Origin of the sequence: Chromobacterium sp. CV08, from assembly GCF_051129845.1 — a bacterium.
Classification (GTDB): Bacteria; Pseudomonadota; Gammaproteobacteria; order Burkholderiales; family Chromobacteriaceae; genus Chromobacterium.
The window spans coordinates 4,651,688-4,706,202 of sequence record NZ_CP150453.1; the positions used below are offsets into that span (position 1 = coordinate 4,651,688).

56 protein-coding genes, 5 tRNA genes and 1 riboswitch (2 of these 62 running past the window's edge) are annotated in these 54,515 nt (G+C 66.5%); of the genes, 29 read left to right on the forward strand and 32 right to left on the reverse strand.

What is annotated here, in order from left to right; translation table 11 throughout:
• The 13 genes from rplJ to rsmD all read right to left on the reverse strand — a co-directional run.
• On the reverse strand, positions 1–146 hold the 5' portion of the coding sequence (gene rplJ, locus WNM05_RS21230; RefSeq protein WP_434630746.1) for a 50S ribosomal protein L10. It extends 352 nt beyond the left edge of the window; 146 of the gene's 498 nt are visible here — the first part of the coding sequence; the start codon lies at positions 144–146; its stop codon lies beyond the left edge, outside the window.
• Between the two features lie 86 nt (positions 147–232).
• Positions 233–307: transfer RNA gene (locus tag WNM05_RS21235), tRNA-Thr, on the reverse strand.
• Positions 308–486: 179 nt separating this feature from the next.
• Positions 487–1,182, reverse strand: coding sequence for a 50S ribosomal protein L1 (gene rplA, locus WNM05_RS21240; protein ID WP_434630749.1), 696 nt, complete (start codon positions 1,180–1,182; stop codon positions 487–489).
• A gap of 1 nt (position 1,183) precedes the next feature.
• Positions 1,184–1,615 (reverse strand): 50S ribosomal protein L11, encoded by a 432-nt coding sequence (gene rplK / locus WNM05_RS21245; protein ID WP_101709806.1) that lies wholly within the window; start codon positions 1,613–1,615, stop codon positions 1,184–1,186.
• Between the two features lie 100 nt (positions 1,616–1,715).
• On the reverse strand, positions 1,716–2,249 hold the full coding sequence (nusG, locus tag WNM05_RS21250) for a transcription termination/antitermination protein NusG (RefSeq protein WP_011137745.1): 534 nt from the start codon (positions 2,247–2,249) through the stop codon (positions 1,716–1,718).
• Entirely contained in the window at positions 2,249–2,605 is a 357-nt protein-coding gene (gene secE, locus WNM05_RS21255; RefSeq protein ID WP_434630754.1) for a preprotein translocase subunit SecE, read from the reverse strand. Before secE ends, nusG begins: the two co-directional genes overlap by 1 nt.
• 66 nt (positions 2,606–2,671) lie before the next feature.
• Positions 2,672–2,747, reverse strand: a tRNA-Trp gene (locus WNM05_RS21260).
• 7 nt (positions 2,748–2,754) lie between these two features.
• Positions 2,755–3,945 (reverse strand): elongation factor Tu, encoded by a 1,191-nt coding sequence (gene tuf, locus WNM05_RS21265; protein ID WP_434630733.1) that lies wholly within the window; start codon positions 3,943–3,945, stop codon positions 2,755–2,757.
• Between the two features lie 40 nt (positions 3,946–3,985).
• Positions 3,986–4,060: transfer RNA gene (locus WNM05_RS21270), tRNA-Thr, on the reverse strand.
• A gap of 25 nt (positions 4,061–4,085) precedes the next feature.
• Positions 4,086–4,159, reverse strand: a tRNA-Gly gene (locus tag WNM05_RS21275).
• Positions 4,160–4,211: 52 nt separating this feature from the next.
• Positions 4,212–4,296 (reverse strand) — tRNA-Tyr (locus WNM05_RS21280).
• Between the two features lie 139 nt (positions 4,297–4,435).
• On the reverse strand, positions 4,436–4,687 hold the full coding sequence (locus WNM05_RS21285) for a YfhL family 4Fe-4S dicluster ferredoxin (RefSeq protein WP_434630756.1): 252 nt from the start codon (positions 4,685–4,687) through the stop codon (positions 4,436–4,438).
• Positions 4,688–4,788: 101 nt separating this feature from the next.
• Complete coding sequence (rsmD, locus tag WNM05_RS21290; protein ID WP_434630759.1) at positions 4,789–5,343, reverse strand: 16S rRNA (guanine(966)-N(2))-methyltransferase RsmD; 555 nt, start codon at positions 5,341–5,343, stop codon at positions 4,789–4,791.
• 235 nt (positions 5,344–5,578) lie between these two features.
• Between rsmD and ftsY the strand changes: the two genes are divergently transcribed.
• The 4 genes from ftsY to rpoH all read left to right on the forward strand — a co-directional run bounded on the left by ftsY (position 5,579) and on the right by rpoH (position 9,334).
• Positions 5,579–6,721: a signal recognition particle-docking protein FtsY gene (ftsY, locus tag WNM05_RS21295; protein ID WP_434630762.1), complete on the forward strand. Its 1,143-nt coding sequence runs from the start codon at positions 5,579–5,581 to the stop codon at positions 6,719–6,721.
• 62 nt (positions 6,722–6,783) lie between these two features.
• Positions 6,784–7,437, forward strand: a complete 654-nt coding sequence (ftsE, locus tag WNM05_RS21300) for a cell division ATP-binding protein FtsE (protein ID WP_434630765.1) — start codon at positions 6,784–6,786, stop codon at positions 7,435–7,437.
• Entirely contained in the window at positions 7,434–8,342 is a 909-nt protein-coding gene (ftsX, locus tag WNM05_RS21305; protein ID WP_434630768.1) for a permease-like cell division protein FtsX, read from the forward strand. Before ftsE ends, ftsX begins: the two co-directional genes overlap by 4 nt.
• Positions 8,343–8,470: 128 nt before the next feature.
• Positions 8,471–9,334 carry an RNA polymerase sigma factor RpoH gene (rpoH, locus tag WNM05_RS21310; RefSeq protein ID WP_434630771.1) on the forward strand — a complete coding sequence of 288 codons (864 nt, stop codon included), beginning with the start codon at positions 8,471–8,473 and terminating at the stop codon, positions 9,332–9,334.
• Positions 9,335–9,415: 81 nt separating this feature from the next.
• Here the strand turns inward: rpoH and WNM05_RS21315 are convergent, their stop codons facing one another.
• The 4 genes from WNM05_RS21315 to WNM05_RS21330 form a co-directional block, all read right to left on the reverse strand.
• Positions 9,416–11,200, reverse strand: a complete 1,785-nt coding sequence (locus tag WNM05_RS21315; protein ID WP_434630774.1) for a Wzy polymerase domain-containing protein — start codon at positions 11,198–11,200, stop codon at positions 9,416–9,418.
• 82 nt (positions 11,201–11,282) lie between these two features.
• Complete coding sequence (locus tag WNM05_RS21320) at positions 11,283–13,145, reverse strand: PglL family O-oligosaccharyltransferase (RefSeq protein ID WP_434630776.1); 1,863 nt, start codon at positions 13,143–13,145, stop codon at positions 11,283–11,285.
• A 69-nt stretch (positions 13,146–13,214) separates the two neighbouring features.
• Entirely contained in the window at positions 13,215–13,691 is a 477-nt protein-coding gene (locus tag WNM05_RS21325) for a pilin (RefSeq protein WP_434630779.1), read from the reverse strand.
• Positions 13,692–13,780: 89 nt separating this feature from the next.
• Complete coding sequence (locus WNM05_RS21330; protein ID WP_434630782.1) at positions 13,781–14,257, reverse strand: pilin; 477 nt, start codon at positions 14,255–14,257, stop codon at positions 13,781–13,783.
• Positions 14,258–14,552: 295 nt separating this feature from the next.
• On the opposite strand from WNM05_RS21330, the gene WNM05_RS21335 reads away from it, so the two are divergent.
• The 4 genes from WNM05_RS21335 to WNM05_RS21350 all read left to right on the forward strand — a co-directional run bounded on the left by WNM05_RS21335 (position 14,553) and on the right by WNM05_RS21350 (position 19,828).
• The gene (locus WNM05_RS21335) at positions 14,553–15,902 is read left to right on the forward strand and encodes an adenosylmethionine--8-amino-7-oxononanoate transaminase (protein ID WP_434630785.1); all 1,350 of its coding nucleotides are present in this window, start codon (positions 14,553–14,555) and stop codon (positions 15,900–15,902) included.
• 70 nt (positions 15,903–15,972) lie between these two features.
• Positions 15,973–17,472, forward strand: a complete 1,500-nt coding sequence (locus WNM05_RS21340) for a hypothetical protein (protein WP_434630787.1) — start codon at positions 15,973–15,975, stop codon at positions 17,470–17,472.
• 74 nt (positions 17,473–17,546) lie between these two features.
• Positions 17,547–18,665 carry a glutamate 5-kinase gene (proB, locus tag WNM05_RS21345; RefSeq protein WP_434630789.1) on the forward strand — a complete coding sequence of 373 codons (1,119 nt, stop codon included), beginning with the start codon at positions 17,547–17,549 and terminating at the stop codon, positions 18,663–18,665.
• Positions 18,666–18,754: 89 nt separating this feature from the next.
• Positions 18,755–19,828, forward strand: coding sequence for a polyamine ABC transporter substrate-binding protein (locus WNM05_RS21350; RefSeq protein ID WP_434630792.1), 1,074 nt, complete (start codon positions 18,755–18,757; stop codon positions 19,826–19,828).
• A gap of 42 nt (positions 19,829–19,870) precedes the next feature.
• Here the strand turns inward: WNM05_RS21350 and WNM05_RS21355 are convergent, their stop codons facing one another.
• From WNM05_RS21355 to ruvB, 3 genes are all read right to left on the reverse strand, one after another.
• Complete coding sequence (locus tag WNM05_RS21355; protein ID WP_434630795.1) at positions 19,871–20,464, reverse strand: nucleotidyltransferase family protein; 594 nt, start codon at positions 20,462–20,464, stop codon at positions 19,871–19,873.
• Positions 20,451–20,870, reverse strand: coding sequence for a hypothetical protein (locus WNM05_RS21360; protein ID WP_434630798.1), 420 nt, complete (start codon positions 20,868–20,870; stop codon positions 20,451–20,453). Before WNM05_RS21360 ends, WNM05_RS21355 begins: the two co-directional genes overlap by 14 nt.
• A gap of 103 nt (positions 20,871–20,973) precedes the next feature.
• On the reverse strand, positions 20,974–22,011 hold the full coding sequence (gene ruvB / locus WNM05_RS21365) for a Holliday junction branch migration DNA helicase RuvB (protein WP_434630801.1): 1,038 nt from the start codon (positions 22,009–22,011) through the stop codon (positions 20,974–20,976).
• A gap of 99 nt (positions 22,012–22,110) precedes the next feature.
• A riboswitch (FMN riboswitch) is annotated at positions 22,111–22,260 on the forward strand.
• A 130-nt stretch (positions 22,261–22,390) separates the two neighbouring features.
• On the opposite strand from ruvB, the gene ribB reads away from it, so the two are divergent.
• The 6 genes from ribB (at position 22,391) to WNM05_RS21395 (ending at position 27,603) form a co-directional block, all read left to right on the forward strand.
• Positions 22,391–23,023 (forward strand): 3,4-dihydroxy-2-butanone-4-phosphate synthase, encoded by a 633-nt coding sequence (ribB, locus tag WNM05_RS21370; protein ID WP_434630803.1) that lies wholly within the window; start codon positions 22,391–22,393, stop codon positions 23,021–23,023.
• Positions 23,024–23,034: 11 nt separating this feature from the next.
• The gene (locus tag WNM05_RS21375) at positions 23,035–23,724 is read left to right on the forward strand and encodes a riboflavin synthase subunit alpha (protein WP_434630806.1); all 690 of its coding nucleotides are present in this window, start codon (positions 23,035–23,037) and stop codon (positions 23,722–23,724) included.
• A gap of 82 nt (positions 23,725–23,806) precedes the next feature.
• Positions 23,807–25,213, forward strand: coding sequence for a sensor histidine kinase (locus WNM05_RS21380; RefSeq protein ID WP_434630809.1), 1,407 nt, complete (start codon positions 23,807–23,809; stop codon positions 25,211–25,213).
• Positions 25,210–25,695 (forward strand): hypothetical protein, encoded by a 486-nt coding sequence (locus WNM05_RS21385; RefSeq protein ID WP_434630811.1) that lies wholly within the window; start codon positions 25,210–25,212, stop codon positions 25,693–25,695. Before WNM05_RS21380 ends, WNM05_RS21385 begins: the two co-directional genes overlap by 4 nt.
• Positions 25,692–27,035 (forward strand): sigma 54-interacting transcriptional regulator, encoded by a 1,344-nt coding sequence (locus tag WNM05_RS21390; RefSeq protein WP_434630814.1) that lies wholly within the window; start codon positions 25,692–25,694, stop codon positions 27,033–27,035. The genes WNM05_RS21385 and WNM05_RS21390 overlap by 4 nt, the downstream gene beginning before the upstream one ends.
• 214 nt (positions 27,036–27,249) lie before the next feature.
• Positions 27,250–27,603 carry a BON domain-containing protein gene (locus WNM05_RS21395; RefSeq protein WP_434630816.1) on the forward strand — a complete coding sequence of 118 codons (354 nt, stop codon included), beginning with the start codon at positions 27,250–27,252 and terminating at the stop codon, positions 27,601–27,603.
• 73 nt (positions 27,604–27,676) lie between these two features.
• On the opposite strand, the gene WNM05_RS21400 is transcribed toward WNM05_RS21395, so the two are convergent.
• Together WNM05_RS21400 and ruvA are read right to left on the reverse strand one after the other, a co-directional pair.
• Positions 27,677–28,465, reverse strand: a complete 789-nt coding sequence (locus WNM05_RS21400) for a substrate-binding periplasmic protein (protein WP_434630819.1) — start codon at positions 28,463–28,465, stop codon at positions 27,677–27,679.
• A 30-nt stretch (positions 28,466–28,495) separates the two neighbouring features.
• Entirely contained in the window at positions 28,496–29,089 is a 594-nt protein-coding gene (ruvA, locus tag WNM05_RS21405) for a Holliday junction branch migration protein RuvA (protein WP_434630822.1), read from the reverse strand.
• Between the two features lie 305 nt (positions 29,090–29,394).
• Between ruvA and WNM05_RS21410 the strand changes: the two genes are divergently transcribed.
• Both WNM05_RS21410 and WNM05_RS21415 read left to right on the forward strand, forming a co-directional pair.
• Complete coding sequence (locus tag WNM05_RS21410) at positions 29,395–29,616, forward strand: hypothetical protein (RefSeq protein WP_434630825.1); 222 nt, start codon at positions 29,395–29,397, stop codon at positions 29,614–29,616.
• Positions 29,613–30,365, forward strand: coding sequence for a trypsin-like serine protease (locus tag WNM05_RS21415; RefSeq protein ID WP_434630828.1), 753 nt, complete (start codon positions 29,613–29,615; stop codon positions 30,363–30,365). Before WNM05_RS21410 ends, WNM05_RS21415 begins: the two co-directional genes overlap by 4 nt.
• 318 nt (positions 30,366–30,683) lie before the next feature.
• Here WNM05_RS21415 and ruvC read toward each other — a convergent pair whose 3' ends face one another.
• From ruvC to amgK, 4 genes are read right to left on the reverse strand one after another with little or no spacing between them, the layout of a single operon-like run.
• Positions 30,684–31,214: a crossover junction endodeoxyribonuclease RuvC gene (ruvC, locus tag WNM05_RS21420; protein ID WP_434630831.1), complete on the reverse strand. Its 531-nt coding sequence runs from the start codon at positions 31,212–31,214 to the stop codon at positions 30,684–30,686.
• The gene (gene murU / locus WNM05_RS21425) at positions 31,211–31,909 is read right to left on the reverse strand and encodes an N-acetylmuramate alpha-1-phosphate uridylyltransferase MurU (protein ID WP_434630834.1); all 699 of its coding nucleotides are present in this window, start codon (positions 31,907–31,909) and stop codon (positions 31,211–31,213) included. Before murU ends, ruvC begins: the two co-directional genes overlap by 4 nt.
• A gap of 10 nt (positions 31,910–31,919) precedes the next feature.
• Positions 31,920–32,564, reverse strand: coding sequence for a hypothetical protein (locus tag WNM05_RS21430; RefSeq protein WP_434630837.1), 645 nt, complete (start codon positions 32,562–32,564; stop codon positions 31,920–31,922).
• On the reverse strand, positions 32,564–33,598 hold the full coding sequence (gene amgK / locus WNM05_RS21435; protein ID WP_434630840.1) for an N-acetylmuramate/N-acetylglucosamine kinase AmgK: 1,035 nt from the start codon (positions 33,596–33,598) through the stop codon (positions 32,564–32,566). The genes WNM05_RS21430 and amgK overlap by 1 nt, the downstream gene beginning before the upstream one ends.
• A gap of 149 nt (positions 33,599–33,747) precedes the next feature.
• On the opposite strand from amgK, the gene WNM05_RS21440 reads away from it, so the two are divergent.
• From WNM05_RS21440 to WNM05_RS21475, 8 genes are all read left to right on the forward strand, one after another.
• Positions 33,748–36,003: an LPS-assembly protein LptD gene (locus tag WNM05_RS21440; RefSeq protein ID WP_434630843.1), complete on the forward strand. Its 2,256-nt coding sequence runs from the start codon at positions 33,748–33,750 to the stop codon at positions 36,001–36,003.
• A gap of 9 nt (positions 36,004–36,012) precedes the next feature.
• Positions 36,013–37,308, forward strand: coding sequence for a peptidylprolyl isomerase (locus WNM05_RS21445; protein ID WP_434630845.1), 1,296 nt, complete (start codon positions 36,013–36,015; stop codon positions 37,306–37,308).
• Positions 37,308–38,282: a 4-hydroxythreonine-4-phosphate dehydrogenase PdxA gene (gene pdxA / locus WNM05_RS21450; protein WP_434630848.1), complete on the forward strand. Its 975-nt coding sequence runs from the start codon at positions 37,308–37,310 to the stop codon at positions 38,280–38,282. Before WNM05_RS21445 ends, pdxA begins: the two co-directional genes overlap by 1 nt.
• A gap of 261 nt (positions 38,283–38,543) precedes the next feature.
• Positions 38,544–42,398, forward strand: coding sequence for a DUF3683 domain-containing protein (locus WNM05_RS21455; RefSeq protein ID WP_434630851.1), 3,855 nt, complete (start codon positions 38,544–38,546; stop codon positions 42,396–42,398).
• Positions 42,399–42,497: 99 nt separating this feature from the next.
• Positions 42,498–43,292 (forward strand): MerR family transcriptional regulator, encoded by a 795-nt coding sequence (locus WNM05_RS21460; RefSeq protein ID WP_434630854.1) that lies wholly within the window; start codon positions 42,498–42,500, stop codon positions 43,290–43,292.
• 257 nt (positions 43,293–43,549) lie between these two features.
• Entirely contained in the window at positions 43,550–45,031 is a 1,482-nt protein-coding gene (locus WNM05_RS21465; RefSeq protein ID WP_434630857.1) for a sensor domain-containing diguanylate cyclase, read from the forward strand.
• A 40-nt stretch (positions 45,032–45,071) separates the two neighbouring features.
• Entirely contained in the window at positions 45,072–46,043 is a 972-nt protein-coding gene (locus WNM05_RS21470) for a D-2-hydroxyacid dehydrogenase family protein (protein ID WP_434630860.1), read from the forward strand.
• Positions 46,044–46,077: 34 nt separating this feature from the next.
• The gene (locus WNM05_RS21475; RefSeq protein WP_434630863.1) at positions 46,078–46,602 is read left to right on the forward strand and encodes a cysteine hydrolase family protein; all 525 of its coding nucleotides are present in this window, start codon (positions 46,078–46,080) and stop codon (positions 46,600–46,602) included.
• A gap of 63 nt (positions 46,603–46,665) precedes the next feature.
• Here WNM05_RS21475 and WNM05_RS21480 read toward each other — a convergent pair whose 3' ends face one another.
• Entirely contained in the window at positions 46,666–48,273 is a 1,608-nt protein-coding gene (locus tag WNM05_RS21480; protein ID WP_434630866.1) for a glycosyl hydrolase family 18 protein, read from the reverse strand.
• Between WNM05_RS21480 and WNM05_RS21485 the strand changes: the two genes are divergently transcribed.
• Positions 48,272–48,535 carry a hypothetical protein gene (locus WNM05_RS21485; protein WP_434630869.1) on the forward strand — a complete coding sequence of 88 codons (264 nt, stop codon included), beginning with the start codon at positions 48,272–48,274 and terminating at the stop codon, positions 48,533–48,535. The genes WNM05_RS21480 and WNM05_RS21485 overlap by 2 nt on opposite strands.
• Positions 48,536–48,554: 19 nt before the next feature.
• Here the strand turns inward: WNM05_RS21485 and WNM05_RS21490 are convergent, their stop codons facing one another.
• Both WNM05_RS21490 and WNM05_RS21495 read right to left on the reverse strand, forming a co-directional pair.
• Entirely contained in the window at positions 48,555–48,797 is a 243-nt protein-coding gene (locus tag WNM05_RS21490) for a hypothetical protein (protein WP_434630872.1), read from the reverse strand.
• Positions 48,798–48,929: 132 nt separating this feature from the next.
• The gene (locus tag WNM05_RS21495; RefSeq protein ID WP_434630875.1) at positions 48,930–50,246 is read right to left on the reverse strand and encodes a hemolysin family protein; all 1,317 of its coding nucleotides are present in this window, start codon (positions 50,244–50,246) and stop codon (positions 48,930–48,932) included.
• A 152-nt stretch (positions 50,247–50,398) separates the two neighbouring features.
• Here WNM05_RS21495 and WNM05_RS21500 point away from each other — a divergent pair, with 152 nt between their 5' ends.
• Both WNM05_RS21500 and WNM05_RS21505 read left to right on the forward strand, forming a co-directional pair.
• Positions 50,399–50,797: an HIT family protein gene (locus tag WNM05_RS21500; RefSeq protein WP_434630878.1), complete on the forward strand. Its 399-nt coding sequence runs from the start codon at positions 50,399–50,401 to the stop codon at positions 50,795–50,797.
• A 71-nt stretch (positions 50,798–50,868) separates the two neighbouring features.
• A complete protein-coding gene (locus WNM05_RS21505; RefSeq protein WP_434630880.1) occupies positions 50,869–51,708 on the forward strand; it encodes a sulfurtransferase in 840 nt (279 codons plus the stop codon).
• Between the two features lie 46 nt (positions 51,709–51,754).
• Here WNM05_RS21505 and WNM05_RS21510 read toward each other — a convergent pair whose 3' ends face one another.
• A complete protein-coding gene (locus WNM05_RS21510; protein ID WP_434630883.1) occupies positions 51,755–52,351 on the reverse strand; it encodes an alpha/beta hydrolase in 597 nt (198 codons plus the stop codon).
• On the reverse strand, positions 52,351–53,127 hold the full coding sequence (locus WNM05_RS21515; protein WP_434630886.1) for an exodeoxyribonuclease III: 777 nt from the start codon (positions 53,125–53,127) through the stop codon (positions 52,351–52,353). The genes WNM05_RS21510 and WNM05_RS21515 overlap by 1 nt, the downstream gene beginning before the upstream one ends.
• A 74-nt stretch (positions 53,128–53,201) precedes the next feature.
• On the opposite strand from WNM05_RS21515, the gene pyrE reads away from it, so the two are divergent.
• Together pyrE and WNM05_RS21525 are read left to right on the forward strand one after the other, a co-directional pair.
• Positions 53,202–53,846, forward strand: a complete 645-nt coding sequence (gene pyrE / locus WNM05_RS21520; protein WP_434630889.1) for an orotate phosphoribosyltransferase — start codon at positions 53,202–53,204, stop codon at positions 53,844–53,846.
• Positions 53,846–54,433: a DUF4124 domain-containing protein gene (locus WNM05_RS21525; RefSeq protein ID WP_434630891.1), complete on the forward strand. Its 588-nt coding sequence runs from the start codon at positions 53,846–53,848 to the stop codon at positions 54,431–54,433. Before pyrE ends, WNM05_RS21525 begins: the two co-directional genes overlap by 1 nt.
• 1 nt (position 54,434) lies before the next feature.
• Here the strand turns inward: WNM05_RS21525 and WNM05_RS21530 are convergent, their stop codons facing one another.
• A protein-coding gene (locus WNM05_RS21530) for a hypothetical protein (RefSeq protein WP_434630894.1) crosses the window boundary here: on the reverse strand, positions 54,435–54,515 show its end. Its footprint extends 246 nt past the window's final position; 81 of the gene's 327 nt are visible here — the last part of the coding sequence; the start codon falls outside the window, past its right edge; it ends in the stop codon at positions 54,435–54,437.

Below are 54,515 nucleotides of genomic sequence, written 5' to 3' on the forward strand. Positions count from 1 at the left end.
CCGTTCTCGCGCGCCTGAGCGCGGAGTTTGGTCATGCTGCTAACCTCGATGCCCCGATATTCAGCGATAACGAGGGTCTGAGCTTCTGCCAGCTTGGCAGATACTTCAGCGACTACCGCCTTTTTATCTTCGATATTGAGACTCAAGGTCTACCTCCTAGACTGAAATGAGACGAAAGGATTTTCGTCTCGCTTTGCAGCGGCGACCTGTATCAGGAGACATCAAAAAGAACTGGTGCTCATGGGCGGAATTGAACCGCCGACCTCTCCCTTACCAAGGGAGTGCTCTACCCCTGAGCTACATGAGCGATGTACTTAAGAAGCCTGTTTCGGGTACACCATCTGCGTAGGATGCGGATCGCCATACCAGCCGACCTGCGATTAAGCCTTTCGGCACCTACGGTCTTTGACAATCCGGCAGGCGAACCTGCCGGCCCAAAGCCTTTGACGGGGCGGCTTTCACCGCCCTGCCATGCTCCGGCAACGCTTAGGCGTTGACGGTAGCGGTATCTACGCGAGCGCCGACGCCCATGGTGCTGGAGACGGCGATCTTCTTCAGATACACGCCCTTGGAAGCTGCCGGCTTGGCTTTCACCAGGGCATCGACCAGAGCGGAGAGGTTTTCACGCAGGGCTTCGGCTTCGAAGGAAGCGCGGCCGATGGTGGCGTGAATGATACCGGCCTTGTCGGTACGGTATTGAACCTGACCGGCCTTGGCGTTCTTCACGGCCTCGGCGACGTTCGGGGTAACCGTGCCAACCTTCGGGTTCGGCATCAGGCCACGCGGGCCCAGGATCTGACCCAGCTGACCGACAACGCGCATCGCATCCGGGGAAGCGATCACGACGTCGAAGTCCAGATTGCCGGCCTTCACTTGCTCGGCCAGGTCGTCGAAACCGACGACTTCAGCACCGGCGGCCTTGGCGGCTTCGGCGTTGGCGCCTTGAGCGAATACGGCAACGCGTACGGACTTGCCGGTACCGCGCGGCAGAACCACGGAACCACGGACCACTTGGTCGGATTTACGCGGATCCACGCCCAGGTTCACGGCGATGTCGATCGACTCGTCGAACTTGGCGGTGGCGGCGGCCTTGACCAGGGCGATGGCTTCGTCGACGGCGTACAGCTTGTTGCGGTCAACGGTGGCCTTCAGAGTTTGCAGGCGCTTGGAGATCTTAGCCATATTACACGCCCTCCACTTCCAGGCCCATCGAACGGGCGGAACCGGCGATGATGCGAACAGCGGCGTCCAGATCGGCAGCGGTCAGGTCCGCCTGCTTGGTCTTGGCGATTTCTTCCAGCTGAGCGCGGGTTACCTTACCAACCTTGTCCACGTGCGCCTTGGCGGAGCCGGACTTGATGCCGGCGGCCTTCTTCAGCAGGAACGTAGCCGGCGGAGTCTTCATCGTGAAGGTGAAGGACTTGTCCGCGTAGGCGGTGATCACAACCGGAATCGGCATGCCCGGCTCCATGCCCTGGGTTTGGGCATTGAAGGCCTTGCAGAATTCCATGATGTTCAGACCGCGCTGACCCAGTGCCGGACCGATCGGAGGCGACGGGTTGGCTTTGCCAGCGGGCACTTGCAGCTTGATATAGCCGACAATTTTCTTTGCCACGATTAAAACTCCTAAAATGGGTATAGCGCGAACAGCCGTTCGCTTCCCGGACGAAAGCGCAGAATGTTACACGCTTTCCACAAAGTTGCCAAGCGAAATCTTACAGCTTTTCGACCTGACTGAATTCCAGTTCGACCGGCGTGTCGCGACCGAAGATCTGAACCGAGACGCGCAGCTTGTTGCGCTCGTAGTTCACTTCGTCGACGCTGCCGTTGAAATCGTTGAACGGGCCGTCGATGACGCGGACTTTTTCGCCCACCTCGAACAGCACCTTCGGCTTCGGCTTTTCCACACCCTCCTGCATCTGCTGCATGATGGCCTCGACTTCCTTCTTGGAAATCGGCGCCGGGCGATTGGCGGTGCCGCCGACGAAACCGGTCACCTTGGGCGTGCTCTTGACCAGGTGCCAGGTATCGTCGGTCATCTCCATCTCCACCAGCACGTAGCCGGGGAAGAATTTGCGCTCGGTGATCGACTTGCGGCCGTTCTTGACGTCCACAACCTCTTCCACCGGCACCAGGATCTGACCAAATTGATCTGCGATGTCGGAACGCTCGATACGTTCACGCAGCGCTTTTTGCACGCTTTTCTCAAAACCGGAGTAAGCGTGTACCACATACCAGCGCTTTGCCATTATCTACCTCGACCGAGAATCACATCGTAAAACAGCCAGGACAGGCTGGAATCCACCAGCCACATGAAGAGCGCCAGCACGGTGACGAATACGAATACCATCAGCGTCACCTGGGTCGCTTCCTTGCGCGTCGGCCAAACCACCTTGCGAGCCTCGACGATGGACTCGTTGGCGTAAGCCACCAGACCCTTGCCCGGCGCCGAGGTCCACACCACGCCGGCAGCCAGCGCGATGGAAACAACGAAAGCCAGCGCGCGCAACAGGCCCTGCCCATCCGGGATCAGATAGAAGCCGACGATGCCGGCCACCACCACAAGACCAGCCAATACCAACTTGATCTTATCTTGCATTTCCATGTCGAATCTTCTCTCGCATATATGCGACAAAAGACCAACCGGCGCAGAGCGCCGGCTGGTCTTAATTGGCAGGCCAGGAGGGTCTCGAACCCCCAACCCTCGGTTTTGGAGACCGATACTCTACCAATTGAGCTACTGGCCTTTAAACCTTACTTGATGATCTTGGCGACGACGCCGGCGCCGACGGTACGGCCGCCTTCGCGGATAGCGAAGCGCAGACCTTCTTCCATCGCGATCGGAGCGATCAGGGCAACGGTGATTTCAACGTTGTCGCCCGGCATTACCATTTCCACGCCTTCGGCCAGCGTGATCGCGCCGGTCACGTCGGTCGTACGGAAGTAGAACTGCGGACGGTAGTTCGCGAAGAACGGGGTGTGACGGCCACCTTCGTCCTTGGACAGAACGTATACGGATGCAGCGAAGTCGGTGTGCGGGGTGATCGAACCCGGCTTCGACAGAACCTGGCCACGCTCCACGTCTTCACGCTTGGTGCCGCGCAGCAGCACGCCAACGTTGTCGCCGGCTTGACCTTGGTCCAGCAGCTTGCGGAACATTTCCACGCCGGTGCAGGTGGTCTTCACGGTAGCCTTCAGGCCCACGATTTCCAGCTCTTCGCCGACCTTCACGATGCCGCGCTCAACGCGACCGGTCACCACGGTGCCACGGCCCGAGATCGAGAACACGTCTTCGATCGGCAGCAGGAACGGCTTGTCGATGGCGCGTTCCGGCGTCGGGATGTAGCTGTCCAGCGCGTCGGCCAGGCGGAAGATCGACGGTTCACCCATTTCGGACTGGTCGCCTTCCAGCGCCAGACGAGCGGAGCCGGTCACGATCGGGGTGTCGTCGCCCGGGAAGTCGTAGGAAGACAGCAGATCGCGCACTTCCATTTCCACCAGTTCCAGCAGCTCGGCGTCGTCAACCAGGTCAGCCTTGTTCAGGTAGACGATGATGTACGGAACGCCAACCTGACGGGACAGCAGGATGTGTTCGCGGGTTTGCGGCATCGGACCGTCAGCGGCCGAGCACACCAGGATCGCGCCGTCCATCTGAGCCGCGCCGGTGATCATGTTCTTCACATAGTCGGCGTGGCCCGGGCAGTCTACGTGAGCGTAGTGGCGGGATTCGGTTTCGTATTCAACGTGCGCGGTATTGATGGTGATACCGCGGGCCTTTTCTTCCGGCGCGCTGTCGATCTGGGAGTAGTCCTTGGCTTCGCCACCGAACTTCTTCGACAGAATGGTGGTGATAGCAGCGGTCAGAGTGGTTTTACCATGGTCCACGTGACCGATGGTGCCGACGTTTACGTGCGGTTTGGTCCGCTCGAACTTTTCCTTAGCCATGGCAAATTTCCTGAATACGAAACAAGCAAATAAATAGTGGTGGTGCCCATGGGCAGAATTGAACTGCCGACCTCTCCCTTACCAAGGGAGTGCTCTACCCCTGAGCTACATGGGCCCTTAAACAGGCTACATCAAACACTTGGAGCGGGTGAAGGGAATCGAACCCTCGTCGTAAGCTTGGAAGGCTTCTGCTCTACCATTGAGCTACACCCGCCTGGCCTCAACAACGAGAAGCCGACTTCACAGCCAAGCGCTTCATCTAATTCTGGTGGAGGGAGAAGGATTCGAACCTTCGAAGGCAGAGCCGTCAGATTTACAGTCTGATCCCTTTGACCGCTCGGGAATCCCTCCTGAAAGAGACCCGAATATTATAGACAGCCCCCTCCTCCGTCAACACCTTTCGCAAAAAAAATAGAACTTTTTTGCTCCGAAATAAAAAACGCCCCGCAAGCGGCGGGGCGTTTCCTTTTCGATCAGGGACTTGCGGATATCAGCCCTGTCCGGAAATCTTCAGATACTTCTGGTGCAGCTCCTCCTGGGTCTCCTGATGGGAGGGGTCCAGCGGGATGCAATCGACCGGACAGACCTGCTGGCACTGCGGTTCGTCGTAGTGACCGACGCACTGGGTGCATAGATTCGGGTCGATCTGGTAGATCTCTTCGCCCTGCGAGATCGCGTTGTTCGGGCACTCCGGCTCACAGACGTCGCAGTTGATGCATTCGTCGGTAATCATCAAAGACATAGTAAATTCCTCAGGTATTCCACAACATGAATTCTGTCACCCGCGATTCCGGCTCGCAAGTTCGCATTGCTTATATCTATATGTGTCGCTCGAATCCGGCGCTATGCCGGCTGACGCCGCAGCAGGCCGTATTGCACGATGCCGGCCTTGTCGCGCCTATGCTCGACCAGGCCGTCAGGCAGCGCCTCGGGCCACTGCCGCGCCTCCACGTAGGCGACGCCGTCGTCGCTGAGCCGCTCCGCCAGCAATGGCAGCGCCTGCTCCAGCAGATCGGAATCGTAGGGGGGATCGACGAAGATCACATCGAAGCGCTCGCGGCTGTTCTTCAGATACAGCAGCGCGTCGCCGGCCTGGACCTCCAGCGCAGCGGCCTGCAGCAGCTGGCGGTTCGCCTGCAAAGACTCGTAGGCCTTGCGCGATTTTTCCACCATCACCACCCGGCGCGCCGAACGCGACGCCGCCTCGAAGCCCAGCGCGCCGCTGCCGGCGAACAGGTCCAGACAGTTCTTGCCGTACAGATCCTGGCCCAGCCAGTTGAACAGCGTCTCGCGGACGCGGTCCGGCGTCGGACGCAGGCCGTCGGCGTCGGGGAACGGCAGCAGGCGGCGCCGATAGTCGCCGCCGATGATTCTGACCTTGTTACGTGACTGACTCATGACTCTCGTCTCTTCAAACAAGCGCAAGAGTTTAACCTGATCAGGACTTTAACGCCTCAATCGCGCGCGCCGGACGGAGAATCTGTCGCATGCGGGATGAAATTCCGCATCTATTCCTTATATATGTTTCCACTCCCGCCGCGCAGTCCCATGGCCGGAACGCCAGCCGATTCTCTACTTGGCGGCGTTTGAGGATACAATTTAGCCATTTACCGCTTTTCTGGCCCATTGACGCATGTTTAGCTTCTTCAAGAAAAAGACCCCGCCGGCGGCGACGCCGCAGATCGAAACCCCGGCGCCGGCCGCGCCGGAGACCCGCCACGAGACGCCCGAGGCCGCCCAGGCGCCCGCTCTGCCGGGCCGCGAGGACGCCGCGGCGGCGCCCGCCGACGCGCCCGCCCCGTACGAAGCGCCCGCCGCCGCGCCGGCGGAATCCGCCCCGGCCCCGGCCGAGCCCACGTCGCTGAAGAAAATGAGCTGGACCGACAGGCTGAAGGCCGGCCTGGCCAAGACCCGCGACAAGCTGGGCAAGCAACTGGCCGGCCTGTTCGGCGGCGGCAAGATAGACGAGGACCTGTACGAGGAACTGGAGACGGTGCTGCTGACCGCCGACATCGGCATCGACGCCACCTCCCACCTGCTGAAGGATGTGCGCGAGCGCGTGTCGCTGAAGGGCCTGAAGGATTCGTCCGAGCTGAAGGGCGCGCTGAAGGATTCGCTGCAGCAGCTGATCGGCCCGCTCGAAGTGCCGTTGAACGTCGAAGGCAGAAAGCCGTTCGTGATCATGATGACCGGCGTCAACGGCGCCGGCAAGACCACGTCGATCGGCAAGCTGGCCAAGTACTACCAGAGCCAGGGCAAGAGCGTGCTGCTGGCCGCCGGCGACACCTTCCGCGCCGCCGCGCGCGAGCAGCTGATCGCCTGGGGCGAGCGCAACAACGTCACCGTGATCGCCCAGCAGGGCGGCGATTCCGCAGCCGTCTGCTATGACGCGATCCAGGCCGCCGTCGCCCGCGGCATCGACATCGTGCTGGCCGACACCGCCGGCCGGCTGCCGACCCAGTTGCACCTGATGGAGGAAATCAAGAAGGTGAAGCGGGTGATCCAGAAGGCGCTGCCGGACGCGCCGCACGAGGTGGTGCTGGTGCTGGACGCCAATATCGGCCAGAACACGGTCAGCCAGGTCAAGGCCTTCGACGACGCGCTGGGACTGACCGGCCTGATCCTGACCAAGCTGGACGGCACCGCCAAGGGCGGCGTCATCGCCGCCATCGCCAAGCAACGGCCCATCCCGCTGCGCTTCATCGGCGTGGGCGAAAGCATAGACGACCTGAGACCGTTCGACAGCCGCGACTACATCGACGCGCTGTTCGAATAATCGCCGTCGGCGGCCGCCGGACGCGGCCGTCCTTCTCAGCCCAAACAGCGGGAAATCACCACATGATACAGTTCGACCAGGTCACCAAGCGCTATCCCGGCGGCAACGAAGCCCTGAAGAACCTGTCCTTCACGATAGAAACCGGCGAGATGGTCTTTCTCGCCGGCCACTCCGGCGCCGGCAAGTCGACGCTGCTGAAACTGATTGCCGGCATCGAGCGCGCCACCAGCGGCAGCGTGCTGGTCAACGGCCAGAACCTGTCGAAGCTGCGCGCCAGCCAGGTGCCCTACGTGCGCCAGCATCTGGGCATGGTGTTCCAGGACCACAAGATCCTGTTCGACCGCAGCGTGTTCGACAATGTGATGCTGCCGCTGGACATCATAGGCTTCGACCGCCGCGACGCCGCCAAGCGGGTCCGCGCCGCGCTGGACAAGGTGGGCCTGCTCGGCAAGGAAAAGAGCATGCCGATACGTCTGTCCGGCGGCGAGCAGCAGCGGCTGTGCATCGCCCGCGCCGTCGTGCACCGCCCCAGCATCCTGCTGGCCGACGAGCCGTCGGCCAATCTGGACCGCGCCTACGCGCTGGACATCATGGAATTGTTCAAGTCCTTCCATCAGGTCGGCGTCACCGTGCTGATTTCCGCGCACGACGAAACGCTGATGGAAGATTACGGTCGCCGCATCATCCGCCTGAGGGAAGGACAGTTCGCCGCATGAAACACTTTCTCTATCTGAACTGGCAAAGCGCCAAGCAGGCGCTGATCAAGATTCTGCGCCAACCGTTCGGCAGCCTGCTGACCTTGCTGATGCTGGCGCTGGCGCTGGCCCTGCCGCTGTCGCTGTACCTGACGGTCAGCAGCGTGCAGGACTGGGTGGGCCGCCTGACCGCGACGCCCCAGATCACGCTGTTCATGGAGCTGACCGCCGAGCAGGCGGACATCGCCGCCGTCAACAGCACGCTGTCCCATCATCCCAAGCTGAAGAGCTTCACCTTCGTCAGCAAGGGCCAGGCGCTGCAGGATCTGGAAAAGCGCAACGGCTTGTCCGGCCTGTCCGACGGCCTCGACGGCAATCCGCTGCCGGACGCCTTCGTGGTGACGCCGAAATCGCTGGAGCCTCGCGAGCTGGAGATGCTGCAGAAAGAACTGTCCGGCCTGCCCATGGTGGAGACGGCGCAGTTCGACGCCCATTGGGCGAAACGCCTGTACGGCATGGTGGAGATGGGCAGGAAGCTGACCTGGTTCCTGGCCGCCGCGCTGGGCCTGGCGCTGGTGCTGGTCACCCACAACGCGATCCGGATGCAGATCCTGGCCCGCCAGGACGAGATCGCCGTGTCCAAGCTGATAGGCGCCACCGACAGCTTCATCCGCCGCCCCTTCCTGTACCACGCGATGTGGCAGGGCGTGTTCGCCGCGCTGCTGGCCTGGGGCCTGTCCTGCTGGCTGGCCGCTTCGGCCAATCCGGCGATACGCGAATTCGCGATGCTGTACGGCGAGCGGGTGGAGCTGCGCGTGCTCGATCCGCAGGAGCTGGCCGCGCTGATCGCCATCGCCGCGGTTCTGGCGATACTGGGCGCGCGCCTGGCGGCCGACCATCATCTGCGCAAGGCTGAGCCGCAATGAATATGCCGCATGAAAGGTTTCCGCTATCGCGTCGATTGTGAAATATCATTGACCGGGGAACCTTTCCTTGCTAGCACTCTCCATACTCGAGTGCTAACATAGCACTACCCAAGGAGGTAGCCATCGCAATGAACACAACATTTGCTCTTCCGGTCCCGTCCACTAGCGGCAGCCTGGAGCAGTACATCCAGGCGGTCAACAGCGTCCCGATGCTGTCGCCGGAACAGGAAACCGAACTCGCGACCCGTTTCCAGCAGGAAAACGATCTGGAAGCGGCCCGGCAGATGGTGCTGTCGCATCTGCGCGTGGTGGTGTCGGTCTCTCGCGGCTACGCCGGTTACGGCCTGCAGCAGGCGGATCTGATCCAGGAAGGCAATATCGGTCTGATGAAGGCGGTCAAACGCTTCGAGCCGGGCCGCGGCGTGCGTCTGTTTTCGTTCGCCATCCACTGGATCAAGGCCGAGATCCACGAATTCATCCTGCGCAACTGGCGACTGGTGCGCATCGCCACCACCAAGCCGCAACGAAAACTGTTCTTCAATCTGCGCAGCATGAAGAGCGGTTTTTCCGCGCTGTCCGAGCAGGAGGCCAAATCCATCGCCGAAGACCTGGGCGTCAAGCCCGAGGAAGTCCGCGAGATGGAGATCCGCATGAACGGCCAGGACCTGTCCCTGCTCGCAGACAGCGACGACGAGGACAGCTACGCGCCGATAGACTGGCTGGCCGACAGCCACAGCGAGCCGACGCGCGCGCTGGAACGCCGCGCCTTCGACCGCCTGCAGTCGGAAGGCCTGGAATACGCGTTGTCGGCGCTGGACGACCGCAGCCGCCGCATCGTCGAGGCCCGCTGGCTGGCCGACGACAGCGGCGCGACGCTGCACGAGCTGGCCGCCGAATTCGGCGTGTCGGCCGAGCGCATCCGCCAGATCGAGGCCAAGGCGCTGTCCAAGATGAAGGCCGCGCTCAGCGAGGGCGTGGTGCTGGACAACTGATCCCGCCCGCCGCAAGAAAAAGCCGCTCGATGATTCGAGCGGCTTTTTTCATTCCGTTCCCGCCCCCGGGCGGGAACGGGCTTATTCCTGCAAGGTACGGAACTTGGCCGGCAGCTTGTCGTAGACCTCCCGGCTGATCCTGCGCAGCGGCTCCCAGGCCGGGTCCTGGTCGCCCAGCGTCTCCAGGAACTGGCCGGCATAGGTCGGGAACGAGGCCAGCGTGGTGCGCAGCGTCTGCTCGGCCTGCTGTTGCTGGCCGGCCAGGATTTCCATCTGCGCGCGCTTCAGCATCACGTCCGGGTACGGGCGGAAGGCGGTCAGCCTGTCCTCCAGCGCCAGCTTCTGCCGCAGATTGTCGCGGTTGATCGGCAGATAGTCGTCCAGCGTGTACAGCGCGTGATAGGCGAACAGCGGCTTGGTGTCGACGATCGCGATCAGGCGCTCGGCGCGCTTGGCGTCCTTCTGCGCGTTGCCGGTCGGCGTGTACAGATTGACCAGCTCCCAGAACATCGGCGTGGTGCTGATCGACAGCCAGCCGACCCACACCAGCGCCGCCAGCAGCGGCAGGCGCAGCGGCCAGGCCACGATCTTCTCGTCGCGCGGCGCCATCGCGGCGAACAGCACCAGCATCGCGAGGAAATAGTAGTACCACAGCGGGTATTCCAGCATGCTGTGGGTCAGCGTCACCGCCAGGCAGCCCAGCGCCAGCACGCCTTCCGGCTCGGCGCGACGACGGAAGAACGGCAGCGCCACCCAGACGAAGCCGCCCAAGACCAGCGCGGTGGCGACACCGCCCATTTCGGCCAGCAGCTGCAGCACCAGATTGTGGGCATTGGTGAACAGGCCGCTGTTGTAGCCGGCGGCGGCGAATTGCGGCAGCTGCTGCAGCCTGACGCTCTCGGCGGCGTATTGCGACCAGCCCACGCCCCACAGCGGATGCGCCCGGAAGGTCATCCAGGCCTTGTGCATCTCGGTGAAGCGGCGCGCGCCCATATCGTCGCCGTTGGCGGCCAGCCGCGCGACGCCGGAAGCGTTCTCGACGTCGGCATGGGTCAGCAGCGACACCAGGTGATTGACCAGCGGCAGCGCGAACTGGGCGGCCAGAATGACCGCGCAGACCGCCGACATCGCCGCCAGCAGCCGGCGCGAGGTCTCATTGCGGTTGCGCCACCACCACAGCGCGGCCAGCGCCGCCATCGCCAGCAGGTAGAGCAGCGTGGTGCGCGAACCGGCCCAGGCCAGCATCAGCGCCATCCACAGCGTCAGCGCCGTCAGCCAGCCGCGGCCCAGACGCCTGACGGCGAACAGGTAGACGCCGGAAATCACCGACCACATCAAGTAGTGGGCGTACTGGTTGCGCTGGCCGATGTGGCCGAAGATATTGGTGGTCGGATGCGAGCCGTCGTAGAACAGGCCCAGCGCCGGCGCCAGGCCGGTCAGCTGGGCGGCGCCAATCAGCGACTGCACCAGGCCGCCGACGATGATGGCGCGCGCCAGCCATACGGCGAACTCGCGCTCGCCGAAGGCGCCCCGCAGCGAGGCGGTCACCGAGGCCAGCAGCGCCAGCGCCAGCCAGCCCAGCGCGGTGGCGTAGCTCATGCCCGGGAACATCAGGCTGACGAACTGCGGCTGCAGGCCCCATATCGCCGCCAGCAGCAAACACCACCAGCCGGCGCGCGGCATCGCGTCGAACAGGCGGCCGGACGGCAGCAGCAGCGCGCCGGCCGCCAGCAGCAGCCAGATCACGTTGATCTCGCCGAACCACTGCGGCAATGGCACGAAATGGACGCGCGAGGCGAACGGCACGATGGCGATCAGGCACAGGGACAGCAATGCCAGGCGTTCGGAAATTTTCTGAAAAGTCATGGCGGATCAGATGTTGGAACGGCAAAGCCGGCAGCATACCGCATGCGCCGGCCGGACAAAACCCGTCGAATGTCTCCGGCGCTCAAAACAGCGGTTTTCTGGTGACCGGCGCGGCCACCGCCTCCACCGCCGCCAATCGCGCGCCGTCGGTGTAGGCGCCGTGCCGCAGATAGATCGCCTTGACCCGCGCCGCCAGTTCCGCCAGCGGCCTGACCTCGGGCTCGTTCCAGGCCCGCAGGCTGGCCTCCAGCTTCATCACCTCGTCCGGATAATTGGCGATCGCCTGCTCCAGCGTGCGCCTGGCCTCTTCCTTCTGGCCGGCCAGCGCCTGGCATACGCTCAGCCGCTGCAGCACCGCGATATAGGGCTGGTTCCGCGCCAGATCCTGGTAGAACGGCAGCACGATGTCCAGATGCCGGCGGCTGGGCAGCAGGTAGTTGCCCATCACCATCGCGCCGGCGTCGGCCCACAACGGATTCAGCTCCACCTTGGCGATGTAGTCGACGCGGCGGATGTTCTCGGCCGCCGACTGGCTGGGGCCGCTGTAGACCACCAGGCGCCAGAAGATGAAGGCTCCGCTGACGATGTGCAGCGCCATCAGCGCGCCGGCGCCGGCGCAGGCCAGCCGCAGCACGCCGGTGCGGGTCGGCAGCCGCCAGGTCGGCGCCGGCCCCAGCGTGCACACCGTCACCAGCATCGCCAGGAAGGGCAGATACCACAGCGGAAACTCGAACATGCTGTGGATCAATATCATCATCGCGATGGCCAGCAGCAGCAGGTTTTCCGCGCTCTGCCGCCCGCGGCCGAAGAAGGGCAGCAGACAGGCCAGCAGGCCGGCCGCCGCGAACAGCGCGCCGCTGAGGCCGCTCTCGGCCAGGAGCTGGAAGATCAGATTATGGCTCTGGGTGAACAACACGCCTTCCGGATACTTGGGCAGGCCGCCGTAGGCTTCCAGCCAGACCGACTGCGCCGGGTAGCGCGCCAGCCCGACGCCGAACCACGGGTGCTCGCGGAACACCATCCAGGCCTTGGTCCACTCGATGCGGCGCCGCGCGCCGAAACCGGCGTCCAGCATACGCTCGGAACCGCTCTGCGCATGTATCGGCAAGCCCAACCGGTTCAGCGCCCAGACGATCTCCTCATTGAACAGCTGTACCAGCGCCAGCACGATCATCGCCGCGATCAGCGCCCGCAGCATGCGCAGCAGCGTCTCGTCCCGGCCCGCGCGCCGCAGCCAGAACCACGCCAGCAGGCACAGGCCCAGGCCGTAGGCCAGCGGCAGCCGCGCGCCGGACCAGGTGAGGAACAACAGCTGGAACAGGACCAGCGCCGCGCAGAAGCCGGCGCGCAGCCGGCCGCGGCCGTACAGATAGCACGAGGCCACCACGCTCCAGCTCAGATACTGCGCGTACTGGTTGCGCTGGCCGACATTGCCCATCACCTCGGTCGGCGCCAACGCGTTGAACATCACCAGTCCGTCGCAGCGGCGGGCCAGGTCCAGCAGCTGTATGCCGCCGAGCACGATCTGCAGGCAGCTGCCGAAGATCAGGCAGGACGCCAGTATCTCGCAGACGCGCGCCGGATCCGGCCGGACGCGATTGGCCAGGAACATCGCCAGCAGCAGCATCACCGCCAGGCTCGAGATGCCGAGTATCGCCGGCTGGTAGTTCTGCAGCAGCAGACCGTTGCTCAGCGACAACAGCATCAGCAGCGCGGCCAGCGCCGGCGCCGAGGCCGGCAGCCGAACGCCGACCGCCCCGCCCCGGATCGCGAACAGGCCGCCGACGCCGACCGCCAGCACCACGAAGGCATTGGTCCACCAGTCCTGCAGCGGCGTGAAACGCAGGAAATTGAGAAAGGGAAAGACAAAGCAGCAGCAAAAAAAGACGTACAGCGGGAAGTCCTGGATGCCGGCCTTGCCGGCCGGCTGGGTTTGACTGTCCATCGGCGCCATCCGCGATCGAATGGGGTGATTATACGCAAGCGACCGTCATAGCGGCGCGCGCGTCGAGGCTCATTGCCGGCAGGCGGTCGGCACCCAGTTGGCCTGCAATTGCGAGCCGGCGGCGATCGCCGTGGTGCCGGAGCCGGTATAGGTGCAGGCCCACGTCATCGTGCCGGATCCCGGCGTCGGCACCAGATCGAGCAATGCGCCGCTGGACACCGTGCTGTTGTAGGTGATCTGGATCACGCCGCTGGCCAGCACCGCCACCTGGCTGACGGCGTTGCCGGTGATCGACGCCGCGTTGGCCAGGCCGTAGGCGCTGTTGTAAGGCGCGGTGCCGGTGCCGACATAGGCGTTCTTGCTCGAATAGTACTCGCCGATGGCGGTCTTGGCGGCGTCGGCCAGCCCCAGGCCCTCGGTCACCCGCGCCCGCCTGACGTAGTCCTGGTAGACCGGAATCGCCAGCGCGGCCAGCACGCCGACGATGGCGACGACTATCATCAGCTCGATCAGGGTGAAGCCTTCGTGCTCGATTCTGCTCTGCATGCGTGCGCTCCCCTTCGGGGTAAAACGACCGGCGCCGGAAAAACGAGAGGCACCGCAGTGCCTCTCGTCGCGCGGCCATCAATCGATGCTTACTGACGGCAGCTGGTCGGCACCCAGTTGGCCAGCAGCTGCGAGCCGGTGGCGATCGTGGTGGCGCCGGAGCCGGTATAGGTGCAGGCCCAGGTCACCGAGCCGGAAGTGACGGCAGGCACCAGATCGAGCAGCGCACCGCTGGACACCGTGCTGTTGTAGGTGATCTGGATCACGCCGCTGGCCAGCACCGCCACCTGGCTGACCGAGTTGCCGGTGATCGACGCCGCGCTGGCCAGGCCGTAGGAGGTGTTGTACGGCGCGGTGCCGGTGGTCACGAAAGCGTTGTTCGACGAGTAGTACTCGGTGACCGCGGTCTTGGCCGCATCGGCCAGCGCCAGGCCTTCGGTCACCCGCGCCCGCTTGGTGTAGTCCTGATAGGCAGGAATGGCGATGGCGGCCAGTATGCCGACGATGGCCACCACGATCATCAGCTCGATCAGGGTGAAGCCCTGCTGGATCCGTCTTGTCTTCATGTTGAACTCCCGGGTTGCCAAGCTTGTTAGCCAAATTCGGATCGGACCTCCGACCGGTGCCGGAGCGCCTTTCCGCTTCTTCCTACATGCGCGCAAGCCGGGCCGGATGGCCCGCTGTTGTTGTGAGCCCGGTCGGAGCAGGAAACGTGCCAGCCGGCGGCAGGCGGCAACGACGCGGCCATCGCGGCGGCGGCCCTGCCGCCGATCGGCACAAGCTGACGTTTTTCGTCACATCGGAACGACGGCGCCGGCTGTGCTAGCATCGGCCATCCCACCACTATCCGGAGCCCACCGCATGAGCAACCAAGCCTGGCTGGAGCGCAGCTTCGCCGCCGTCTGGCACCCCTGCACCCAGATGAAACGCCACGAGCGGCTGCCCATCGTCCCGATCGCCTCCGCCGACGGCGTCTGGCTGGTCGACTTCGACGGCAAGCGCTATCTGGACGGCGTCAGCTCCTGGTGGGTCAATCTGTTCGGCCACGGCCATCCGCGCATCAAGGCGGCGATACGCGAGCAACTGGACAGCCTAGAACACGTGATGCTGGCCGGCTTCACGCACCGGCCGGTGGTCGAATTGTCCGAGCGGCTGGCGGCGCTGTCCGGCCTCGGCCACGCCTTCTACGGCTCCGACGGCGCCAGCGCCACCGAGATCGCGCTGAAGATGAGCTTCCATTACTGGAAGAACATCGGCCGGCCGCAGAAGACCCGCTTCGTCAGCCTGGAGAACAGTTACCACGGCGAAACCGTCGGCGCGCTGGCGGTCACCGACGTGCCGCTGTTCTCGTCGACCTACGCCGAATTGCTGAAACCGGCGCTGCGGGCGCCGTCGCCGGACGCGCGCCAGGCCGCCGACGGCGAGAGCGCCGCGGACGTCGCGCTGCGCGCGGCCCGCTCGCTGGAAAACCTGCTGGTCAAGCGCGGCGACGAAATCGCCGCCGTCATCGTCGAACCGCTGGTGCAGGGCGCGGCCGGCATGGCGATGTACGATCCGGTCTACCTGAGCGAGCTGCGCCGGCTGTGCGACCGCTACCAGGTCCATCTGATCGCCGACGAGATCGCCGTCGGCTTCGGCCGCAGCGGCAGCTTCTTCGCCTGTCAGCAGGCCGGGATCACGCCTGACTTCCTCTGCCTGTCCAAGGGCATCACCGGCGGCTTCCTGCCGCTGTCCTGCGTGCTGACCCGCGACGAGATCTACCAGGCCTTCTACCACGACGAAGTCGCTCGCGGCTTTCTGCACTCGCACAGCTACACCGGCAACGCGCTGGCCTGCGCGGCGGCGCTGGCGGTGCTGGACATCTTCGACGACGAAGACGTGCTGGAACGCAACCGGGTCAAGGCAGCGGAGTTCACCGCCAGGATGGCGCCGCTGGCCTCGCGGCCGGAAATCCGCCACTTCCGCCATTGCGGCATGATCTGGGCATTCGACGTCGACACTTCTCGGTCGGACTTTGCATTGGCATTTTTTTCGGCCATGCTGAAACGCGGATGCCTGTTGCGGCCAATAGGAAAAACGGTCTACTTCATGCCGCCGTACACCCTGAACAACGAAGAGATGGACTGGCTGGTGGAGGCCAGCTGCGCCGCGCTGGACGAGGTGCTGTCCGGCGCCGGCGATGCCGGACACGATCCCGCCGCGCTGCCCTGAAGCGGCCGCGACCGCCCGTCCCCGACGGAGCCTTGTCCAGATGCTGTCACTCGCCTTGCCGAAAAAGGATATGGACCCGCAACTCGTCGACACCCAACCCGCCAGCGTGGCCGCCTGGCTGGAACGCCTGCCCTACACCGATCTTCCGGAGTGCGGCAGGCTGCTCGGCCAGGGGCTCTACCACCTCGGCCGCACCCCGCTCGACCCGATGCAGCGCTACAAGCTGCTGAAACTCTATCTGAAGGCGCTGGATCGCTACTACCCGCTGCTGGAGGGCGAAACCCAGCACAGCGACATCCTGTCCTCGCCGAAAGCCCGGTTGCTGGCGATGCTGGGCGTCAAGCTGTTCGCCAACCTGTTCGTCGCCTTCAAGCAGACGCTGAACGAGAAGCTCGCCCGCAACGCGCTGCTCGATCGCGACCAACCGAAGATAGAGTTGCTGCTGTACACGATGCTGGCGGCGCGCCAATACCTGAACATCAGCCAGCAGTACTACTGCCCGCTGCCCGTCGGCTTCTGGCTGGACTGCCACCAGCTGCATGCGCTGGCGCTGAGCCGGGGCTGGCAGGACAAGGCGCTGGCCGGCGACGACACGCTGGCGACGATCTACCGCCAGATCCTGCTGCTGGGCCTGACGGCGACCAACCGCCTGTCCAGCGCCGAGCTGCAGCTGACGCGCCGGCTGGTCTACGAACTGGCCGCCCAGATCGCGCTGCGGCCGATGGCCGGCTTGCCGGACGGCCGCCACGGCTACCTGCTCGACCCGCAGGAGGACAGCCCGCCGCGCTATCTGCGCATCACGCCCGGCTCGCTGCGCGACGACTGCAGCCTGCTGGATCTGTCCGCCACGCTGGATGCGCTGCGCCGCAGCCTGGAACAGCTGCAGAAAACGGCCGGCAGCGTCCCGTCGACGCAGGCCAACGACGAGGCGCAGCTGTTGGCCGGCCTGGTCGAAGAGTGGCAGAAGCCGCGCCGCCGCAGGCACAACCGCGAAAACGCCCGCGCGATGGCGGAAGTGAGCGCCGGCGTGTCGCCGATCTGGTATCGCGTCAACGAAGGCAGCTGGCAGCTGGCCGGCGCCGAGACCGAAGAAAACCTCCCGCTGCGGCCGCCCGCCCCGTCCTGCCTGCTGCTGATCGTCAACCACAGCGAATCCGGCTATCTGCTGCGCGGCCTGCCGCGCGACCAGTCGCTGCGCGCCGGCGAGATCCTGCTGGTCAACCCGCCCGACCGGCCGGAGGACGCCCAGCTGTGCGCGGTGCGCTGGGTGCTGATGCAGCCGACCGGCAAGGAAGTGGAATGCGGCGTGGAGATTCTCGGCGTCCAGCCGCAGCCGGTGCTGGCGATGCCCAGCATCACCCACAGCGGCGACAGCTTCCAGCGCGGCCTGTGGCTGCCGGCCCAGTACGGAAAACCGGACTTGTTGCTGCTGCCCGGCCGGCCGTTCAGCCAGTTGCGCGAGTTCCGCCTGCTCGACGCCGGCGGCGAGCGACTGGTGCGCGTATCCAAGCTGCATCAGCAATCCCCGCATTTCCAGCTGATGGAGTACCGTCCCAGCGAATACTTCTGAGCCGGGCGGGACGGTGGCGTTTTCGGGTAAACTGACCTCTCTATAATCATTTGCTTTCATAGCGAGGTCCGTTGATGCAATCGGTGATTCACGCTTCCGACCGTATCGTGGTCAAAGTCGGTTCCAGTCTGGTTACCAACGACGGCAAAGGCCTGGACCTGGCCGCGCTCGCGCGCTGGGCCGCCGAGATCGCGGAATTGAAGCGGCTGGGCAAGCAGGTGGTGCTGGTTTCCAGCGGCGCCATCGCCGAAGGTTGCCAGCGCCTGGGCTGGGCCGTCCGGCCCAAGGGCGTGCACGAATTGCAGGCCGCCGCCGCCGTCGGCCAGATGGGCCTGTGCCAGGCTTACGAAAGCGCGTTCCGCGCCTACGGCCTGCAGACCGCGCAGGTACTGCTGACCCACGAGGACCTGGCCGACCGCACCCGCTACCTGAACGCCCGCACCACGCTGACCGGCCTGCTCAAGCTCAATGTCGTCCCCATCATCAACGAGAACGACACCGTGGTCACCAGCGAGATCCGCTTCGGCGACAACGACACCTTGGGCGCGCTGGTCACCAACCTGATCGAGGCCGACGCGCTGGTGATCCTGACCGACCAGCAGGGCCTCTTCAGCGCCGACCCGCGCAAATACCCGGACGCCGAATTCATCCGCCAGGCCGAGGCCGGCGATCCGCGGCTGGAGGACATGGCCGGCGGCGCGGGTTCCAGCGTCGGCACCGGCGGCATGATCACCAAGATCCTGGCCGCCAAGCGCGCCGCCCGCAGCGGCGCCGCCACCGTCATCGCCTGCGGCCGCGAGCCGAACGTGCTGTCGCGGCTGGCCGACGGCGAGGCGATAGGCACCCAGCTGACGGCCGCCACCAGCCGCATGGCCGCCCGCAAGCAGTGGCTGGCCGATCATCTGAAGCTGTCCGGCCGCCTGCTGCTGGACGATGGCGCCGCGCTGGCGATACGCGAGCGCGGCACCAGCCTGCTGCCGGTCGGCGTCAGCGCCGTCGAAGGCGACTTCCTGCGCGGCGAGGCGGTGGCCTGCATAGACGGCGCCGGCCTCGAAGTGGCGCGCGGCCTGATCAACTACAGCTCCGACGAGGCGCGCCAGATCCTGCGCAAGAGTTCGCGCGAGATCGAGGCCGCGCTCGGCTACATCGTCGAGCCGGAACTGATACACCGCGACAATATGGTGGCGCTGTAGCCCGCATCGGCTGCGGCAAGCGCCCGACCCGCCCCTGCCCAGCAGGGGCTTGCTTTTTGCATCGCTCAAAACAAGAAGGACTTTCCGTCATGAACAAGATCGCCCTGGCCGCCTTGCTGGCCGCGGCCTGCGGCTCCGCCGCGGCCAAAGACGTGCTGCACCTGTACAACTGGAACAACGCGCTGTCGCCGGACACCGCCAGGCGCTTCGAGCAGTCCTGCCGCTGCCAGCTGGTGCAGGACTACTACGGCGACAACGAGGAGATGCTGGCCAAGCTGGCCGCCGGCGCCAAGGGCTACGACATGGTGTTCCCGACCGCCTTCGCGGTGAACACGCTGCTGAAGCAGGGCAAGCTGCAGCCGCTGGACAAGAGCAAGCTGCCCAACTGGAAGAACCTGAACGCCGGCTATCTTGCGCTCAACCAGCCGTTCGATCCGGGCAACCGCTACGCCGCGCCGACCGTGGTGTCGCTGACGCTGATAGGCTACAACGCCACCCAGCTGAAGAAGGCCGGCGTCGACGGCAGCGCCGGCAGCTGGGCGCTGGTCTTCGATCCGGCGGTGCTGGCGAAGATCAAGGGCAAGGTGACGGTGCTGGACAGCCAGCGCGAACTGATGGCCGCCGCGCTGATGTATCTGGGCCGGGACGCCAACTCGACCAATCCGGCCGACTGGAAGGCCGCGGCCGATGCGATCCGCCGGGCCAAGCCTTACTGGGCGGCCTTCAACAATCAGAGCTACATCAAGGAGCTGACCGTCGGCAATATCTGGGTGGCGCTCGGCTATTCGAACGACCTCTATCAGGCGCAACAGGACGCGAAGAGCGCCAGGCGGCCGTTCGAGCTCGCCTACCGGCCGCAGCGGGAAGGCAATGTGCTGGCCATAGACAATATGACGATATTGAAGGACGCGCCGCGTCCGGACCTGGCGCACCGCTTCATCGACTTCATGCTGGACGGCAAAAACGCCGCCGAGATATCGAACCAGATAGGCGCGACCAATCCGGTCAAGGCGGCCGAAGCCTTCTTCAAGCCGCAGATCAAGGCGAATCCGGTGATCATGCTGGATCCGGCCGGCGGCAAGTACGTCGCGCTGAAGGATCTGGACGTGAAGTCCCGCCGCGAGCTGAACCGCCTGTGGTCGCAAGTGAAGATAGGGCGCTGAACGCGCATCCGATGAAGAACGCCGGCAACAAGCCGGCGTTCTTCATTCGTGTACGACCGTCACTTGCGGCCAGCGCTCGCGGTAGCGCTTCTGCGCCACCCGCTGCCGGTAGACGTCGGCGCTGGCCCTGGCCGGATTTCGCCTGACCACCATGCCGAACAGATCGTCCAGCCCGTAGGGCGCGATCACCCGCAGGCTGTCGTCGACGTTCAAGGCGACGCCGACCGCGGTCGCGTACTCCGGCCACGTCGCCACCGCCGCCTCCAGCGACGGCAGCGGCTCGACCGCATAGCCGAAATGGCCGGCGAACCACAGGTGCACCGCCGCCTGATTGGTGACTTCCCAAGGCAGGCCGGGACAGGCCGAGGCCAGCCGGCGCTGCAGCGCCGCCTCGCGGTCCGGCGACAGGTCCTCGGCGTCGAAATACACCAGATCGATATCGGACAATGACGACGGACAGGACGCGAAGCCATGCAGCGCATCCCACACCAGGCCCCGCACCGCGCCGGCGCCTATGCACCAGTCGGCCAGGCCCAGTTGCCTGGCGGCGCGCAGCGCGCGCATCAGCCACGGCGTCGCACGGACCAGCGCCTCCAGCCGTCCGGCGCAGGAAGCCGGCGGCCTAGTCGGCCTCATGGCGGCGCTGCGCCGCCTCCTCGCGGCGGAACTCCACCGCGCGCATGATCGCGTAGGCCAGCATCGCGCACAGGAAGAACAGCAGCACCACCCAGGCGATGGACATCAGCGTGCTGATGAAGGCCTGGAACAGCTCCAGCATCCAGCGCTCGCCGCTCAACGGCAGCTGGGTGCTGCCCTTGCCCGGCACCGGCGGCAGATACTGCTGCAGCGACCATTGGCGCACGCCGCCGGAAATGCCGCTGACGACGACGGCGAAGAACACGTACTTGCGCCAGGCCTCGGCCAGATCCTGGCCCAGCGTGCGGCCGAGTATCCTGGCGACGGCCGGGTCGAAGAAGCGGGCCGCGGCGACGGCGGTGGCGACCACCAGGATCAGGATGGTGGTGAACAACACATAGAACATGATGGCTTGCTCGATCGGGAAATACTGTCATTGTACGCGCATTGCATGCGCGCCACCTGACCGGCCTTTGCGCGCGGACAAGCAAAGCCGGTTCATCGGCAAATCAAGCGTCCTTGACCGGCAGGCCGAAATGCAGATAGGCCTGCGAGGTGGCGATGCGGCCGCGCGGCGTGCGCTGCAGATAGCCCTGCTGGATCAGGAACGGTTCGATGACGTCCTCTATCGTGTCGGTCGACTCGCCTATCGCCGCGGCGACGTTGTCGAGGCCGACCGGTCCGCCGGAAAACTTCTCCAGGATGGCGGAGAGCAGCTTGCGGTCCATCACGTCGAGGCCCGCCGGATCGACATCCAGCATCGCCAGCGCCGCGTCGGCCACCGCCGCCGTCACCACGCCGTCGGACTTCACCTCGGCATAGTCCCGCACCCGGCGCAGCAAGCGGTTGGCGATGCGCGGCGTGCCGCGCGAGCGCCTGGCCACCTCGAAGGCGCCGTCGTCGGACAGCTGCACGTTCAACAGGCCGGCCGAGCGGCCGACGATGCGGGTCAGCTCGTCGGCGGTGTAGAACTCCAGCCGGGCGACGATGCCGAAGCGGTCGCGCAGCGGATTCGTCAGCATGCCGGCGCGCGTCGTCGCGCCGACCAGCGTGAACGGCGGCAGGTCCAGCTTGACCGAACGCGCCGCCGGTCCCTCGCCTATCATGATGTCGATCTGGTAGTCCTCCAGCGCCGGGTAGAGGATTTCCTCCACCACCGGCGACAAGCGGTGGATCTCGTCGATGAACAGCACGTCGTGCGGCTCCAGATTGGTCAGCAGCGCCGCCAGGTCGCCGGCACGCTCCAGCACCGGCCCCGAGGTCTGGCGCAGATTGACGCCCATCTCGCGCGCGACGATGTGGGCCAGCGTGGTCTTGCCGAGGCCGGGCGGACCGAACAGCAGCACGTGGTCCAGCGCCTCGCCGCGCCGCTTCGCCGCCTCGATGAAGATCTCCAGCTGCTCGCGCGCCTTCTTCTGGCCGACGTACTCGTCCAGCTGCTTCGGGCGCAGCGCGCGCTCCAGCGCCTCCTCCTGCTCCGAGGCGCGTTGCGGGGTGACGACGCGGCGCTCCGGCGCGGCGCCGAACAGCTTGTCGGTTTCTATCATCGGGGACTCTTGGCTATCAATCTTGCTGCCGACATTCTAACACCGCGCTATACTCGCCGCTGGCCGCGCGACACGCGGCCACGGAGCCCAGGCTCCGAATTACGTCTTCGGGGCGGGGTGCAATTCCCCACCGGCGGTATGGCGCGCGATGCGCCGAGCCCGCGAGCGCCCCCGCCTCAGCGCGGGGGGTCAGCAGATCTGGTGAAACGCCAGAGCCGACGGTAACAGTCCGGATGAAAGAAGACGACGCCAGCTCCGACCGCGCCCGCGGCCGGAGATACGTGTCGTATCCGCGCGTTTACGCGCCGGACGGCCTTGCGCTGTCCGCTTCAAGCCCGAGGGACGTGTTTCTCAATCGTGTTTTTTGAGGACCGTTTCCATGAACGCCAACACCGATATCCTTTCCCTGCGCGTCCACGCCGCGCTCGACGCCTTGCGGCAAGGCCTGCCCGTCATCGTTTCCGACGACCACGACCGCGAGAACGAGGCCGACCTGATCCTGGCCGCCGACGCCCTCACCGTGCCGGAAATGGCGCGGATGATACGAGACGGCAGCGGCATCGTCTGCCTGTGCATCACGCCCGAGCACGCCGAGCGCCTGGCGCTGCCGCCGATGGTCGAAAACAACGGCAGCCGCTATGGCACCGCCTTCACCGTCGCCATCGAGGCGGCCCTCGGCGTCACGACCGGCGTCTCCGCCGCCGATCGCGTCACGACGATACGCGCGGCGATCGCGCCGGACGCCGGGCCGGCAGATCTGGTTCGTCCCGGCCACGTCTATCCCATCGTCGCCCGCGCCGGCGGCGTGCGCGAGCGACGCGGCCACACCGAGTCCTCGGTCGAGCTGGCGCGCCTGGCCGGCTTCAGCCCTGCCGGCGTGCTGTGCGAGTTGATGAACCCGGACGGCACGATGATGCGCGGCGCCGAACTGGACGCCTACGCCGAACGCCACGGTCTGCCGCAACTGACCGTCGCCGAACTGGCCGAATGGCTGCAACGAGAGCCGGCCTGAGGAGGGACGCCATGTTCAGCGGCATCACCGAGGGCGTGGCCCGCATCGCGGCCATCGCCGAAGGCGACGGCATCCGCCGGCTCGCCATAGACTTCCCGCCCGGCTTCTGCGCCGGCCTGAAACAGGGCGCCAGCGTCGCCATCGACGGCGCCTGCCTGACCGTGGCCGCGCCGCCGCGGGGCGACACCGCCGAATTCGATCTGATCCTGCCGACGCTGATCACCAGCACGCTGGCAAGCTGCCGGATCGGCGACATGGTCAATGCCGAGCGGGCGCTGGCCGACGGCGCCGAGATCGGCGGCCACGCGCTGTCCGGCCACGTCGACTACCAGGCCGTCGTCGAACAGGTGCGGGGGTACGGCGACAATCTGTGCCTGCGGCTGTCGGTGCCGGCCGGCGCGCTGCGCTACCTGTTCGCCAAGGGCTATGCGGCGCTCGACGGCGTCAGCCTGACCATCGCCGACATCGACAAGCGCGATGGCTGGTTCGAAGTCTGGCTGATCCCGGAGACGCGGCGCGCCACCACGCTGGGCGGCAAGGCGCCCGGCGACCGCCTCAATCTGGAGATAGAGCGGCAGACCCAGGTGCTGGTCGACTCGACCCGCGAGGCGCTGGAGGAAAAGCTGGGCGCGCTGCTCAGGCTGTTGACGCCCGGCGTCCCCCTCCCCGCCCCCCAGCCCGGCGCGCTGCCGCCGCGCTGAGTCCGTCCGCCGGCCGCCGCAGAACTAAGCGGCGGCCGGCTTGTCTGCACAGCATCGCCACGCACCGCTCGCCGCTGTCCGCATGCTCCGCTTCCTGTCGTTTCGCAGCCTGCTGCTCGCAGGCTTTCTCGGCGTCGCCCTGATTCCGTCGGCCGCGCTGCTGCAACTACGCCGCGAGCTCGGCGCCGCCGCCGACGCCGCCCAGCAGTACCAGCGCCAGGCGCAACGCTGGCAGGATGGCGCCCGGCTGTCGCAGGAGCTGGCGCTGCAGTTCGAGCGCGCCAGCCGCCAGGCGCTGATCCTGAAAGACCAGCGGCTGCGCGAAACCGCCTCCGAGGCCTCTCGCGAGATCCGCCGCGCCCAGGACGCGCTGCTGCCCGAAGCCCCGGCCGGCGTCGCCGACACCGTCGTCGCCGTGCTCGATCACGTCGGGCGGCTGCAACGCCTGCCGCCGTCGCAACGGCTGCAACGCGACCAGCTGTTCGGCCAGCTGCACCGGCAATTGCAGCGGCAACAGCAATTGCTGGATCTGGCGCGGCAGCAGCAGCAGTCGCGCTGGCGCGGCGACATCGAGCGGATGCGCGGCCAGGCCAACCGGCTGGCCTGGCTGGCGCTGGCCGCGGCCCTGCTGCTGGCGCTGGCGATGACGCTGCTGATCCACTGGCCGCTGCGCAGGCTGCAGCGCAGGATAGCCAGCCTCGCCGGCGGCGCCCGGCAGCTGGACTGGCGACAGGCCGGGCCGGCCGACCTGCAGCGGCTGAGCCGCGAGCTCGCGCAGCTGGACTGCCGGCTGGTGGAGCTGGAACAGCAGAAGACGCGCTTCTTCCGCCAGGTCTCCCATGAATTGAAAACACCGCTGGCGGCGATACACGAGGCCACCTCGCTGCTGAACGAGGGCGTGGCCGGGGACTTGAACGCCCAACAGCGCCACATCGTCGACATCCTGCGCAACAACGCCGCCGCGCTGCGGCGGCGGGTGCAGGCGCTGCTGCGGCAGGACGCCGGCCAATGGCTGTCCACTGCCTTGTCGCCGCGTCCGTTCTCGCTGCAGCAGCTGTTGCAGCGGCGGCTGCTCAATTGCCAGCCGCTGTGGCAGGCCAAGCGGCTGCGGCTGGAGCTGGACGGTTCCGATGGACAGGTCGTCGGCGATCCATCCAAGGTGGAAACGATAATCGACAACCTGTTGCTGAACGCCATCCGCCACAGCCCGCGGGACGCCCCGCTGATCTTGCGCCACGGACGCGCCGACGGCCGGATCTGGCTGGAAGTGGCCGATTTCGGCCCCGGCGTGCCCGAAGAGCTCCGCGACAAGATCTTCGAGCCGTTCTGGAGCGGCCCGGCGCCGGTCGGAGAAGCGCCGGGCAGCGGACTCGGCCTGACGATGGCGCGCGGCTATGCCCAGTTGATGGGCGGCGAATTGCAACTGCGGGACAGCGCCGAGGGCGCCTGTTTCCGCCTCAGCTGGCCGGAACCGGAGCACACCCGATGATCTCATTCACGCGGCGCCTGCCGCCCGTTCTGCTGGCCTTGCTATGCGGCGCCTGCGCCATGCGGCCGCCCGCGCCGGCGGCGCCGGTGCTGGTCTGCCCCGGCAGCGACGCCGTGCTGCTGTCCATAGACATGCCGGACGATGCCGTCCGCCAGCGCTGGCAGCGCTACCAGGCCTGCGACGGCTATCGCCTGCTGAAGCTGCTGCGCGCCGCCGGCCGCGACCCGGTCCGGCTGCAGGCGGAGCTGGAGCGTCTGCAGACCGACGGCGCCGCCGCCCCGGCCGACGCCGCGCTGGCGCGCTTGTTGCTGCGTCAGGTCCAGACGCAGAACCGCCTGCAGGAACAGAACGACAGGCTGCAGCAGCAATGGCGCGAGCAACAGAAGCGCGCCGACGAGCTGGCGGCCAAGCTGGAAGCCTTGCGCCGGCTGGAGCTGGATTTGCAGCGCCCGGCCGGCCCCTCTGGAGGAAACCGTAAATGAATTCCCGCATCGTCCTGGTAGACGACGATCCCGACCTCTTGTGCCTGGTGAAGATGCGGCTGCAGGCCGCCGGCTACGAGGTGGAGGCGCTGGCCAGCGCCGAGGCCGCGCTCGGCGCCTTGTCGGCGCGACGCGCCGACCTGCTGCTGACCGACTGGCGCCTGCCCGGCATGGACGGCATGCAGCTGTTCGCCATCGTCCGCGAGCGCTATCCGACGCTGCCGGTGATCCTGCTGACCGCCCACGGCACCGTGCCGGACGCGGTGGAGGCGCTCAGCAGCGGCGTGTTCTGCTACCTGGAAAAACCGTTCGACGGCCCATTGCTGCTGGACAAGGTGCGGCAGGGACTGGCGCTGGCGGCCGGCACCGGCCCGACCGGCGCCGGAGGGGACGACTGGCGGGACGGCATCGTCAGCCGCAGCCCGGCGATGGAGGAACTGCTGAGCGAGGCGCGGATGGTGGCCGCCACGGACGCCAGCGTGCTGCTTCAGGGCGAGAGCGGCAGCGGCAAGGAAGTGCTGGCGCGCGCGATCCACCGCGCCAGTCCGCGCGCGGAGCATCCGTTTGTCGCCGTCAATTGCGGCGCGATTCCGGAAAACCTGCTGGAAAGCGAGTTGTTCGGCCACGAAAAGGGCGCCTTCACCGGCGCGGCGACGCGGCGCAGCGGACTGATACAGCAGGCCGACGGCGGCACCTTGTTCCTGGACGAGATCGGCGACATGCCGCTGCCGCTGCAGGTCAAGCTGCTGCGCGTGCTGCAGGACCGCGAAGTGCGGCCGGTCGGCGCCAGCCGCCCGGTGGCGGTGGACATCCGCCTGTTGTCGGCCACCCACCGCGATCTGCCCGCCCGCATCGCCGACGGCCAGTTCCGCGAGGACCTGTATTACCGGCTGAACGTGGTGATGCTGCGGCTGCCTTCGCTGGCCGAGCGTCGCGAGGACATTCCGCTGTTGGCGCAGCACTTCCTGAAGCAGGTGGCGCAGCGCTATGGCAAGACGGTAGGCGGCTTCGCGCCCGAGGCCGTGGCCTTCCTCGCCGCCGCCAGCTGGCCAGGCAACATCCGCCAACTGGCCAATGTGGTCGAGCAATGCTGCGTGCTGGCCACCGGCCCGCTGCTGAGCCTGGCCCAGGTGGAAAAGGCCGTGGCCGGCGAATCCCGCGCCATCCCGACGCTGGCGGCGGCGCGGCGCCAGTTCGAGCATGACTACCTGTCCAGCCTGCTGCGCCTGACCGGCGGCAATGTCAGCGACGCGGCCAGGCTGGCCGATCGCAACCGCACCGAGTTCTACCGCCTGCTGCAGAAGCATGAATTGAGCGCGGCCGCCTTCAAGGACGACTGACGCTGTCGCCGAATGGCGACAGCGCTGCGGCCTTGCCCCGCCTGGCCGCGCGGCCCCGTCCCGCCTTCCCCTGTCGCCATTCGGCGACAGATACCGGCGGAGATCTGCGGCAAAAACCCATAAGGACGTTGATTTTACTGAAGAAATACAGGCTGGCACGACGTTTGCTGAATGGGTGGGGACTTTTGTCACTGTCAACAAGGAGACTCATACCATGCGTAAAGCCCTGATCATCGCCAGCCTGATTCCCGCCCTGTGCGCCGGCGCGGCCTTCGCCGCCGGCAACGACGCCAGCGGCCCAAGCCAGCCCGGCGTCGCGCCGCGCGCCGCCGCCCACATGGCCGCCAGCGTCAACGACGCCGAGCTGACCCGCCAGGTGAACGAAACGGTCTCCAAGCTCGGCGCGCAGCTGGGCGCCAAGATCGATGCGCAGGTCGTCAACGGCGACGTGGTATTGAGCGGAACCGCTCCCAGCCAGGACGCGATCAGCCGCATCGCCGAGGAAGCGGCCCGCGTGCCCGGCGTAAAGAGTGTGCGCAGCCAGGTCAATCTGCTGCCGGCCGGTTAAGTCCTCCGCAGCCGGATAGGCCTGCTATCCATTGGCCCGCCGGACGGCGGGCCTTTTTTCGCCGCCGCGCAAGCTAGCGCCACAGCGCCGTCGCGGTCTCGGACGGGCTCATGTAGCGGCCGATCAGCCGCCGCATCGTGCCGTCGCGGTTCATGCCGTCGACCATCTCGCGCCACGGCCCGATGTCCGCCTCGGCGAACGTCCGCTTCGTGAACACGATGCCGCGCGGGCTGGGCGCCGACTGCCTGTCCCAATCGACCACCCTGACCTTGTCCTCCAGCCCGAACTCCCTGAGCTTGGCGCGATAGACCATAGGTGTGGAAAACATGCCGACGGCGCGGTTCTGCACCAGCATGCGGAACAGCACATCCTCCTCCGTCACCTCGACCACCCGCCCCTGCGCGGCCAGCCGCGCGATCAACGGATCGTAATAGGCGCTGGTGCTGTAGCTGCGGACGATGGTCCAGCGCCATTGCGGCCCGGCGTCCAGAAAGTCCTCCATCGAGGCGATGCCGGCCGGCAGCGACGGCGACAGCAGCACGTACTGCTTCAACTGAATGTAGTTGAGGAACCAGTAGACGTTTTCGCGCTCCGGCGTGGCGATCGCCGACAAGGTGATGTCCAGCCGTCCTGCCTCCAGCTCCTTCCAGATTCTGGCGCGCGGCATCACCACGTATTCGAAGCGGCAGCCGCTGCGACGCCGCAGCTCCTCCGCCACGTCCCAGTCCAGGCCGCTGCGGTCGCGGTAGAACTGGCCGATAGGATAGAAGGCGAGCCGGATCGCATGCGGCGGGCACTTGACGGCCGGCCATGCCGGCAGCGCGGCCAGGCTCAGGGCCCACGCCCACCACACACTCCGCATCGAACCTCCCAGGGCCCGAGCCGCGCGGCGTCAGGCCTTCATCAAACTCTTCAATGCCAGCCGCACGCCTTCGCTGACCGTCACGTCCGCCGGCAGGCCCTTGGTGGCCACCGAGGCCTCTTTGTCGTTGTAGCCCAAAGCCAGCAGCGCATTGACGATATCGCTCTTCTCGTCCGGCGTCGCGGCGAACGGCAGGCCGCCGGGCACCGTCAGATTGCCGCCGGTGGCCAGCTTGCCGCGCAACTCCAGCGCCAGCCGCTCGGCGGTCTTCTTGCCTATGCCCGGCACCGACGACAGGCGCTTGATATCCTCGCTGGCCACCGCCACCGCCAACTCGTCGGCCGTCATGCCGGACAGCAGCGCCAGCGCGATCTTGGCGCCGATGCCGCTGACCTTGATCAGCTGGCGGAACGTCTGCCTCTCCTCCTTGCTGGCGAAGCCGAACAGCAGGTGCGCGTCCTCACGCACCACCAGATGGGTGAACAAGGTGCACGGCTGGCCCAGGGCCGGCAGTTGATAAAAGGTCGTCATCGGCACGTCCACCTCGTAGCCGACGCCGTTCACGTCCACCACCACTTGCGGCGGCAATTTTTCGATCAGTTTTCCGGAAAGACGTCCGATCATCTTGGCATTCTCGCAATCAGGCCCGCGCCGGACTGGCGCGGCTGCCGGCATTATCCCACAAGCCGCGGCCGCGCCCACCCGGCTCGTCCGCCACGGGCCGGGGCGGTCGCGAAAGCCGACGGCGATCGACCTTTGATATATCCCGACAGCCTATTCAAATATTAAAAAGTCACTACGCTTGAAATAAATCAAGCCCAGACTATTTTCCGGCATCGATCGGTGAATATTAACAAGATGGCTATTTCATTTTCCTCCATGCCGGCCACGCCCTGATATTCTGCCGCTCGCATAGCCGATCATTCGATATGCTGGCAAAACAAAAATCGAATGTCATTCACCGGAACACCGCCAATCGCCCCTCCGCCATTTCACAATCATGTCAGCTGGGCATAATGAATCGGCAAGGCCTCATTATCGAGAATCAAGAATATCAATACCGGAAATATCCACCCAAGCTTGCTGGGATCGGTTTTGACAGCGGCTGCAAAGCCGCCTTGATTCCCCATCGACAAGGAATGCATCCGTGAAGAAACTGTTTGCCGCTTCATGCCTGACGGCATTGTCTCACCTCGCCGCCGCCGCGCCCTTTCCGCCGCAGGAAACCAATTACATCAAGCTGGATTTTCAAAACCAGAACGGCGGCCGCAATATCTGCGGCGGCTCGCTGGTGGGAAAGGATCTGGTACTGACCGCCTCGCATTGCATTCTGGACAACTGGACCGGCGTCACCGCCTACTATGGCCGCAATTTTGAAAACCAGGCGGGCGCCCGGCGCGATAACGCCAAGCCCAACTGGATCAAGTTCGACCATCACGGCGTCGCCGTCGATCTGGCCCTGCTGAAGCTGTCCCGGCCGATCGCGGGCCTCGACGGCGCCCGTATCGTTCCGGTCGTGGCGCAGGAGGATTGTCATGCCGGCATCGGCGCGATGCAGGCGCAGCGGCGGATGGACGACCGAGGCTATCAGCTCGGACAGAGCCTGATGCAGGTCAGCGTCGCCAACGTCGTCCGACAGGGTCCGTCTCCGCTGGCCAACGGCGTCTCCCTGCTGGCCGGCGGCAACGTCGGCCGCGGCGGAGACTCCGGCAGCCCGCTGCTGTCGCCCCAGGGCGTGCAAGTCGGGGTATACAACGGCAACGCCGGCAATGTTTCCGCCTTCGCCGCGCTGTGCAAGTACGCCAGCCATATCCGGGCATGGTCGGAAACGCTCAGCCCGGACGGCGGCCAGACTCCGCCTCCGGGCGACTGGACATGGCCGGACGCCCGGCGCCGCTGAGCGCGGGCATGGCAAAAACGGCCTGCGGCCCCATGCCCGTCAGTTAAGGATTCTTGGCCTGCTTTCTTGAGGCCGAACGTAGCTGAAATCATGGGAAAAGCACCGCTCCCCATGCTTGGAGAGCGGTGCTTTTGCTTAGAGCCGCTAACAAAACCGCGTAGCGTACCTGAGCCAAGGCGCGCCGACGCAGGCAGTACAAGTAGTACGACAAGGAGGCGCAACGCAGGATCAGGGGTTTTGTTAGCGGGTCTTAGCTGACGAACCTGGGCAGGCGGACCGCTTCTTGCGATTGGGAAGCGTCGGTCCGCCGCGCGTGTCCTACACCAGCCGCCCGCCCTTCACCCTCAGTCCGCTCAGGGCCAGCTTGCCTATCGCCCCGCCGCTGTGGCCGGCGTGGGTCAGCGCCACCGCCAGCGCGTCGGCGGCGTCGGCCTGCGGCGTGCCGGACAGATTCAGCATCCTGACCACCATGTACTGCACCTGCTCCTTCGGCGCCTTGCCCTGGCCGACCACCGCCTGCTTGACCTGCAGCGCGGTGTATTCGGCCACCGACAGGTCTTTCAACACCAGCGCGGTCATGCAGGCGCCGCGCGCCTGTCCCAGCATCAGCGTGGCCGCCGGGTTGACGTTGACGAAGACCCGCTCCAGCGCCGCCTCGGTCGGCCGGTAGGTGTCGACCACCTGGTGTATGCCTTCGACCAGCACCTTGACCCGCTCCGCCAGCGGCGAGCCGCTCTTGGTGCGAATGGCGCCGGAGGCGACGTAATGGCGCTGGTTGCCGACGACGTCGATGACGCCGAAACCGGTGATCAGGCTGCCCGGATCGATGCCGAGGATGCGCCGCGTCATCGCGCCCAGCCGGCGGCGATGGCGTCGGCCTCCGCCAGCCGCTCCGGCGTGCCGACGTCCAGCCACAGACCGGACTGCACCTCGCCGCGGACGCTGCCGCGATCCATAGCCGCGAGCAGCCAGGGCAGCAGCGGGCTCGCCGCGCCGGGCCTGACGTCGCGGAAGAAGGCCGGGTGGTAGGCGGCCAGGCCGCAGAAGGTGTACGGCGTGTCCCCGTCTCCGCAGGCCGCCACGCGGCCGTCGGCGTAGAGCGTCAGATCGCGGCCGGTCTTGTAGCCGGCCTTGGGCGTCAACACCAGATGCGCCTGCGCGGCGTCGCCGTCCAGGCGGGCGGCCGCCTCGACCAGCCGCGCGACCGGAAAATCGCTCAGCACGTCGCCGTTCAGCACCAGGAAAGGCCGGTCGCCCAACAGCGGCAGCGCGGTGGCGATGCCGCCGGCGGTCTCCAGCGCCTCGCCCTCCGGCGAATAGGCGATGGAGACGCCGAAGCGCGATCCGTCGCCGAGCGCCTGCTCGATCCGTCCGCCCAGCCAGGCATGGTTGATCACCAGCTCGGTGACGCCGGCGCGCGCCAGCCGCTCGATGTGCCACGCGATCAGCGGCTTGCCGCCGGCCGTCAGCAGCGGTTTCGGCGTGTGGTCGGTCAGCGGCCGCATCCGCTCGCCGCGACCGGCGGCCAGTATCATCGCCTTCATTGTCGTTCTCTCATTTCGGGAACAGCCGTTCGGCCGGGAAATCGCCTTCGTTTTCCCAGAATCCGCGCTCGCTGCGCTCGCTCAGCAGCCAGCGGCCGTCCTGCAATTTCAAGCGTCCGTAGCGGACGCGGAAAGTCTGTCCGTCCCACTGGCCGCTGGCCGGGAAATCCGGCGCGCACGACAGCAGCAGGAAGCCGCCACGCGTCTCGCGCCAGTCGCTCTTCAGCGCACGCGCCATCACGAAGGGCTTGGCCTCGTCGCGCCGCGCAGGCCGGACGAAGGTCAGACCGCGCTCGCCGACGGTGAACGGCCTCGCCTCGACGCCGGAGTAGGAGCCGAAGCCGGCGCCATGATTCTCCTCGAGCAGGAAGACCGGTTTGCCGCCGTCGCTGAGCCGGGTGCGCTCCAGCCTGGACAACCGCCCCACCCGCAGCCGCGACAGCTGGCCGCCCCGGCTGTCGTAGATACGCAACTCCGCCTGGGCCAGCGGCGGCTTCGCTTCGTCGTCGCCGTCGGCGCCGTCGTCGAGCCCCTGCGCTCCGACATCCTGGTACAGGCAAAGCTTGAACGATTGCGACTGAAAGCACTGCCGCTGCGCCAGGCCGGCGCCGACGGCGGCCGTCGGCAACAGCAACAGCGGCCACAGGCGGCGCATCAGCCGCCCTTCACGCCGAGCACCGGGTAGCTGGACTGCAGCTCGGCGTCGGTGTCGTCGCGGCCGACCAGGTCGACCAGCAACTGGTAGAACGGCGCCAGCTCGCCGTAGCGGCGCGTGGTGCGCTTCAGATACTTGATGAAGCGCGGGATCTCGGCGCGGTACTTGTCCTTGCCGTCGCGATGATGAAGCCGGGCGAAGATGCCGGCCACCTTCAGGTGGCGCTGCACGCCCATCCACTCGAAGGCGCGGTAGAAATCGTCGAAGGCCTCCGGCACCGGCAGACCGGCTGCGCGGGCCTTCTCCCAGTAGCGGATGGCCAGATCGAGAACGAAGTCCTCCTCCCATTCGATGAAGGCGTCGCGCAGCAGCGATGCCAGGTCGTAGCTGATCGGGCCATGGACCGCGTCCTGGAAGTCCAGCACGCCGGGCGCGCCGGCGGTCAGCATCAGGTTGCGTACGATGAAGTCGCGGTGGACGAAGACCCTGGGCTGGGCCAGCAGCGCCGGCAGCAGCGCCTTGACGCCGGCATCCCACAGCTGGCGCTGGGCCGCGCTCAGCGGCTTGCCCAGCTCCTTCGCGCAGTACCATTCCGGAAACAGTTCCAGCTCGCGCGTCAACAGGGCCGCGTCGTATTCCGGCAGCGCGCCTTCGCGGCTGCCGCGCTGGATCTCGACCAGCGTGTCCAGCGCCTCCAGCAGCAGATGGCGATGCACCAGCGGACGCTCGTCGTGCTGCAGCGCGGCGAGATAGGTGACCTTGCCCAGGTCCTCCAGCACCATGAAGCCCTGATCGCGGTCGCGCAGGTAAATCTCGGGCACTTTCACCATGGAGAAGATGTCTCGCACCTTGACGTAGGCGTCGGTATTGATGTGTTCCGGCGGCGCGTCCATCACGATGCGGCTTGCGCCGTCGGGCCAGATCGCGCGGAAATAGCGGCGGAAGTCGGCGTCGGCGGCGGCGAACTCAACCTGGATTTCGTCGCCAGGGTATTGCTGCGCCAGCCATTTCTTGAGCTGTTCCAGTCTTTGCATGTCGCTTTATCGTGGTGCTGATAGAATTGAGCGATTTTATACTGCCCACAGGGGCCTGTTAACGCTAAATTTAGACGCGGCGCCGATCCGGCCGGCGTCGCCGAGACCGAGCGTCGACAAGCCCGAGCCCACACGATATGGCTTTGTGCATGCCTAGACAAAAACTGAACCCGCTGGCGCTGGCCGTCGCCGCCGCCTTTGCCCTGAACGCCCATGCCGCCCGCGCCGACGACGAGGCGCCGATCGCCGTGCCCACGCCGCCCAAGCAAGAGGGTCAGACCGTGGTCACCGCCGACAATATCGACGGCGAGATGAATGTGATCCTGCACGCCAAGGGCGATGTGGTGGTGACCCGCGACGATCAGAAAGTGGAATCGGACTGGCTGGACTACTACCAGGCGAAAAACCGCGTCAAGGCCGGCGACCGCTTCCGCATGACCCGCGGCGGCGACACGATAGACGGCAGCACGCTCGATTACGATGTCGACAACTACAGCGGCACCGGCATGGACCCGGTATTCTCGATGAAGCGGCAGGACGCGGCGCCGAAGGGCGCCAAGCCGGTGACGATGCGCGGCGACGGCAGCCAGGTGGATTTCCAGGGCCAGAACCAGTACCGCGTCTACGGCAGCCGGATGACCACCTGCGATCCCGGCGACGATGCCTGGTATCTGCACTCGTCCAGCACCGACCTCGACTACAACCGCGGCGTCGGCGTCGCGCACAACGCCTGGATGCAGTTCTACGGCGTGCCCATCCTGTACACGCCGTGGCTGGATTTCCCGCTGAACGGCAACCGCAAGTCCGGCTTCCTCGCGCCGACGTTCAAGACCGGCACCGCCGGCACCGAGTTCGCGATCCCGTATTACTGGAACATCGCGCCGAACTACGACGCCACGATCACGCCGCACTTCAACGACAAGCACGGCAATATGCTGGCCGGCGAGTTCCGCTACCTGCAGCCCGACTACCGCGGCACCATCTATACCGAACAGCTGCCCAACGACAAGGTGACCAACACTTCGCGCTATGCCTGGAGCGCGACGCACAGCCAGAATCTCGGCCACGGCCTGTCGTTCGGCCTGAACTACAACCAGGTGTCCGACAAGACCTATTTCACCGACTTCGGCGACCAGGTGGCGGTCGCCTCCAACGTCAACCTCGACCGCTCGGCCTGGGTCAGCTACAACATGGACTGGACCGGCGGCGGCGCCAACGCGATGCTGCGCGTCCAGCACTATCAGAACCTGACGCTGAATCCGCAGCCGACCGACATCCCGTACGCGCGGATGCCGCAGCTGACGCTGAATGCCAGCCAGAAGCTGCCGTCCGATTTCTCCGCCAGCCTGATCACCGATCTGACCCGCTTCGACCACCCCAGCCTGCAGACCGGCGACCGCTTCGTCGCCTATCCCAGCCTGACGTGGAACTTCGATCGCAGCTGGGGCTTCATCCGCCCGAAGATAGGCGTCAACTTCACCGAATACAATCTGAACGCCTTCCAGGGCCAGCCGCAGGGCACGATCACGCGCACGCTGCCGATATTCAGCACCGACGCCGGCCTGTATTTCGACCGCGAGACGCAGTTCATGGGACGCGACCACCTGATGACGCTGGAACCGCGGCTGTTCTACGTCAACATCCCCAACAAGGATCAGAGCAAGCTTCCGAACTTCGACACCTCGGTCAACGACTTCAACTTCGCCCAGCTGTTCACCGAGAACCGCTTCTCCGGCTACGACCGCATCAACGGCGCCAACGAGATCACCACCGCGCTGACCAGCCGCTTCATCGACCAGAGCAACGGCCTGGAACGGCTGCGCATCGCCATCGGCAAGCGCTACTACTTCAGCCAGCAGGACATCGTGCTGGCCGGCACGCCCGCCCAGGTGACCAATACCGGCAACGACTGGATGCTGTCCGCCGGCGGCGACCTGACCCGCTCGGTGCGGCTGGACAGCGGTTACGAATACAATCCGACCATACAGGCGACGCAGCGCTACGACGTCCGGCTGCGCTACAACCCGGAACCGGGCAAGGTCGCCAGCATCCGCTATCGCTACGGCGTCTACGAGCTGTTGGACGACAACAGCACCTACGGCCCGCTGCGCCAGGTCGACGTGGCCGCGCAATGGCCGATCGCCCGCCGCTGGTACGCCATCGGCCGCTACAATTACTCGCTGATCAGCCGCAAGCCTATTGATCAACTGGCCGGCTTTGAGTACAACGATGGCTGCTGGTCGGCGCGCTTCTATACCCAGCGCTATGTCACCGACCTGACCACGACCCGGAACGCGATATTCTTCCAGCTGGAACTGAAGGGGCTGGGAGCCCTGGGCAGCAACGGCCTGCAAGACACGTTGCGCCTGGCCATTCCCGGCTACACCAAGACTAATGAGCAATAAAGCCTGACCATGAAAAAGACCCTGCTTGTCCTGTTGATTGCCGGCGCCATGCAAGCGGCGCTGGCGGCTCCCGTCTCCCCGGCCCCGGTGCGCGAAGTCGACCGCATCGTCGCCGTGGTCAACAAGAACGTGATCACCTGGCAGGAGCTGCAGGCCCGGGTGGACGAGGCGATCAAGCAACTGCAGGCGCAGAAGGTGACGCCGCCGTCCCGCGACGTGCTGGCGCGCCAGGTGCTGGAGCAGATGATCACCGAAGAGGTGCAGCTGCAATACGCCGCCAGCGGCGGCCTGAAGATAGACGACGCCGCCGTCGACCAGGCGATCGCCAACCTGGCGAAGCAGAACAAGCTGAGCAGCGAGGGCCTGAAGGCCCAGCTGGCCAAGGACGGCATCACGATGGGCCAGCTGCGCGCCGACATCCGCCGCGAGCTGACGATCTCGCGGTTGCGCGACAGCGAGGTCGCCTCGCGGGTATCGGTCAGCGACAGCGAGGTCGACCAGGTGCTGAAGAGCGCGCAGAGCGCCAACCGCACCGAATACCATCTGGCCAGCATCCTGATCAGCGTGCCCGAGCGCGCCGACGCCAAGCAGATCGACGCGCTGTCGCAGAAGGTGCACAAGGCGCTGAGCGAACTCGACGCCGGCCAGCCGTTCGCCAAGGTGTCCGCCACCTACTCCGACGCGCCTAACGCGCTGAAGGGCGGCGACATGGGCTGGCGCAACGCCACCTCGCTGCCGGTGGAGTTCGTGCAGATGCTGGAACAGCTGAAAACCGGCGCGCATACCGACGTGGTCCGCACCCAGCAGGGCTTCTTCATCTTCCAGCTGCAGGACAAGCGCGCCGGCGGCGCGCCGATGATGGTCGAGCAATACCATGTCCGCCACATCCTGATCCGCACCAACGAGGCGGTGTCGGAGTCCGACGCCCGTGCCCGCATCGACCAGGTCCGCGACCGCATCATGCGCGGCGCCAAGTTCGCCGACATGGCCAAGCTGTACTCGGAGGACGGCAGCAACGCCAAGGGCGGCGACCTCGGCTGGGTCAACCTAGGCGATCTGGTGCCGGAGTTCGAGAAGGCGATGGTGGCCCTGCCGGTGGACCAGCTGTCGCAGCCGGTGCGCAGCCCGTTCGGCTGGCATCTGATCCTGGTCGAGGGCCGTCGCAATCAGGACGTTTCCAGCGATCACGAGAAGATGGCGATCAAGCAGCAGATCCGCTCCCGCAAGATGGAGCAGGCCTACGCCGACTGGGTGCGCCAACTGCGCGACTCGGCCTTCGTCGAAGAGCATCTGGACGACAAGTGATGACGGACAGGCCCGTTCTGGCGGTCACCGCCGGCGAACCGGCCGGCATCGGCCCGGACCTGGCGCTGCGGCTGCCTCGGCTGGCCCCCGAGGCCCGCTGCGTCGTGATCGCCGATCGCGGCCTGCTGGCCGGCCGCGCCGCCGCGCTCGGGCTGGACATCGAGCTGGCCGACTACCGCGCAGGCCGCCCTGCGCCGGCCGGCGCGCTGGAAGTGCTGCATGTGCCGCTGGCCGAAACGGCCGAGGCCGGCCGGCTGAATCCGGCCAACGGCCGCTACGTGCTCGCCACGCTGGACGCGGCGATAGACGGCTGCGTATCCGGCGAATTCGCCGCGATGGTGACGGCGCCGGTCCACAAGGGCGTGATCAACGACGCCGGCGTGCCGTTCACCGGCCATACCGAATACCTGGCCGAACGCACCGGGACGAAGAAGGTGGTGATGATGCTGGCCGGCGGCGGCATGCGCGTCGCGCTCGCCACCACCCATTTGCCGCTTCGCGAGGTCGCCGACGCGATCACCGCGCCGCTGCTGTTCGAGGTGATCCGCATCCTGCACGCCGACCTGGTCGGCAAGTTCGGCATAGACGCGCCGCGCATCCTGGTCGCCGGCCTCAATCCGCACGCCGGCGAGAGCGGCCACATGGGGCGCGAGGAAATCGACGTCATCGAACCGGCGCTGGACGCGCTGCGCGCCGAAGGCATCAATCTGGTCGGCCCGCTGCCGGCCGACACGCTGTTCAACCCGGACAAGCTGGCCGCCGCCGACGCGGTGCTGGCGATGTACCACGACCAGGGCCTGCCGGTACTCAAGCACGCCAGCTTCGGCGCAGGCATCAATATCACGCTGGGCCTGCCCATCGTCCGCACCTCGGTCGACCACGGCACGGCGCTGGATCTCGCCGGCAGCGGCCGCGCCGATCCGGGCAGCCTGGTCGAGGCGGTGCGGCTGGCGATGCAGCTGACCGGCCGCTGACGCGCCGGAGCGGCAAGACCGCGCATAGCCAGCGACGCCGCCGCCCCTCCCCCCATCCAGTCATCCGCGCCGGCAGACCGACGGCGCGTCGCCATTCCCGCCGAATAAAATATCCAAATCAATTTCGGCGCGCTCGCCCGTCTCCAGGCGGCAATATCTTGATATCAAGAGGAAAAACCCTGTCCCACGCGTATTTTTCGCATCGCAGCAATTGGGATACACTGACAGGCATTCCTCTAATAAAACCCAGCTTGCGGACAAATGACAGCCATCACCAGCGAACAACGCCTGCGGGAGATCCCGTACAACTACACCTCGTACTCCGATCGCGAAATCATCATCCGCCTGCTCGGCGAACCGATGTGGCAGCTGCTGGACGCCTTGCGCGGCGAACGCAAGACCGGCCGCTCGGCGCGGATGCTGTTCGAGGTGCTCGGCGACATCTGGGTGGTGGACCGCAACCCGTATCTGGTCGACGACCTGCTGGACAATCCGAAGCGCCTGTCGGCGCTGGTCGAGGCGATGCGCCACCGGCTCCACGAAGTGGAAAAGCGCCGCCACGGCAACGGCCGCGTCGAAGAGATGATCGCCGCCGCGCACGCGGCCGTCGACGCCTTCGCCCGCCAGTTCGACGAAACCCGCGAGCTGCGCGCCCGCGTGCTGAAGAAGCTGACCCGGCTGACCCGCCGCGACAACATCCTGTTCGACGGCCTGTCCCGCGTCGCCCACGTCACCGACGCCACCGACTGGCGCGTCGAATACCCGTTCGTCGTGCTGAGCCCGGACAGCGAGGCCGAGATGGCGCCGCTGGTGCGCGCCTGCATCGAGCTGGGCCTGACCATCATCCCGCGCGGCGGCGGCACCGGCTACACCGGCGGCGCGGTGCCGCTGGACCGGATGAGCGCGGTGATCAACACCGAAAAGCTCGACCGCCACCTCGGCGTCGAGCATGTCGAATTGCCCGGCCTAGACGGCCCGCGCGCCACCATCCATTGCGGCGCCGGCGTCGTCACCGCCCGCGTGTCCGAGGCCGCGTCGGCGGCCGGCCTGGTGTTCGCCGTGGACCCGACCTCGGCCGAGGCCTCCTGTATCGGCGGCAATATCGCGATGAACGCCGGCGGCAAGAAGGCCGTGCTGTGGGGCACGACGCTGGACAATCTGGCCAGCTGGAAGATGGTGGACCCGGACGGCCATTGGCAGTTGGTGGAGCGCATCGCCCACAACTACGGCAAGATCCACGACGTCGACGTCGCCCGCTTCCGCGTATCGCGGCTGGCCGACGACGGCGAGACCGTCGAAGCAAGCCGCGAACTGGTCATTCCCGGCAGCGCCTTCCGCAAGGTGGGCCTGGGCAAGGACGTCACCGACAAATTCCTCGCCGGCCTGCCCGGCGTGCAGAAGGAAGGCTGCGACGGCATCATCACCAGCGCCCGCTTCGTGCTGCACAAGATGCCGAAACACACCCGCACCGTCTGCCTGGAGTTCTTCGGCACCGTCGCCGAGGCCACGCCGGCCATCGTCGAGATCACCGACCTGTTCAAGCCGGGCGGCGCCTGCCTGGCCGCAGGCGTGCAGCTGGCCGGCCTGGAGCACCTGGACTGGCGCTATGTGCGCGCCGTCGGCTATGCGACCAAGGCCAAGAGCCGCGGCCGCCCGAAGATGGTGCTGATCGCCGACATCGTCTCCGACGACGAGAACGCCGCCGCCGAGGCCGCCAGCCAGGTGGTGCGCATCGCCAACGCCCGCCACGGCGAGGGCTTCATCGCGGTGACGCCGGAGGCGCGCAAGACCTTCTGGCTGGACCGCAGCCGCACCGCCGCCATCGCCAAGCACACCAATGCGTTCAAGATCAACGAGGACGTGGTGATTCCGCTGCCGCGGCTCGGCGACTACAGCGACGGCATCGAACGGATCAATATCGAGCTGTCCATCGCCAACAAGATCGAGCTGCTGGACACCTTGACCGAGTACTTCCACGGCCGGCTGCCGGTGGACAAGATGGACACCAACCTGCCGTCGGAAGAGCTGATCGGCGACCGGCGCGCCGCCGCGCTGTCGCTGCTGGCCGTCAACCGCGACCGCTGGCAGTGGCTGCTGGACCACATTGACGCGCCGTTCCACGAATACGCCGCCCGCTGGCCTGACGCGCCGCGGGAAGACGCCGCCGCGCGGCCGGACACCGTGTTCCACGCACTGCGCGACTTCGCGCTGCGCGTCAGCTGGAAACGCGAGGTGCTGGCCGAGCTGGAACAGATCTTCTCCGGCAACGCCGCCGCCGGCATCCGCACCGCCATCGGCGAATTGCACAAGCACGTGCTGCGCGGCCGGGTCTTCGTCGCGCTGCACATGCACGCCGGCGACGGCAATGTGCACACCAACCTGCCGGTCAACTCGGACAACTACCGGATGCTGCAGACGGCCCACCGCGCGGTCGAGCGCATCATGGCGCTGGCGCGCGCGCTCGGCGGCGTGATCTCCGGCGAACACGGCATCGGCATCACCAAGCTGGAATTCCTCAGCGACGACGAGATCGGCCCGTTCCGCGACTACAAGAAACAGGTGGACCCGAACGGCCACTTCAACCGCGGCAAGCTGCTGCCTGGCGCAGACCTCGGCCTGGCCTACACGCCGTCGTTCTCGCTGCTGGGCGCCGAGTCGCTGATCCTGGAGCAGTCCGACATCGGCCAGATCAACGACTCGATCAAGGATTGCCTGCGCTGCGGCAAGTGCAAGCCGGTGTGCTCGACCCACGTGCCGCGCGCCAACCTGCTGTACAGCCCGCGCAACAAGATACTCGGCGTCGGCCTGCTGACCGAGGCCTTCCTGTACGAGGAGCAGACCCGCCGCGGCGTCAGCCTCAAGCACTTCGAGGAACTGTCCGACGTGGCCGACCACTGCACGGTCTGCCACCGCTGCGTCAAGCCCTGCCCGGTGAAGATCGATTTCGGCGACGTGTCGGTGGCGATGCGCAACTTCCTCAGGAAGGCCGGCAAGAAGAAGTTCAACCCCGGCACCGCGCTCGGCATGGCCTTCCTGACCGCCAAGGACCCGGCGACGATCAAGACCCTGCGCAGCGGCCTCGTCGGCGTCGGCTACAAGGCGCAGCGCCTCGGCAACAGCGTAGGCAGACGCCTCGGCCTGCTCGCCGGCCAGAAGAAGCAGCCGCCGGCCACCGTCGGCCCGGCGCCGATCAAGCAGCAGGTGATCCACTTCATCAACCGGCCTATGCCGGGCGGCCTGCCGAAGAAGACCGCGCGCGCGCTCTTGGATGTCGAGGATCCGCACATCGTGCCGGTGATACGCAATCCGCAGGCGGCCGAGGACGCCGAGGCGGTGTTCTACTTCCCCGGCTGCGGCTCGGAGAGGCTGTTCAGCCAGGTCGGCCTCGCCACCCAGGCGATGCTGTGGCACGTCGGCGCGCAGACGGTGCTGCCGCCCGGCTATCTGTGCTGCGGCTATCCGCAGACCAGCGCCGGCTACCAGGACAAGGGCGACGCGATCACCACCGAGAACCGCGTGCTGTTCCACCGCGTCGCCAACACGCTGAACTATCTGGACATCAAGACCGTGGTGGTCAGCTGCGGCACCTGCTTCGACCAGCTGGCGCACTATCGCTTCGAGGACATCTTCCCCGGCTGCCGCGTCATCGACATCCACGAGTACCTGATGGAGAAGGGCGTCAAGCTGGACGGCATCCAGGGCCAGCAGTACCTGTACCACGACCCCTGCCACACGCCGATGAAGACGCACCAGCCGCTCAAGGTCGTCAACGAGCTGATGGGCGGCGGCGTGCCGCTGACCGACCGCTGCTGCGGCGAGGCCGGCACCTTCGCCGCCAGCCGGCCCGACATCGCCACCCAGGTCCGCGCGCGCAAGGAAGAGGAGATCAAACGCAATCTGCAGACGCTGACCGGCGGCGAAGCGCCGGCCCAGCCGGTGAAGATCCTGACCTCCTGCCCGTCCTGCCTGCAGGGCCTGTCGCGCTACAACGACGACACCGGCACCGAGGCCGACTACATCGTCGTCGAGATCGCCCGCCACCTGCTCGGCGAGAACTGGCTGCCGGACTACGTGGCCCGCGCCCGCAACGGCGGCATCGAGCGGGTGCTATTGTAAATCCGTTCCCGGCCCTTCCGCCCAGGAAAGGCCGGGGCTTGACCTTGCCCCTGCGGCAAGGTCCACACTGCCTCCATCCATCACGACGCGTTTCGATCGATGCTCACCATCGGACAACTGGCCCGCTGCTACGGCCTCAGCACCAAGACGCTGCGCCACTACGACGGCATCGGCCTGTTCCGCCCGGCGCTGACCGGCCGCGACAACGGCTACCGCTACTACCTGCCTGCGCAGGTCGAGGAGCTGGGCCGCATCGTCATGCTGCGCGAGCTTGGCCTGCCGCTGGACGAGATCGCCAGGCTGCTGCCGGCCGACGACGCGGCGCTGCGCCGCGCGCTGCGGGAACACGCGGCGCGGCTTCGGGGCGAGATCGAAACGCGGCGCGAGCGGATCGCTCGCATCGAGCGCCACCTCGACCAGACCGAACGGAGCCAGACCGCCATGCAAACACCCGACATCGTCACCCTGCCCGCCTTCCGCGTCATCGGCCTCGCCTGGAGCCCCCAGGACGAAGGCGACATCCCATCGATGTGGCAGCGCTTCCTCGTCCGCGAACACGAGATCGCCGACGCCCGCCCCGGCAGCAGTTACGGCCTGTGCCAGCCGCTGCCCGACGGCGGCTGGCGCTACCTCGCCGCCCTGCAGGCCGAGGCGGACGCGCCGGTGCCGGACGGCATGGCGGCGGTCGACGTTCCCGCCCAGCGCTATGCCCGATTCCGCCACGTCGGCCCGGTGGACGGCCTTCCGGCCACCTTCCGCGCCATCCATGGCAGCTGGCTGCCGGCGGCCGGCCTGGAGCCGGTGGACGGCATAGAATTCGAATACATGGACGAGCGCTTCATCGCGCCTGACCACCCGGACTCGCTGACCGAGCTGTACATCCCGATCCGCTGACCGATTGCACAGTAGGCCGGGATCGGCGACAGCCGCTGCCGGCCCCTCCGCGCCAAGGGCCCGCCCCCCTCGCGATGCTTGTCCCCCGGTCTCCGGGGCCTTCCCGGCCGACGTCCCGCAATGCCGACGATACCCGTTTTTCTGCGCCGGCCAAGCCGGTGCGCGAGTGACGGCTTGGCGCGATGCGCGTAGCATCCTAGGCTGAAAGCCTGTTACCGGTTTTCAGCCATCCGCCACTCTCCTTACGGAGGAGCCGCGTGCCCGCACCATTCGCGCCTTACCGCCTGGTCGTCACCGTCACGCTGCTGCTTCTGGGCGGTATCCTGCTGAATGCCGCGCTGTATTATCACCAGACCAGCGACGACATCAGCCGCAGCCTGGTGGAACAGGATTTGCCGCTGTCCGGCGACTCCGTCATGTCGGAGATAGACCAGGGCATACTGCGGCCCTTGTCGGTCGCGGAGCTGATGGCCCGCGACACCTTCCTGCTGGACTGGCTGCGGCAGGGCGAAATCGACCCGGCGCGCGCCAGCCGCTACCTCTCGACGATCGACGGCCGCTACGGCATCAGCGGCAGCTTCCTGGTGTCCGAGCGCACGCATCGCTACTACTACGCGCGCGGCGTGCTGAAGACCGTCTCGGCCAACGACCCGTCAGACAGCTGGTACTTCCGCAGCAGCCGGATGCGCGAGCCGCACGAGATCAATATCGACTGGGACATGACCAATGGCGGCAAGGCCACCATCTTCATCAACCAGCGCGTCGTCGACGCGCAGGGGAAGCTGCTCGGCGTCATCGGCGTCGGCCTGGAACTGGACAGGCTGCGCGCGCGGCTGGCCGAATACGAGCGGCGCCTGCAGCGGCGGATCTACTTCATAGATCGGGACGGCCGCATCATGCTGGACAGCGCGCCGCGACCCCAGCGGCGGCTGCAGGACCTGCCGGGCCTGGCCGGCCTCGCCGACGCGATACTGGCCGGCGGCGAACAGCCGCAGCGGCTGGAATACCGGCTGAACGACAAGCGCTACCTGCTGAGCAGCCGGCTGTTGCCGGAATTGGGCTGGCGCCTGCTGGTGGAGCAGGACGAGACCGGCCCGTTGCAGAAGCTGCACCGCCGGCTGCTGGCCAATCTGGCGATCAATTCCGCCATCCTGCTGCTGGTGGTGCTGACGGTGCTGGCGACGCTGCACCGCCATCAGGACAGGCTGCGCCAGCTGGCCACCACCGACCAGCTGACCGGCTGTCTGAACCGGCTGGCCTTCCTGGAACTGCTGCCCGGCTGGCTTCGCCATTGCCAGCGCATCGGCGCCCGGCCCCTGCTGCAGATACTCGACATCGACCATTTCAAGCAGGTCAACGATCAACACGGCCACCAGGTCGGCGACCAGCTGCTGCGCGAAATCACCGAGCTGCTGCGTTCCCAGCTGCGCGGCAATGATCTGCTGATCCGCTGGGGCGGCGAGGAATTCGTCGTACTGTCGGCGAGCTACGGCGACGACGACGCGCTGGCGGAACGGCTGCGCCTGGCGGTGTCGCGCCACGTCATGCACGCGGCGGCCGGCCCCGTCCACATCACCGTCAGCATAGGCCTGTGCCAGTGGCTGGAGCCGGAGACGCTGGAATCGGCGGTGTCTCGCGCCGACAAGGCGCTGTACGCGGCCAAACAGGGCGGCCGCAACCGCGTCTGCCGCGCCGAACCGGCAAGCGTGTCCGGCATCGAAGGCTCGGCGAAGACATGATAAATGATTACAATGTGGACTTTCTCCGCGAGACCCTACGATGTCCACTCTTCGCCTGCTCGTTCCCGACGACTATCAGAACATCGTCCCGCAACTCGCCGAACTGCATCGCCATCCGGCCGTCGTCTGCCGCGGCGTCGGCGACCTGTCCCGGCTGCCGGACGCCGACGCCGCGCTGGCCGAGGCCGACGCGCTGCTGCTGATACGCGAGCGTACCGTCGTCGACGCGGCGCTGCTGGCGCGCATGCCTCGGCTGAAGCTGGTCAGCCAGACCGGCAAGCTGGCGCGCAATATCGACGTCGACGCCTGCAGCCGCGCCGGCGTCGCCGTCGTGGAAGGCAGCGGTTCGCCGTACGCGCCGGCCGAGTTGACCTGGCTGTTGATCATGGCCGCGCGCCGCCGTCTGCTGGAATCGGTGGACAGCCTGCGCCGCGGCGACTGGCAGGGACCGGCCGGCCGGGTCGTGCGCGACGCCACGCTGGGCATACTCGGCTTCGGCAAGATAGGCAAGCTGGTGGCCGGCTACGGCCGCGCCTTCGGCATGCGGGTGCTGGTCTGGGGCAGCGAGCGCGCCCGCGACGAGGCGCTGGCGCTCGGCTACCGGGCCGCCGCCAGCCGCGAGGCCTTCTTCGCCGAGGCCGACGTCGTTTCGCTGCACCAGCGGCTGGTCCCGGCCACCGCCGGCAATGTCGGCCCGGCCGATCTCGCGGCGATGAAGCCGGACGCGCTGCTGGTCAACACCAGCCGCGCCGAGCTGATCGCACCCGGCGCGCTGCAGGCGGCGCTGGACGCCGGGCGCCCCGGCTTCGCCGCGCTCGACGTGTTCGAGCGGGAGCCGGTCTACGACACGGCCCACCCGCTCTTCGGCCGTCCCAATGTGATGTGCACCCCGCACCTCGGCTACGCCGAGGAGACCAGCTACCGCCAGTACCTGGAGATCGCCTGCGACAACGCGCTGCGTTTCTTCAACGGCGACACCGCCCACGTGCTGAATCCCGAAGTCCTGGGCTGAACGCCCGCCCCCCCCTCGCCACAGGAGAACAAGCATGTCCGATACCGCCCTGCTGATCATCGATGTCCAGGTCGGCGTAGTCGAAGGAGAACTGCGCGCCGCCCGCCTCGACGCCGTGCTCGACAATCTCAACCTCGCCATCGCCAAGGCCCGCCAGCGCGGCATGCCGGTGATTTTCGTCCAGCACGAGGAGGACGACCTGCCGCGCGGCTCCGACGCCTGGCAGCTGCATCCCGGGCTCGCGCGCCGGGATGGCGATCCCATCGTCTACAAACGCTACGGCGACAGCTTCTGCGAAACCGATCTGGCGCAACTGCTGTCGGCGCAGGGCGCAAGCAAGCTGTGGGTAGGCGGCGCCGCCACCGATTTCTGCGTCGACAGCACCTTGCGCAACGCGGTGTCGCGCGGCTATCAGGTCACCGCCATCGCCGACGGCCATACCACGCTCAGCGCCTTCGCGCTCAGCGGCGAGCAGGTGGTCGACCACTTCAATGCCGTCTGGCGCGCGTCCAGCGCCACGCCGCAGCCTCTGCGGGTGCTGCCGGCGGCCGAGCTGTGACACCCGGGCCGTGGCAATGAAAAACGGCGGGGCATGCCCCGCCGTTTTCCCGTCCGCGCCCGCCTACTTCTTCATCGCCTTGGCTTTCGCCGCCGCCGCGCGGCGCTGGGCGGCGGTCGCCGCATCCAGCCTCACCTCGGCGCTGGTCTTCAGCAGCGTCGCCTGCGCATCGTCGCCGTCCAGCGACCAGCTGAACACGCCGCCAAGCTGCTGCGAGCGCACGTAATCCAGCTTGCCGCGGATGGTGGCCGGGTCGTCGTAGCTCCAGAACTCGTTGCCGTCGTAAGTCCACAGCTGCTTGGCCACCGGGCTGTTGAACTGCTTCGCGCTGCGGGTCACCAGCACGCGGTAGTCCTCTATGCCCTGCTCGTAAGTCCCCTTGGCCGGACCGGTGGCCACCTGGTACAGGCCGTCGCCCTTCGGACCGGCGGCGACGCCGGCCCAGCCGCGACCGTAGAACGGCAGGCCCACATTGATCTTGGCACGCGGCACGCCGGCGCCCACCAGGGTCTTCACCGCGTCGTCGACGGTATAGTAGACCTGGTCGCCGGTCACCGGCGCGGCCGGATCGCGATAGAGGTTGGACTGGAAGTTGGTCGGCCCCTTGGCATCCCAGCCGCCGTGGAAGTCGTAGGTCATCACGTTGATCCAGTCGAGATAGGCGCTGTAGGCCGCCGGCTCGGTGTTGCGGATCTTGTCGACGCCGGAGCCGATCGCGGCGGTCAGGTAGTAGCGGCGCTTGTTCTGCGTCGACAGCGCGTTCAGCTGATTGCGGAACTCGGCCATCAGCAGCGTGTAGTTCTGCTTGTCGTTGGGATCGACGGTATTGGTCGGCAGGCCGCCGCCGCCCGGGTATTCCCAGTCGATGTCGAAGCCGTCGAACACGCCCAGCGCCGCGGCCTGTCCGCCGGCGCTCTCGCCCACCGGCAGGTTGCCCTTGATGTAGAGGTCTATGCACGAGCTCACCATCGCCTTGCGGCCGGCGTCGGTGGCCGCGAACTTGCCGAAGTTCTTCGACCAGGTCCAGCCGCCCAGCGAGATCAGCACCTTCAGCGAAGGATTGGCCAGCTTCAGCTTGCGCAGCTGGTTGAAATTGCCGCGCAGCGGATCGTTCCAGCTGTCTGCCTTGCCGTCCACCGACTCGTTGGCGGCGAAGGAGCGCTGGTAGTCGGCCCAGGCGTCGCCGCCATCGCCGTTGCCGTTCTCGGCGCGGGTGACCATGCCGCACTTGCCGTCGGCGTAGACATTGCCGAAGGCGTAGTTCAGGAAGGTCAGCTGCTTGTCGCCGCCGGCCTTGACCAGGTTGGCGACCTTGTAGTTGCGGTCGTAGATGCCCCATTGGGTGAAGTAGGAACCGACATGGCGGCCGACGGTGGGCTTGGGCTCGGGCGGCACGCCGCTGCCAGGCTGGCCCGGCTGGCTCGGATCGCCGGGCGTGCACTCGCTGGCCGGACGCTGCTGCCAGGCGCCCCACTGGCTGCTTCCCGGCTGTTCGCCCTGGGTCCACCAGCTGGCACGCCAGGTCTGGCCGTTGAAGGTGGCGTAGTCGCCGGCGTTATAGACCTGGCTGCTGCTCCAGGGCGAGCACGAAGGCGCGGCCCAGGCAGCCTGGGCCAGCGCGAAAGCGGCGCCGACGGCCAACAGCGCGCGGGACAACGGGAAGTTCAGCATGGTGTTTCTCCTCTTCTTGGACTGGATGGAAGGCAGAGGGCGATTCGCTCTTGCCGATGCAATCACCAGCATGAGCGGCTCACGTGGTATTACATTGGTATCAGAATCGAATATCCAGATCGGAATACAAGAAGAGAACCAATCACCTGTCATTTTTAACAGGTTTTTACTATCCAAACCGACATATACGCAACAGAAAATTAAAAATGCCGGCCAAAATAAAAAGGAGGCTCAGCCTCCTTTCTCTCGCATCCGGCGATGACCGGGCCCGTCGGGCCGCCTTACTTCGGATTGTGATGCTTCTTGTGGCCGTGATGATGGTGCTTGTGGTGCTTCTTGGCGGCCTGGGCCTTTTGCGCGGCCGGGGCCGAGCTGGCCTTCTTCGCGTGGTGCTTCTTGTGATGCTTGTGGTGCTTGGCAGGCGCGGCGGCCTTGGCGGCCGGAGCGGAGGCGTCGGCGGCGTAGGTGGCGGCGGAACCCAGGCCCAGAGCGGCGGCCAGCAGAAGGGCGGTCAGTTTTTTCATGGTCATGCTCCCGAATCCGAGTGTGGGGATCTTGTTCCGGGGCGCCGTTTCCGGCGTCCTTGAATCCATGTTAGGCAGACCGCCCCATCGCGTCTGTGAGGCCTGTGTAAGCGGGTGTAACCAATCGTAATGTCAGCGGTCCGATTCCGCCTCGGCAGGCGTCGGCGGGATCAGCGTCACCAGGAGCTGGTCTATCCGGTAGTTGTCGATGTCGACCACCTCGAATTTGTAGCCCTCGTATTCGACGCTGTCGGTGCGCTTCGGAATCTTGCGCAGCATATACATCATGAAGCCGGCGATGGTCTCGTAGTTCTCGTCGTCCGGGAATGACTCGATGTCCAGCGCACGCAGCACGTCCTCGACCGGCGTCGCGCCATCGACCAGCCAGGAGCGCTCGTCGCGGCGCACCACCTGCTCCTCCTGGAACTGGTTGACCAGATCGCCCATCACCGTGCTCATCACGTCGTTCAGCGTGATCACGCCGACCACCAGCGCGTACTCGTTCATCACCACCGCGAAATCCTCGCGCGAGGCCTTGAAGCGTTCCAACAGCTCGGACAGCGTCAGCGTGTCCGGAATGATCAGCACATTGCGTATCGTCAGCTCGCGCTTCATCGACAGGCTCTGCTGGTTGATCAGCCGCATCAGGATGTCCTTGGAATCGACATAGCCGATCACCGAGTCGATCACGCCGTCGCAGACCAGGAACTTGGTGTGCGGGTGCTCGGCGATCTTCTGCTTGATGCTGGACTCGTCCTCGTGCAGCGTGAAATAGATGATGCTCTCGCGCGCCGTCATCGACGACGGCACCGTGCGGCTCTCCAGCTCGAACACGTTCTCGATCAGGTGGTGTTCCTTCTGCTGCAGCACCCCGGCTTCGGCGCCCGCGTCCATCATCGCCAGCAAGTCGTCCGGCGTCAGGTCCTCGGGCCGCGCCGTCGGCACGCCGAACAGGCGGAAGAACACATTGGCCAGGCCGTTGAACAGCCACACCAGCGGCCGGAACAGCTGCACGCAGAACATCATCGGCCGCACCACCAGCAGCGCGATGCGCTCCGGCGCCACCATGCCCAGCCGCTTCGGCATCAGGTCGGCGAACAGCACGAACAGCGAGGTCACGCACAGGAAGGACAGCATGAAGCTCAGATGCTCGACCCAGCCGGCCGGCGTCATCAGGTGCAGCATCGTGGCGAAGTACGGCGTGAACGCCGCCTCGCCCAGGATGCCGGCCAGGATGGCCACGGCGTTCAGGCCTATCTGCACCACGGTGAAGAAGTGGCCCGGCTGCTGCTGCAGCTCCAGCACCCGCGCGGCATTGCCGTCGCCCTCCTCCGCCAGCTGCCGCAGCTTGATCTTGCGCGCGGCGGCCAGCGAGATTTCCGATACCGAGAAAAAGGCGCTGGCGGCGATCAGGACGGCAATGACAAATAGGCTGTTGACGAAACTCACGGCGATTCCCAGGCGGTTCTTGCGGTCGGAAAACGGCACGCCGGCATGCGCGCGGCGGACGGACAATCGTTTTAGTATAACAGACGCTTTGCCCTGCCCTGTTGACGCCGCTGCGCGTAGAATCAACAACCTCTTATCAATCGGAGCGTAACATGGCATGCGAACTCTGCGGCGAGCCGAAAGGCGAGCTGCTGCACCAGGACGACAAGCTGCGGGTGCTGCTGGTCGACGAGGCCGGCTATCCGGGCTTCTGCCGCGTGATCTGGCGCGGCCACGTCGCCGAAATGACCGATCTGGACGCGGCTGACCGGGCGCATCTGATGGACTGGGTCTATCGCGTGGAAGCGGCGCTGCGGACGGTGATGCGGCCGGCCAAGATCAATCTGGCCAGCCTCGGCAATATGGTGCCGCACCTGCACTGGCACGTGATCCCGCGCTTCGCCGACGACGCCCATTTCCCCAGTCCGATCTGGGCCGCGCCGCGGCGCGACGGCGCCGACCACGGCCGGCCCGGACTGGCCGAAGCGCTGCGCGCGGCGCTGGCGGCCTGAGCGGGCGCGGCTTGCCAAACGCCGCCGCCTGCCGCTAGGCTGGGGACTTTCCCCTCGCTCAGGGCTCCACCATGTACACCACGCTGATCACGCCCGAACAACTGGCCGGCCTCGACGCCGACCGGCTGGTGCTGCTGGACTGCCGCTTCCAGCTGGACAACCCCGACTACGGCCACGCCGCCTACGAGCAGGGCCACCTCCCCGGCGCCCACTACCTGCATCTGGACTACCACCTGTCCGGCAGCAAGAACGGCCGCAACGGCCGCCATCCGCTGCCGGACGGCCAGCGGCTGGCGGTGGACCTCGGCGCGATAGGCGTCGACGAACATGCCCAGGTCGTCGCCTACGACGACGGCAGCGGCCAGTACGCGGCGCGCGCCTGGTGGCTGCTGCGCTGGCTGGGACACGAAAACGCCGCGGTGCTGGACGGCGGCCTCGCCGCCTGGAAAGCCGCCGGCTTCGCCGTCGACACCGAGGCGCCCGGCCGGCGCTCGCGCCGCTTCGCCATCCGTCCGGCCCTGGTTGGCGCGGTCGACGCCGACGCCGTGCTGGCCAATCTGGAAACGCCGTCGTTCACCGTCGTCGACGCCCGCAGCGCCGAGCGCTTCCGCGGCGTCGGCGAAACGGTGGACCCGGTGGCCGGCCACATCCCCGGCGCGGCCAACCGCTTCTTCATGAACAATCTGGCCGGCGACCAGCGCTTCAAGCCGGCGGAGCAGTTGCGCGCCGAATGGGAGGCGCTGCTCGGGACCGGCTTCGACCCGGCAGCCGTCGTCCACCAGTGCGGCTCCGGCGTCACCGCCTGCCACAATCTGCTGTCCATGGAGATCGCCGGCTACGCCGGCAGCCGGCTGTACCCGGGCTCGTGGAGCGAGTGGTGCAGCGATCCGGCGCGGCCGGTCGCGCGCTGAGCCCCCTCTCCGTCAAAGGAAGAAGGACAGAGGGAGAGGGGCGGCCTCACCCCAGGATCAGACGCTGCAACAGACGCTGGCCGGCCGGCCAGCTGCCGAGGCCGGCCCGGCTGCCGATATGGCCGCAGGCGCCGACGTCGTGGAGCGCCGCGCCCCAGTCCGCCGCCATCCGGGCTGCCGCCTCGAAGCCGCAGAACGGATCGTCGCGGCTGGCGGCGACGATGGCCGGCGCCGGCAAGCGCTGCGCCAGCGGCGCCTCGAAGCCGGAAAAGGCCGGCAACGGCGCGCCGGCCGGCAACTCGCCGCTCGCGCGCGCCACCGCTTCGGCGATGGGCAGATCCGGCGGCGCCACCAGCAGCACGCCCTTCACCGCGCGCTGCTGCTGCAGCGAAGCCTGCAACAGCCAGGCGACGGCGGTGTGACAGCCCAGGCTGTGGGCAGCGATGACCAGCTTGCCCGGCATGCCGGCGACGGCGGCGGACAAGCCCGCCACCCACTCGGCGCGATCCGGATACAGCCAGTCGCGCTGCGCGACGCGGCGCGCCAGCGGATAGGTCCTCTCCCAATAGCCGTGCCAGTGCGCGTCGCCGGAGCCGCCCCAGCCCGGCACCGTCAGCAGCGTGACGTCATCGTCGTCCCACATCACAACGCCCGCCGGTAATCGACGATCAGCGGCGCGTGGTCGGAGAATTTCTCGTCCTTGTAGACGCTGGAGGATTCGGCCAGCTCCATCAGCGACGGCGTGACGATCTGGTAGTCGATACGCCAGCCGACGTCCTTGGCATAGGCCTGGCCGCGGTTGCTCCACCAGGTGTAGCCCGGCGCCTCCGGATACAGATTGCGCCAGACGTCGCGCCAGCCGACGCGCCCCAGGAGGTCGGTCATCCACGCGCGCTCCTCCGGCAGGAAGCCGGAATTCTTCAGATTGCCCTTCCAGTTCTTCAGGTCTATCTCGTTGTGGGCGATGTTCCAGTCGCCGCAGATCACGATGTCGCGGCCGTCGGCCCGCAGCTTTTCCAGGTGCGGCATGAAGACGTCGAGGAAGTCGAACTTCACCTGCTGGCGCTCGTCGCTGCTGGAGCCGGACGGCAGATACAGCGACACCACCGACAATTTGCCGAAATCCAGCTGCAGGAAGCGGCCCTCGGCATCGATCCAGTCGACGCCCAGCCCCTCGACCACCGCGTCCGGCTGGTGCCGGGTGTACAGGCCCACGCCGCTGTAGCCCTTCTTCTCGGCATAGTGGAAATAACCGGCCAGCCCGTCCGGATTGCGCATGCGCTCGGACAGGTCACCGGCCTGCGCCTTCAGTTCCTGCACGCAGACGAAATCGGCGTTGATGGTGGCCAGCCAATCGAAGAAGCCCTTCTTGTCCGCCGAGCGGATGCCATTGAGGTTGGCGGAAACGATTCGAAGCATTGTGTCTCCCGTGCTATGCTTGCGGCGGTTTTTTTCAGCCGTTCAAACAGTTAACGATTCAGTGAGGACTTAGGATGAGCGATTTCCGTCAGGATTTTATTCGTTTTGCGCTCGACAAGCAGGTTTTGAAGTTTGGCGAGTTCATCACCAAGGCGGGCCGCAAGTCGCCCTACTTCTTCAATGCCGGCCTGTTCAACGACGGCGCGTCCACGCTGAGCCTGTCGCGCTTCTACGCCCGATCCATCCTGGCCGGCGGCATCGAATTCGACATGCTGTTCGGGCCGGCCTATAAAGGCATCATACTGGCCGCCGCCGCCGGCATGGCCTTGGCCGAACAGGGCCGCAACGTGCCCTTCGCCTACAACCGCAAGGAAGCGAAGGACCACGGCGAGGGCGGCACCCTGGTCGGCGCGCCGCTGCGGGGCAAGGTGCTGATCATAGACGATGTGATCTCGGCCGGCACCTCGGTGCGCGAATCGGTGGCGCTGATCCGCGCCGCCGGCGCCGAACCGGCCGGCGTCGCGATCGCGCTGGACCGGATGGAGCGCGGCCAGGGCGAATTGTCGGCGGTGCAGGAAGTGGCCCAGCAGCACGGCCTGCCGGTGGTGGCGATCGCCACGCTGAAAGACGTGCTGGGCTTCCTGGAAAACAGCCCGGAACTGGCGGCGCATCTGGACGCGGTCCGCGCCTATCGCGCCGAATACGGAGTCGACTACTGATGAAGACGCTTGCCGGATTATCGCTGCTGCTGTGCTCGCTGGCCCAGGCCGGCGTGTACAAGTGGGTGGACGAAACCGGCAAGACGCACTACAGCGACGCTCCGCCGCTGCAGAGCCAGAGCCGCGGCGTCTCCGAGCTGAGCCGGCAAGGCGCCGTCACCCGGCAGGCGGAAACCGAGGCCCAGCGGCAGGCGCGCGAGGCATCCGCCGCCGCCGCCCGGCAGGCGCTGCAGCAGCGCCAGGAACAACAGCGGCACGACCAGGCCTTGAGCCAGAGCTATCCGTCGCTGGCCGATCTGAAAGCCGACCGCCAGAAGCAGCTGTCGGCGCTGCAATCGGCGTTGCGCGCGCTGGAATTGCGCGCGCAGGGGCTGGCGCTGCAGCAGCGCAATCTGCAGAAGGACGCCGACCTCGCCGCCCGCCAGCATCAGCCGCCGCGCGCCGCCGCCCAGCACGATCTGCAGGTCTTGCAGCACGAACAGAAGGACATCGCCGCGATGATCGCCGCCAAGCGCGCCGAGATCGACGCCTACCGCCAGAAGATGCAGCAGGATCTGCTGCGCTACCAGCAGCTGAACGCCAGGTAAGTTACTGGCCGCCTTCCTTGCGCTGCCAGGCCTGGTTCAGCGTCTGCGTGGCCTGATTCAATCCCTGTTGCGCGCCGCTTTG

Excerpts from the sequence above, each read along its gene's own strand:
- rplA (WP_434630749.1), bottom strand. The coding sequence starts at position 1,182 with ATGGCTAAGATCTCCAAGCGCCTGCAAACTCTGAAGGCCACCGTTGAC.
- nusG (WP_011137745.1), bottom strand. The coding sequence starts at position 2,249 with ATGGCAAAGCGCTGGTATGTGGTACACGCTTACTCCGGTTTTGAGAAA.
- secE (WP_434630754.1), bottom strand. The coding sequence starts at position 2,605 with ATGGAAATGCAAGATAAGATCAAGTTGGTATTGGCTGGTCTTGTGGTG.
- tuf (WP_434630733.1), bottom strand. The coding sequence starts at position 3,945 with ATGGCTAAGGAAAAGTTCGAGCGGACCAAACCGCACGTAAACGTCGGC.
- WNM05_RS21285 (WP_434630756.1), bottom strand. The coding sequence starts at position 4,687 with ATGTCTTTGATGATTACCGACGAATGCATCAACTGCGACGTCTGTGAG.
- rsmD (WP_434630759.1), bottom strand. The coding sequence starts at position 5,343 with ATGAGTCAGTCACGTAACAAGGTCAGAATCATCGGCGGCGACTATCGG.
- ftsY (WP_434630762.1), top strand. The coding sequence starts at position 5,579 with ATGTTTAGCTTCTTCAAGAAAAAGACCCCGCCGGCGGCGACGCCGCAG.
- ftsE (WP_434630765.1), top strand. The coding sequence starts at position 6,784 with ATGATACAGTTCGACCAGGTCACCAAGCGCTATCCCGGCGGCAACGAA.
- ftsX (WP_434630768.1), top strand. The coding sequence starts at position 7,434 with ATGAAACACTTTCTCTATCTGAACTGGCAAAGCGCCAAGCAGGCGCTG.
- rpoH (WP_434630771.1), top strand. The coding sequence starts at position 8,471 with ATGAACACAACATTTGCTCTTCCGGTCCCGTCCACTAGCGGCAGCCTG.
- WNM05_RS21315 (WP_434630774.1), bottom strand. The coding sequence starts at position 11,200 with ATGACTTTTCAGAAAATTTCCGAACGCCTGGCATTGCTGTCCCTGTGC.
- WNM05_RS21320 (WP_434630776.1), bottom strand. The coding sequence starts at position 13,145 with ATGGACAGTCAAACCCAGCCGGCCGGCAAGGCCGGCATCCAGGACTTC.
- WNM05_RS21325 (WP_434630779.1), bottom strand. The coding sequence starts at position 13,691 with ATGCAGAGCAGAATCGAGCACGAAGGCTTCACCCTGATCGAGCTGATG.
- WNM05_RS21330 (WP_434630782.1), bottom strand. The coding sequence starts at position 14,257 with ATGAAGACAAGACGGATCCAGCAGGGCTTCACCCTGATCGAGCTGATG.
- WNM05_RS21335 (WP_434630785.1), top strand. The coding sequence starts at position 14,553 with ATGAGCAACCAAGCCTGGCTGGAGCGCAGCTTCGCCGCCGTCTGGCAC.
- WNM05_RS21340 (WP_434630787.1), top strand. The coding sequence starts at position 15,973 with ATGGACCCGCAACTCGTCGACACCCAACCCGCCAGCGTGGCCGCCTGG.
- proB (WP_434630789.1), top strand. The coding sequence starts at position 17,547 with ATGCAATCGGTGATTCACGCTTCCGACCGTATCGTGGTCAAAGTCGGT.
- WNM05_RS21350 (WP_434630792.1), top strand. The coding sequence starts at position 18,755 with ATGAACAAGATCGCCCTGGCCGCCTTGCTGGCCGCGGCCTGCGGCTCC.
- WNM05_RS21355 (WP_434630795.1), bottom strand. The coding sequence starts at position 20,464 with ATGAGGCCGACTAGGCCGCCGGCTTCCTGCGCCGGACGGCTGGAGGCG.
- WNM05_RS21360 (WP_434630798.1), bottom strand. The coding sequence starts at position 20,870 with ATGTTCTATGTGTTGTTCACCACCATCCTGATCCTGGTGGTCGCCACC.
- ruvB (WP_434630801.1), bottom strand. The coding sequence starts at position 22,011 with ATGATAGAAACCGACAAGCTGTTCGGCGCCGCGCCGGAGCGCCGCGTC.
- ribB (WP_434630803.1), top strand. The coding sequence starts at position 22,391 with ATGAACGCCAACACCGATATCCTTTCCCTGCGCGTCCACGCCGCGCTC.
- WNM05_RS21375 (WP_434630806.1), top strand. The coding sequence starts at position 23,035 with ATGTTCAGCGGCATCACCGAGGGCGTGGCCCGCATCGCGGCCATCGCC.
- WNM05_RS21380 (WP_434630809.1), top strand. The coding sequence starts at position 23,807 with ATGCTCCGCTTCCTGTCGTTTCGCAGCCTGCTGCTCGCAGGCTTTCTC.
- WNM05_RS21385 (WP_434630811.1), top strand. The coding sequence starts at position 25,210 with ATGATCTCATTCACGCGGCGCCTGCCGCCCGTTCTGCTGGCCTTGCTA.
- WNM05_RS21390 (WP_434630814.1), top strand. The coding sequence starts at position 25,692 with ATGAATTCCCGCATCGTCCTGGTAGACGACGATCCCGACCTCTTGTGC.
- WNM05_RS21395 (WP_434630816.1), top strand. The coding sequence starts at position 27,250 with ATGCGTAAAGCCCTGATCATCGCCAGCCTGATTCCCGCCCTGTGCGCC.
- WNM05_RS21400 (WP_434630819.1), bottom strand. The coding sequence starts at position 28,465 with ATGCGGAGTGTGTGGTGGGCGTGGGCCCTGAGCCTGGCCGCGCTGCCG.
- ruvA (WP_434630822.1), bottom strand. The coding sequence starts at position 29,089 with ATGATCGGACGTCTTTCCGGAAAACTGATCGAAAAATTGCCGCCGCAA.
- WNM05_RS21410 (WP_434630825.1), top strand. The coding sequence starts at position 29,395 with ATGCTGGCAAAACAAAAATCGAATGTCATTCACCGGAACACCGCCAAT.
- ruvC (WP_434630831.1), bottom strand. The coding sequence starts at position 31,214 with ATGACGCGGCGCATCCTCGGCATCGATCCGGGCAGCCTGATCACCGGT.
- murU (WP_434630834.1), bottom strand. The coding sequence starts at position 31,909 with ATGAAGGCGATGATACTGGCCGCCGGTCGCGGCGAGCGGATGCGGCCG.
- WNM05_RS21430 (WP_434630837.1), bottom strand. The coding sequence starts at position 32,564 with ATGCGCCGCCTGTGGCCGCTGTTGCTGTTGCCGACGGCCGCCGTCGGC.
- amgK (WP_434630840.1), bottom strand. The coding sequence starts at position 33,598 with ATGCAAAGACTGGAACAGCTCAAGAAATGGCTGGCGCAGCAATACCCT.
- WNM05_RS21440 (WP_434630843.1), top strand. The coding sequence starts at position 33,748 with ATGCCTAGACAAAAACTGAACCCGCTGGCGCTGGCCGTCGCCGCCGCC.
- WNM05_RS21445 (WP_434630845.1), top strand. The coding sequence starts at position 36,013 with ATGAAAAAGACCCTGCTTGTCCTGTTGATTGCCGGCGCCATGCAAGCG.
- pdxA (WP_434630848.1), top strand. The coding sequence starts at position 37,308 with ATGACGGACAGGCCCGTTCTGGCGGTCACCGCCGGCGAACCGGCCGGC.
- WNM05_RS21455 (WP_434630851.1), top strand. The coding sequence starts at position 38,544 with ATGACAGCCATCACCAGCGAACAACGCCTGCGGGAGATCCCGTACAAC.
- WNM05_RS21460 (WP_434630854.1), top strand. The coding sequence starts at position 42,498 with ATGCTCACCATCGGACAACTGGCCCGCTGCTACGGCCTCAGCACCAAG.
- WNM05_RS21470 (WP_434630860.1), top strand. The coding sequence starts at position 45,072 with ATGTCCACTCTTCGCCTGCTCGTTCCCGACGACTATCAGAACATCGTC.
- WNM05_RS21475 (WP_434630863.1), top strand. The coding sequence starts at position 46,078 with ATGTCCGATACCGCCCTGCTGATCATCGATGTCCAGGTCGGCGTAGTC.
- WNM05_RS21485 (WP_434630869.1), top strand. The coding sequence starts at position 48,272 with ATGGTGTTTCTCCTCTTCTTGGACTGGATGGAAGGCAGAGGGCGATTC.
- WNM05_RS21480 (WP_434630866.1), bottom strand. The coding sequence starts at position 48,273 with ATGCTGAACTTCCCGTTGTCCCGCGCGCTGTTGGCCGTCGGCGCCGCT.
- WNM05_RS21490 (WP_434630872.1), bottom strand. The coding sequence starts at position 48,797 with ATGAAAAAACTGACCGCCCTTCTGCTGGCCGCCGCTCTGGGCCTGGGT.
- WNM05_RS21500 (WP_434630878.1), top strand. The coding sequence starts at position 50,399 with ATGGCATGCGAACTCTGCGGCGAGCCGAAAGGCGAGCTGCTGCACCAG.
- WNM05_RS21505 (WP_434630880.1), top strand. The coding sequence starts at position 50,869 with ATGTACACCACGCTGATCACGCCCGAACAACTGGCCGGCCTCGACGCC.
- WNM05_RS21510 (WP_434630883.1), bottom strand. The coding sequence starts at position 52,351 with ATGTGGGACGACGATGACGTCACGCTGCTGACGGTGCCGGGCTGGGGC.
- WNM05_RS21515 (WP_434630886.1), bottom strand. The coding sequence starts at position 53,127 with ATGCTTCGAATCGTTTCCGCCAACCTCAATGGCATCCGCTCGGCGGAC.
- pyrE (WP_434630889.1), top strand. The coding sequence starts at position 53,202 with ATGAGCGATTTCCGTCAGGATTTTATTCGTTTTGCGCTCGACAAGCAG.
- WNM05_RS21525 (WP_434630891.1), top strand. The coding sequence starts at position 53,846 with ATGAAGACGCTTGCCGGATTATCGCTGCTGCTGTGCTCGCTGGCCCAG.